Origin of the sequence: Mesorhizobium norvegicum (assembly GCF_004919685.1) — a bacterium.
Lineage (GTDB): Bacteria > Pseudomonadota > Alphaproteobacteria > Rhizobiales > Rhizobiaceae > Mesorhizobium > Mesorhizobium norvegicum.
On sequence record NZ_SMYZ01000046.1, the window covers coordinates 1 to 55,556 of the forward strand.

General features: G+C 59.5%; 49 protein-coding genes and 10 pseudogenes. 29 read left to right on the forward strand and 30 right to left on the reverse strand.

From position 1 onward, the window contains the following. Positions 1-183: 183 nt before the first annotated feature. Complete coding sequence (locus FCU66_RS19295; protein WP_136620849.1) at positions 184-645, reverse strand: hypothetical protein; 462 nt, start codon at positions 643-645, stop codon at positions 184-186. A 158-nt stretch (positions 646-803) separates the two neighbouring features. On the opposite strand from FCU66_RS19295, the gene FCU66_RS19300 reads away from it, so the two are divergent. Together FCU66_RS19300 and FCU66_RS42550 are read left to right on the forward strand one after the other, a co-directional pair. Next, entirely contained in the window at positions 804-1,559 is a 756-nt protein-coding gene (locus tag FCU66_RS19300) for a hypothetical protein (protein WP_136620848.1), read from the forward strand. 255 nt (positions 1,560-1,814) lie between these two features. After that, complete coding sequence (locus FCU66_RS42550) at positions 1,815-1,937, forward strand: hypothetical protein (protein WP_281285532.1); 123 nt, start codon at positions 1,815-1,817, stop codon at positions 1,935-1,937. Between the two features lies 1 nt (position 1,938). Here FCU66_RS42550 and FCU66_RS19305 read toward each other — a convergent pair. From FCU66_RS19305 to FCU66_RS19320, 4 genes and pseudogenes are all read right to left on the reverse strand, one after another. After that, a pseudogene (locus FCU66_RS19305) lies at positions 1,939-2,235 on the reverse strand (SOS response-associated peptidase family protein); the annotation flags it as partial. Between the two features lie 292 nt (positions 2,236-2,527). After that, a complete protein-coding gene (locus FCU66_RS19310) occupies positions 2,528-2,911 on the reverse strand; it encodes a response regulator transcription factor (protein ID WP_136620847.1) in 384 nt (127 codons plus the stop codon). A gap of 1 nt (position 2,912) precedes the next feature. Continuing rightward, on the reverse strand, positions 2,913-3,554 hold the full coding sequence (locus FCU66_RS19315) for a response regulator transcription factor (RefSeq protein WP_136620846.1): 642 nt from the start codon (positions 3,552-3,554) through the stop codon (positions 2,913-2,915). After that, positions 3,551-5,755 carry a PAS domain-containing sensor histidine kinase gene (locus tag FCU66_RS19320; RefSeq protein ID WP_136620845.1) on the reverse strand — a complete coding sequence of 735 codons (2,205 nt, stop codon included), beginning with the start codon at positions 5,753-5,755 and terminating at the stop codon, positions 3,551-3,553. Before FCU66_RS19320 ends, FCU66_RS19315 begins: the two co-directional genes overlap by 4 nt. 373 nt (positions 5,756-6,128) lie before the next feature. Here FCU66_RS19320 and FCU66_RS19325 point away from each other — a divergent pair, with 373 nt between their 5' ends. The 3 genes from FCU66_RS19325 (at position 6,129) to FCU66_RS19335 (ending at position 10,019) form a co-directional block, all read left to right on the forward strand. Next, positions 6,129-6,638, forward strand: coding sequence for a (2Fe-2S)-binding protein (locus tag FCU66_RS19325; RefSeq protein WP_136620844.1), 510 nt, complete (start codon positions 6,129-6,131; stop codon positions 6,636-6,638). Continuing rightward, positions 6,635-7,651 carry an FAD binding domain-containing protein gene (locus tag FCU66_RS19330; RefSeq protein WP_136620843.1) on the forward strand — a complete coding sequence of 339 codons (1,017 nt, stop codon included), beginning with the start codon at positions 6,635-6,637 and terminating at the stop codon, positions 7,649-7,651. The genes FCU66_RS19325 and FCU66_RS19330 overlap by 4 nt, the downstream gene beginning before the upstream one ends. A 166-nt stretch (positions 7,652-7,817) precedes the next feature. Beyond that, entirely contained in the window at positions 7,818-10,019 is a 2,202-nt protein-coding gene (locus FCU66_RS19335; RefSeq protein ID WP_136620856.1) for a xanthine dehydrogenase family protein molybdopterin-binding subunit, read from the forward strand. 304 nt (positions 10,020-10,323) lie between these two features. On the opposite strand, the gene FCU66_RS41675 is transcribed toward FCU66_RS19335, so the two are convergent. The 5 genes and pseudogenes from FCU66_RS41675 to FCU66_RS19355 form a co-directional block, all read right to left on the reverse strand. Beyond that, a complete protein-coding gene (locus tag FCU66_RS41675) occupies positions 10,324-12,354 on the reverse strand; it encodes a tyrosine-type recombinase/integrase (protein ID WP_206077174.1) in 2,031 nt (676 codons plus the stop codon). Continuing rightward, positions 12,351-13,388: a tyrosine-type recombinase/integrase gene (locus tag FCU66_RS19340; RefSeq protein WP_206077173.1), complete on the reverse strand. Its 1,038-nt coding sequence runs from the start codon at positions 13,386-13,388 to the stop codon at positions 12,351-12,353. The genes FCU66_RS41675 and FCU66_RS19340 overlap by 4 nt, the downstream gene beginning before the upstream one ends. A gap of 41 nt (positions 13,389-13,429) precedes the next feature. Then, positions 13,430-13,732 (reverse strand): annotated as a pseudogene (locus tag FCU66_RS19345) (SOS response-associated peptidase family protein); the annotation flags it as partial. 24 nt (positions 13,733-13,756) lie between these two features. Further along, positions 13,757-13,921 carry a DUF982 domain-containing protein gene (locus FCU66_RS19350; protein WP_136620842.1) on the reverse strand — a complete coding sequence of 55 codons (165 nt, stop codon included), beginning with the start codon at positions 13,919-13,921 and terminating at the stop codon, positions 13,757-13,759. 107 nt (positions 13,922-14,028) lie between these two features. Next, the gene (locus tag FCU66_RS19355) at positions 14,029-14,934 is read right to left on the reverse strand and encodes a transcriptional regulator GcvA (RefSeq protein WP_136620841.1); all 906 of its coding nucleotides are present in this window, start codon (positions 14,932-14,934) and stop codon (positions 14,029-14,031) included. A 212-nt stretch (positions 14,935-15,146) separates the two neighbouring features. Between FCU66_RS19355 and FCU66_RS19360 the strand changes: the two genes are divergently transcribed. Continuing rightward, complete coding sequence (locus FCU66_RS19360) at positions 15,147-15,284, forward strand: DUF1127 domain-containing protein (protein ID WP_136620855.1); 138 nt, start codon at positions 15,147-15,149, stop codon at positions 15,282-15,284. Between the two features lie 624 nt (positions 15,285-15,908). Here FCU66_RS19360 and FCU66_RS19365 read toward each other — a convergent pair. Next, positions 15,909-16,130 (reverse strand): DUF768 domain-containing protein, encoded by a 222-nt coding sequence (locus FCU66_RS19365; protein WP_136620840.1) that lies wholly within the window; start codon positions 16,128-16,130, stop codon positions 15,909-15,911. A 562-nt stretch (positions 16,131-16,692) separates the two neighbouring features. Here FCU66_RS19365 and FCU66_RS19370 point away from each other — a divergent pair. Further along, positions 16,693-16,884 (forward strand): hypothetical protein, encoded by a 192-nt coding sequence (locus FCU66_RS19370; protein WP_136620839.1) that lies wholly within the window; start codon positions 16,693-16,695, stop codon positions 16,882-16,884. Between the two features lie 391 nt (positions 16,885-17,275). Here the strand turns inward: FCU66_RS19370 and FCU66_RS19375 are convergent. Continuing rightward, positions 17,276-17,477 (reverse strand): annotated as a pseudogene (locus tag FCU66_RS19375) (DUF768 domain-containing protein); the annotation flags it as partial. A 385-nt stretch (positions 17,478-17,862) separates the two neighbouring features. Here FCU66_RS19375 and FCU66_RS19380 point away from each other — a divergent pair. Next, a complete protein-coding gene (locus FCU66_RS19380; protein ID WP_246093954.1) occupies positions 17,863-18,324 on the forward strand; it encodes a Ku family protein in 462 nt (153 codons plus the stop codon). Between the two features lie 28 nt (positions 18,325-18,352). Here FCU66_RS19380 and FCU66_RS41975 read toward each other — a convergent pair. From FCU66_RS41975 to FCU66_RS19405, 5 genes and pseudogenes are all read right to left on the reverse strand, one after another. Continuing rightward, positions 18,353-18,558, reverse strand: a pseudogene (locus FCU66_RS41975) (plasmid stabilization protein); the annotation flags it as partial. Positions 18,559-18,936: 378 nt separating this feature from the next. After that, on the reverse strand, positions 18,937-19,605 hold the full coding sequence (locus FCU66_RS19390) for a hypothetical protein (protein ID WP_136620838.1): 669 nt from the start codon (positions 19,603-19,605) through the stop codon (positions 18,937-18,939). Further along, positions 19,586-19,999: a phage holin family protein gene (locus tag FCU66_RS19395; RefSeq protein ID WP_136620837.1), complete on the reverse strand. Its 414-nt coding sequence runs from the start codon at positions 19,997-19,999 to the stop codon at positions 19,586-19,588. The genes FCU66_RS19390 and FCU66_RS19395 overlap by 20 nt, the downstream gene beginning before the upstream one ends. A 15-nt stretch (positions 20,000-20,014) precedes the next feature. Next, positions 20,015-20,542 (reverse strand): hypothetical protein, encoded by a 528-nt coding sequence (locus FCU66_RS19400; protein ID WP_246093955.1) that lies wholly within the window; start codon positions 20,540-20,542, stop codon positions 20,015-20,017. 226 nt (positions 20,543-20,768) lie between these two features. Beyond that, positions 20,769-21,204: pseudogene (locus FCU66_RS19405) on the reverse strand (YciE/YciF ferroxidase family protein). Positions 21,205-21,218: 14 nt separating this feature from the next. Between FCU66_RS19405 and FCU66_RS41980 the strand changes: the two are divergent. Next, positions 21,219-21,826: pseudogene (locus FCU66_RS41980) on the forward strand (hypothetical protein). Positions 21,827-21,980: 154 nt separating this feature from the next. Then, positions 21,981-22,184, forward strand: a complete 204-nt coding sequence (locus tag FCU66_RS19415; RefSeq protein ID WP_042640013.1) for a CsbD family protein — start codon at positions 21,981-21,983, stop codon at positions 22,182-22,184. A gap of 502 nt (positions 22,185-22,686) precedes the next feature. Here FCU66_RS19415 and FCU66_RS19420 read toward each other — a convergent pair. After that, positions 22,687-23,085, reverse strand: a complete 399-nt coding sequence (locus tag FCU66_RS19420) for a low affinity iron permease family protein (RefSeq protein ID WP_136620836.1) — start codon at positions 23,083-23,085, stop codon at positions 22,687-22,689. Positions 23,086-23,390: 305 nt separating this feature from the next. After that, positions 23,391-23,798 carry a DUF427 domain-containing protein gene (locus FCU66_RS19425; protein ID WP_136620835.1) on the reverse strand — a complete coding sequence of 136 codons (408 nt, stop codon included), beginning with the start codon at positions 23,796-23,798 and terminating at the stop codon, positions 23,391-23,393. 402 nt (positions 23,799-24,200) lie between these two features. On the opposite strand from FCU66_RS19425, the gene FCU66_RS19430 reads away from it, so the two are divergent. The 8 genes and pseudogenes from FCU66_RS19430 to FCU66_RS19465 all read left to right on the forward strand — a co-directional run bounded on the left by FCU66_RS19430 (position 24,201) and on the right by FCU66_RS19465 (position 32,984). Continuing rightward, positions 24,201-24,401: a KTSC domain-containing protein gene (locus FCU66_RS19430; RefSeq protein WP_136620834.1), complete on the forward strand. Its 201-nt coding sequence runs from the start codon at positions 24,201-24,203 to the stop codon at positions 24,399-24,401. Between the two features lie 488 nt (positions 24,402-24,889). Then, positions 24,890-27,286, forward strand: a complete 2,397-nt coding sequence (locus tag FCU66_RS19435) for an FdhF/YdeP family oxidoreductase (protein ID WP_136620833.1) — start codon at positions 24,890-24,892, stop codon at positions 27,284-27,286. Positions 27,287-27,343: 57 nt separating this feature from the next. Then, positions 27,344-27,907 (forward strand): c-type cytochrome, encoded by a 564-nt coding sequence (locus tag FCU66_RS19440; RefSeq protein WP_136620854.1) that lies wholly within the window; start codon positions 27,344-27,346, stop codon positions 27,905-27,907. Between the two features lie 20 nt (positions 27,908-27,927). Then, positions 27,928-28,899 carry a cytochrome c oxidase subunit II gene (gene coxB / locus FCU66_RS19445; RefSeq protein WP_425462858.1) on the forward strand — a complete coding sequence of 324 codons (972 nt, stop codon included), beginning with the start codon at positions 27,928-27,930 and terminating at the stop codon, positions 28,897-28,899. Next, positions 28,896-30,806 (forward strand): cytochrome c oxidase subunit I, encoded by a 1,911-nt coding sequence (gene ctaD, locus FCU66_RS19450; RefSeq protein ID WP_136620831.1) that lies wholly within the window; start codon positions 28,896-28,898, stop codon positions 30,804-30,806. The genes coxB and ctaD overlap by 4 nt, the downstream gene beginning before the upstream one ends. Further along, positions 30,803-31,404 (forward strand): annotated as a pseudogene (locus FCU66_RS19455) (cytochrome c oxidase subunit 3). Before ctaD ends, FCU66_RS19455 begins: the two are co-directional and overlap by 4 nt. A 292-nt stretch (positions 31,405-31,696) precedes the next feature. Beyond that, on the forward strand, positions 31,697-32,575 hold the full coding sequence (locus FCU66_RS19460) for a cytochrome c oxidase assembly protein (protein WP_136620829.1): 879 nt from the start codon (positions 31,697-31,699) through the stop codon (positions 32,573-32,575). Positions 32,576-32,609: 34 nt separating this feature from the next. Further along, on the forward strand, positions 32,610-32,984 hold the full coding sequence (locus FCU66_RS19465; RefSeq protein WP_246093956.1) for a c-type cytochrome: 375 nt from the start codon (positions 32,610-32,612) through the stop codon (positions 32,982-32,984). Between the two features lie 68 nt (positions 32,985-33,052). Here the strand turns inward: FCU66_RS19465 and FCU66_RS19470 are convergent, their stop codons facing one another. The 4 genes from FCU66_RS19470 to FCU66_RS19490 are packed head-to-tail and all read right to left on the reverse strand — an operon-like array spanning position 33,053 to position 36,376. Continuing rightward, positions 33,053-34,336, reverse strand: a complete 1,284-nt coding sequence (locus FCU66_RS19470; RefSeq protein WP_425462859.1) for a cytochrome c — start codon at positions 34,334-34,336, stop codon at positions 33,053-33,055. Positions 34,337-34,338: 2 nt separating this feature from the next. After that, a complete protein-coding gene (locus FCU66_RS19480) occupies positions 34,339-34,698 on the reverse strand; it encodes a hypothetical protein (RefSeq protein WP_136620827.1) in 360 nt (119 codons plus the stop codon). Then, a complete protein-coding gene (locus FCU66_RS19485) occupies positions 34,698-35,918 on the reverse strand; it encodes an Nramp family divalent metal transporter (protein ID WP_136620826.1) in 1,221 nt (406 codons plus the stop codon). The genes FCU66_RS19480 and FCU66_RS19485 overlap by 1 nt, the downstream gene beginning before the upstream one ends. Further along, positions 35,915-36,376: a hypothetical protein gene (locus FCU66_RS19490; RefSeq protein ID WP_246093957.1), complete on the reverse strand. Its 462-nt coding sequence runs from the start codon at positions 36,374-36,376 to the stop codon at positions 35,915-35,917. The genes FCU66_RS19485 and FCU66_RS19490 overlap by 4 nt, the downstream gene beginning before the upstream one ends. Before the next feature lie 826 nt (positions 36,377-37,202). Between FCU66_RS19490 and FCU66_RS19495 the strand changes: the two genes are divergently transcribed. From FCU66_RS19495 to FCU66_RS19510, 4 genes are all read left to right on the forward strand, one after another. Beyond that, a complete protein-coding gene (locus tag FCU66_RS19495; RefSeq protein WP_136620825.1) occupies positions 37,203-37,709 on the forward strand; it encodes a YciE/YciF ferroxidase family protein in 507 nt (168 codons plus the stop codon). 19 nt (positions 37,710-37,728) lie between these two features. Further along, positions 37,729-39,279, forward strand: a complete 1,551-nt coding sequence (locus FCU66_RS19500; protein ID WP_136620824.1) for an FAD-dependent oxidoreductase — start codon at positions 37,729-37,731, stop codon at positions 39,277-39,279. 109 nt (positions 39,280-39,388) lie between these two features. Then, entirely contained in the window at positions 39,389-40,171 is a 783-nt protein-coding gene (gene xth, locus FCU66_RS19505; RefSeq protein WP_136620823.1) for an exodeoxyribonuclease III, read from the forward strand. Positions 40,172-40,347: 176 nt separating this feature from the next. After that, complete coding sequence (locus FCU66_RS19510) at positions 40,348-41,559, forward strand: NAD(P)/FAD-dependent oxidoreductase (RefSeq protein ID WP_136620822.1); 1,212 nt, start codon at positions 40,348-40,350, stop codon at positions 41,557-41,559. Between the two features lie 550 nt (positions 41,560-42,109). On the opposite strand, the pseudogene katE reads toward FCU66_RS19510, so the two are convergent. The 3 genes and pseudogenes from katE to ligD form a co-directional block, all read right to left on the reverse strand. Then, positions 42,110-44,220: pseudogene (gene katE, locus FCU66_RS19520) on the reverse strand (catalase). A 205-nt stretch (positions 44,221-44,425) separates the two neighbouring features. Then, positions 44,426-45,445 (reverse strand): ATP-dependent DNA ligase, encoded by a 1,020-nt coding sequence (locus FCU66_RS19525; RefSeq protein WP_136620820.1) that lies wholly within the window; start codon positions 45,443-45,445, stop codon positions 44,426-44,428. Then, a complete protein-coding gene (ligD, locus tag FCU66_RS19530; RefSeq protein ID WP_136620819.1) occupies positions 45,442-48,090 on the reverse strand; it encodes a DNA ligase D in 2,649 nt (882 codons plus the stop codon). The genes FCU66_RS19525 and ligD overlap by 4 nt, the downstream gene beginning before the upstream one ends. Positions 48,091-48,393: 303 nt before the next feature. Here ligD and FCU66_RS19535 point away from each other — a divergent pair, with 303 nt between their 5' ends. The 3 genes and pseudogenes from FCU66_RS19535 to FCU66_RS41985 all read left to right on the forward strand — a co-directional run. Next, on the forward strand, positions 48,394-48,939 hold the full coding sequence (locus FCU66_RS19535) for a phosphatase PAP2 family protein (protein ID WP_136620818.1): 546 nt from the start codon (positions 48,394-48,396) through the stop codon (positions 48,937-48,939). A gap of 4 nt (positions 48,940-48,943) precedes the next feature. Further along, a complete protein-coding gene (locus tag FCU66_RS19540) occupies positions 48,944-49,876 on the forward strand; it encodes a diacylglycerol/lipid kinase family protein (RefSeq protein WP_136620817.1) in 933 nt (310 codons plus the stop codon). Then, positions 49,873-50,076 (forward strand): annotated as a pseudogene (locus FCU66_RS41985) (metallophosphoesterase); the annotation flags it as partial. The gene FCU66_RS19540 and the pseudogene FCU66_RS41985, both read left to right, overlap by 4 nt. Before the next feature lie 95 nt (positions 50,077-50,171). Here FCU66_RS41985 and FCU66_RS41990 read toward each other — a convergent pair. Next, on the reverse strand, positions 50,172-50,444 hold the full coding sequence (locus FCU66_RS41990) for a hypothetical protein (protein WP_246093963.1): 273 nt from the start codon (positions 50,442-50,444) through the stop codon (positions 50,172-50,174). Between the two features lie 544 nt (positions 50,445-50,988). Between FCU66_RS41990 and FCU66_RS19550 the strand changes: the two genes are divergently transcribed. Both FCU66_RS19550 and FCU66_RS41995 read left to right on the forward strand, forming a co-directional pair. Next, positions 50,989-51,945 (forward strand): DUF72 domain-containing protein, encoded by a 957-nt coding sequence (locus tag FCU66_RS19550; protein WP_246093958.1) that lies wholly within the window; start codon positions 50,989-50,991, stop codon positions 51,943-51,945. A gap of 61 nt (positions 51,946-52,006) precedes the next feature. Further along, a complete protein-coding gene (locus FCU66_RS41995; protein ID WP_246093959.1) occupies positions 52,007-52,522 on the forward strand; it encodes a DUF982 domain-containing protein in 516 nt (171 codons plus the stop codon). Between the two features lie 67 nt (positions 52,523-52,589). Here FCU66_RS41995 and FCU66_RS19565 read toward each other — a convergent pair whose 3' ends face one another. The 3 genes and pseudogenes from FCU66_RS19565 to FCU66_RS19575 form a co-directional block, all read right to left on the reverse strand. Further along, complete coding sequence (locus tag FCU66_RS19565) at positions 52,590-53,117, reverse strand: inorganic diphosphatase (protein WP_136620816.1); 528 nt, start codon at positions 53,115-53,117, stop codon at positions 52,590-52,592. A 132-nt stretch (positions 53,118-53,249) separates the two neighbouring features. Further along, the gene (locus FCU66_RS19570) at positions 53,250-53,864 is read right to left on the reverse strand and encodes a cysteine hydrolase family protein (protein WP_281285533.1); all 615 of its coding nucleotides are present in this window, start codon (positions 53,862-53,864) and stop codon (positions 53,250-53,252) included. 50 nt (positions 53,865-53,914) lie between these two features. Further along, positions 53,915-54,094: pseudogene (locus tag FCU66_RS19575) on the reverse strand (plasmid stabilization protein); the annotation flags it as partial. A 309-nt stretch (positions 54,095-54,403) separates the two neighbouring features. On the opposite strand from FCU66_RS19575, the gene FCU66_RS19580 reads away from it, so the two are divergent. Both FCU66_RS19580 and FCU66_RS19585 read left to right on the forward strand, forming a co-directional pair. Next, positions 54,404-54,850 carry a DUF6894 family protein gene (locus tag FCU66_RS19580; RefSeq protein WP_136620814.1) on the forward strand — a complete coding sequence of 149 codons (447 nt, stop codon included), beginning with the start codon at positions 54,404-54,406 and terminating at the stop codon, positions 54,848-54,850. Between the two features lie 99 nt (positions 54,851-54,949). Beyond that, on the forward strand, positions 54,950-55,459 hold the full coding sequence (locus FCU66_RS19585) for a YciE/YciF ferroxidase family protein (protein ID WP_136620813.1): 510 nt from the start codon (positions 54,950-54,952) through the stop codon (positions 55,457-55,459). The last annotated feature ends 97 nt before the right edge of the window (positions 55,460-55,556 follow it).

Genomic DNA, 55,556 nt, shown 5'->3' on the forward strand with positions numbered 1-55,556 from the left:
CCGACTGTCCCCGTCCGCGGTGGTCCGCATGTTTTGCGCTCGAAGCCGACCGGCGGAGATCGCGCGCATTTCCGCTTCTCGACAGTCCGGCCGCTGATCGGCGACGATGCGAGAGGATTGGCCAGTACCAGCGCCGACTTCGCCTGGAGGAAATTGATCAGGTGTTGCACCCTTTCGGCCCCCTCAATTGCGTGGCAGCTTGTGAATTTCCAGCCTGACGGGCCCTCCCCTGTCACAACTCGTGCAGAAGAGCGCTCGCTCGACCGAACTGAACAGAGCGCCTTTTACATAGCGTTCGATGAGCCCGGCAGGCTTCACCGTTGCATGGTGCGAACAGGATCTGCACCAAGCCCGCAACACATGCCATTCGCGAAGATCGCCGAGCGCCACGTCCAGGCCGGCGTGGACGCTGCCATCAATGATGGCCTGCGGCGGGATCTTCACCTCGCCTGGTGTCAGGATTTTCTCCATCACATGCCGACTGTTGTAGTGGATCAGCAACATGCCCGGCCGGCGCCGGATGGCAGCTTGCCAGGCCGCCTGACTCACCGTTGAATCAGGGGAACGCGAAATGGTTTCGGATATGGCCTGCTCGTCGCGATCCCAAACCTCGATCCGAAAATTGTCTTCCGCGGTTTTTGCCATAGCTTCGCCGGCCAGCGCGTTTCACGCCGAACCATGGTCCCTTTGCTGCTCCAGATCACGCTGAAATAAGGAACATATTCCTCCCTCGTCAAGGGCATGCTTGACTCTACGTTCTCTCTTTGTTCACTATTGGCGGAAATAGCCATAGGAGGCGAACCATGGAACTTCGCTTGAACATTGAAGGGGCGACACCCCAAGAGCTCCAACGCGGCATCGCGGCAGCCGAAGCGGTGTTTGCACGCGCCGGCATTACGGCCTTGCAAGGCGCGGAAGGACTGTTCGCGTTGGAAGGCTGGGACATCAAGGGCCTTCCAGAAGACGACAAGCCTACCGAGGACGAGGATCAGGCTGCCACTGTTTGGCTGGAAGCCGATGAGGCTGCGGTGGCGGCATGTTGCGCGGGCTGGCCGGCGGACAAAGTTCCGCACCATCAGGTCATGGAGCTGATCAACGTCCCCCGCACGAAGTTGCAAGCCGAGGCGGCTCCGGACACGTGGCCGGATCGTAAGCAGCTCTATCCTGACGTCGTCAAGCGGCTGGAAATCTCGACCGGCCCGGACCGCCAGATCGATTTCGATATCGCCTTTGTTCTCGGCTGGGTCCCCGAGCGGCCGACGCTCGATCGGGTTGAGCCGCTTTCGGAGGATGGAGACCGTATCCCCTTCTTCACCAGCGACCTTGCCCAGGTCGAAGAGATGGCTCGCAAGGCGCTGAAGGACTGGACAATCGAGATCGATCGAGATCCCTGTGATGCCCACGTTTTCGACCCGTCGGCCAGCGATGACGATGATGAGTTGCGCATGGCGGCATGGCGTGATTTCGACGGCTCCTTGCATATGGAAAAGCCGCCGGCAAATCCTGCAATCGCGCTGACGCTGGCAATGATGCGCGGCCAGTCAATGCATTTCGAATAGTGGTCAAGCGCAGTCGGGGCTCACCTACGCCATCGGTGATCGACCGCGACTGGCCACACCAGGTTGCGCTTCCGGATGATCTCTGCACCGACCGGAACTTCACCATGATCGCGAAGTTCTGCCACGAACGAGCTTAAGTACCAGACGCGGCAGGTCCAGGCGATATGGCCGAACGGCAAATATGAAACCTTTCGGCTCCATTGCTTCAGCGATGTCGCATCTGCAGAGGCCTTTCTGGATCACTTCGAGGGGCTGATGTTCGACCCGAGGCGAGATCGGGAGAATGGAAAAGTGCGAGGCGTCTGGCGCCGCACCGGCGAATACACGCCGGTGCTCGATCTCAGTCCCCTCAGCGTGCCGGAGACATTGCGCAGCTAAGTCACGAACTTTCGGGGCGAACTGTCTCCACCGACAGCGACCCGGCTGGAAGCGGCCGCAAAAGCTCGGCCTCAGGTTTTGTCAAATTGATCCAGGCCGCCCAATTGTCCGGCTGAAGGACGACCACCTGCCGGTTGTGATATGGCGCGACATCCGGCCCGGGATCGGTCGTCAGCATGGTGAAGGTGGGCGGCTTGTTGCCGACAGCTTCACGCCAAAGCCCAGCGACTGCCATGAATGGAGAGCCGGTGAGCGTGAAGCGATGTTTCGCCTTCGGATACTTCGTGCCGGTGAACTCAGTTATGTGGACATGCAACATCTTTTTGACGCTACGGTTGTGGCGAGGTTCGCCGTGCGAAGCCGTTCAAAACGAGCGCAGCACGGCGGACCTCACCCTGAAGAATTTCTGCTTTCGACCCTCTGCTGCCTTTGCGGAACGCAACGGTAAGGCACAGCTATCACCCCGAACTGACCCGTCGGATGGTCAGGCCGCGAGGTCCGCATCGGGTTCTCAAAGTCGACCTTGGCCTCCAGGCTGTCTGTTTCCAGCCTCCGATAGTGGACTTACCGGCCCCGACTGACATTCAGCGTTAGCCACCACCAGCGCGCAAGGCTTCCCCCACGGCCGTCAGTAGGGACTGGCCATCAAAGGGCTTGCGGAAGAAACCCTGACTCCCTTGTGCAAGTGCGCGGGGTTGGTCCGCGATTTCATGGCGACCGGTAATGAGGATAACGGGCAGCTCCGGACGCGTTTCCTTCACCAGCCGTTGCAGTTCGAATCCGTCGATGACCGGCATTCCGATATCCGCGATTAGGCAGTCTATCTCCGACAAACGCGCCTGTTCCAAGAAAGACTTCGCAGAGGCGAACACGTGCACCGAATGGCCGGCTGACTCCAGTAGATCTTCCAGGGACTCCAACAGGCGCACGTCATCATCGACCACTGCAATGACTGAGTTCGAAGGGATATGCATATCAAGCGATTCCTGCCCGCCGGGAGTGGATGACGGGTATCTGCAGCTTCTCGGCGAACCTGACCAGATCGGCGAGCGAGGCGGCCTCCATCTTGCGCATGACATTGCTGCGATGGATCTGGAAAGTGATCTCGCTGATGCCGAGCTCTGCCGCTGCCTGCTTGTTGAGGAGGCCGCTCACGACAAGGGGCAGCACCTCACGTTCCCGAGGCGTCAGCGAGTGAAATCGCTGCCGTAGATCGGCGAGAGCCGTTGTCTCTCGGCGTGCCGCGCCGTCTCGAGCGATCGCCACATGAATAGCATCCACCAATTCCTGTTCGCTGAAGGGCTTTGTCAGGAAATCAACCGCTCCGCCTTTCATCGCACGCACGGACGACGGGATGTCCCCGTGCCCGGTGATGAACACGATATGTGGGTGCTGCCCTTTGGAAAGCCGCTTTTGGACTTCCAGACCGCTAATGTCCGGAAGTTCGATATCAAGGACAAGACAGGTCGGGAGGTTCGGCTTCGGGTGAGCCAGATAGTCATTGGCGGACGCGAAGGCGATTGCACGGATGCCCAACGACATCAACAACTCGCACAGGGCTTCCCGCACCCGCTGGTCGTCGTCGACGATAAAGACGATGTGATCTTCCAGTGTCATCTGAGATCGCCTCCACTTGCCGGAAGCGCGAATGTAAACGCAGTTCCTGTCGGCTCGGTCGGTGCCGCCCACAGACGCCCGTTATGGGCCTCTACGATCGAGCGACAGATCGCTAGGCCCATGCCCATGCCGTCTTCCTTCGTGGTGAAGAAGGGCTCGAAGATCCGTTCCCTGTCCTTCAGTCCATGGCCCTGATCCCGGACCTCGACCAGCACCATCCCGGTTCCGTCCCGCCAGGATCGGATGAGCAGCGATTTCAGCGCTTCGATCGAGGATTCCATGGCGTCGATCCCATTGCGGATGAGATTGGCAACGACCTGTTGAATCTGCACACGATCGACTGAAACGTGGGGCAGACCCGGCTTGAGATCGGTCTTAACGGAGACATTGTTCGCGGAGAACCTGTCACCAAGCAGCCTGCATACCTCCAAAATGATCTGGTTGATGTCGACGGCTTCTCTGGCCACTACCTTTTGTTTGAACAAGGCCCGGATCCGACTGATCACTTCGGCAGCGCCGTTGGCGTCGCGAATTATACGCTCGGCGCTTATCCGAGCCCGTTCGACGTTCGGAGGCTGGGCGGACAACCAGCGCTGGCAGGCGTGGCCGTTGGCGACGACAGCAGCCAGTGGCTGATTGATCTCATGCGCAATCGACGCAGAGAGTTCAGCGAGCGTTGCCGCTCGCATTGAGCGTGAGAGCTTGTCCTGTGCTTCCCGAAGCGTCTCCTGCGTTCGCATTTCGTCTTCGATGTCGATCAGGACGCCATACCATTGGACTATTAGCCCACTTTCGTCGCGCAAAGGCTCCGCACGCCCGTCGACCCAACGGTAGACGTCATCGTATCGGCGATGACGATACTTCATGAGAAACGGCTCGCCGGTTCTGAATGAATGAGTCAAATTCCGCGTCAGCAGCGAAATGTCGTCGGGATGGACGGTTAACTGAATCGCATTATCTAAATCCCCCAGCGTCAGGCCGGCATACTGAATGAGCTTCTTGTTCATATAAGACGGCACTCCTTCCGGAGTGGCACACCAAACGTATACGGGTATTGCATCGATCATCCTGCGAAGCTGCTGCTCGCCTTGCCTTAGCGCTTCTTCAGCTCGCACTCGTTCGTCTGCGTCGATGTTCACGCCATACCATTGGATGATGGCGCCGTTCTCATCGCGCAACGGCTCCGCCCGACCCTGATTCCAGCGATATTCCCCGTCGGCACGGCGCAGCCTATAGGTAAGCTCGAAGGTCTGCCCGGTCTCAATGGACCGTGCCCACGCCTGTTTGAATCCGGGGACGTCGTCCGGATGCATCATCTTGTAGGAGGCTCGGAACAGCTCTTCACTGGATAGCCCGACATATTCGAGCGTGCGCTTGCTGAAGTAGGTTGGTTCGCCTGCCGCATTCGAGGACCATGCGAGGGCCGGCATCGTGTCGATCAGTGTCCGGAGTTGCTGCTCGCTTCGCCTCAGCGCCTCCTCGGCGCGCTTTCGATCCTCGATGTCGATTGTGGTGCCGTACCACCCTATTACTTGACCATCGCCATCGCGCGACGGTCGACCCGAGGCTCGAAACCAGCGATAAGAGCCGTCGAACCGACGAACCCTCAGATCCACCTCGTAGGGTTCGCCCGTTTGAAGGCAGCCCAGCCAAGCCTTCGCGGCACGCTCTGCATCTTCCGGATGAACTACCTGCTCCCAGCCGAAGCTGTCCGAGCTTTCTATACGGTCCAGGTCTTGGCTGGGCTTGCCGACGTAGTCGATGACGCTCGGGTTGACGTACATGAAGTTCCCTTTCGGATCGGTCGACCATCCGAGCCCGGGCATGCTTTCCACAATCAGCCGCGCTTCATGTTCGGTGAGTCTCGACGATGTCGCGCGCCGGTAATCCCGAACTACCCAGTTGATCGCGAATGCGGTCGCCAGGAAGGCCGCAAACTTCAGGTAGACAATGGGTTCCGTCGGATCACCGGCCGGGAGAACGATGAAGGCAAACGCAATGCCGCAGACGGCGATCGAAAGGGCGCAGGACCATCTGCCCGCATAGAAGCAGAGCGCTGGAAGGGCCGCGAGCAGCCCGGAAGGCTCACCCGACAGTCCTCCCAGGATTACGCCGGCGCCGCCAATCGCGAATGCCAGCGTGCGCGGATGAAACGACGAGGAAATCTCCATCGCAGCAAATCCCTTGGTCTGGACCAGCATGCACAGTCATCACGCAGCGGCTCGAAGATCAGCCTGCCGCCAGGGACTCTGTCCGCCGGCGAGAGCATCATATCAGAGCAAGGCTCTGCCGTGGGTAACGGAAGTACATATATTGACAGGCTGCATTCGACAGTTACGAGGCCCGGCAGGCGAAGGTCGCTCAAACTGCTGTCCGCGCGCGCAGGTCCCAACAGCCCGTCTAATAGAAAGTCATAATAGGCGACGCTATGTCCGAGGCGGTACGTTTCTCCTGACCTCATTGATTGTTGGCCAAAGGATGAAGCCAACGAGCGGGCCCCGCTCGGACAGCGAGATTAAATCGCCTTCTGAGTTGGTTCACCGCCAATAGTCCTCCTGTTTTGGAGAGATGCACATGGCACGAGCGCTCGCGACCACCCAAACAACTCTGCTGCCGCCAGGCAAGATTTCGGTTGAGTTGGTCGTAAACGGCGTCGAAACCAAGTTTGATGTCGCTCCGTGGACAACCCTACTCGACGCCCTGCGGGAACGTCTCGATCTCACCGGCACAAAAAAAGGTTGCGATCACGGCCAATGCGGTGCTTGCACGGTGCTGGTCGATGGGCGGCGGATCAATTCCTGCCTCACCCTTGCCGTCATGAAGGACGGTGCAAAGGTAACCACGATCGAGGGGCTCGCGACGGACGGCGCGCTGCACCCGATGCAGCAGGCCTTCATCGACCACGACGCGTTCCAGTGTGGCTACTGCACGCCGGGCCAGATCTGCTCGGCGATGGGTTTGATCGCGGAAGGCAAGGCGAAAACCCCTGACGAAATCCGCGAAATGATGAGCGGCAACATCTGCCGCTGCGCCGCCTATCCCAACATCGTCGCGGCCATCCAGCAGGTAATGGGGGCATCATGATCAATTTCCAATATACCCGTGCCAGCGATGTCTCCGATGCCGTGCGGCAGATCGCGGCCGATCCCACGGCGAAATTCATCGCGGGCGGAACTAACCTGCTCGATCTCATGAAAGAGGATGTCGAACATCCCACGCGGCTGATCGACATCACAAGGCTGCCGCTCACGAAGGTCGAGGAGACCGCTACAGGCGGTTTGCGGATCGGTGCATTGGTGCCCAATTCCGACCTCGCCTGGCATGCGGCGATCACGCAGCGCTATCCGGTCCTGGCGAGCGCAATCTTGGCGGGCGCCTCGGCGCAGTTGCGCAACATGGCATCCACCGGCGGCAACCTACTCCAACGCACGCGCTGCTTCTACTTTTACGACACGGCGACACCCTGCAACAAACGCGAGCTTGGCAGCGGCTGCTCGGCGATCAAGGGCATCAATCGCATCAACGCGATCCTGGGGACGAGCGATGCCTGCATCGCGACCCACCCCTCCGACATGTGCGTGGCGCTCGCCGTGCTCGAGGCGAGGATCCATGTGGCCGGCCCCGGGGGCGAGCGCATCGTCCCCTTTGCCGACTTCCACCGCCTGCCCGGGGAAACGCCGGAACAGGACACCAACCTGGATGCGAACGAAATCGTCACGGCGGTGGAGCTTCCCGCCGAAGGTTTCGCCAGGAACTACACCTACCTCAAGATCCGCGATCGCCTGTCCTATGCCTTCGCGCTGGTGTCGGTGGCGGTCGGGCTGGAAATGGACGGCACCACCATCCGCCAGGCGCGGTTCGCGCTCGGCGGGGTCGCGCACAAACCGTGGCGCGATCCGTCGGCCGAGGCGGCGTTGAACGGGCAAGTCGCAAGCCCGGAGAATTTCAGGCGCGCCGCCGACCTGGCGCTGCGCGACGCCAAGGGATTCGAGCACAACGCGTTCAAGATCGAACTCGCACGCCGCACCATAGTTCGCGCTCTGACGCAGGCGTCTCGCGGCACGCCTCAATCCCAGTCCAACAAGAAAATCGCGTGAGGGAGCAATGTCACACGATCGCTCCATACCCCGACGCCCAGGTGACATCAGCCGCCGCGAGATCATGCAGGGCGCTATTGCAATTGGAGCGCTCGGATATGTAGGTGCCGACGCCGCGACGTCCGTGGCAATTGCGGCCGAACAACAAAGTCCAGTAGGCACGCCAATCACACGTTACATCGGCACCGCAATCTCCCGTATCGATGGAGACGCCAAAGTCACCGGCGGGGCGAAATATGCCGCCGAGTACAAGGTGCCGGGCCTGGTCCACACCTTCGTCGTCGGATCGACCATCGCCAAAGGACGCATCGTGCGGATCGATGCCAGCGAGGCATTGCTGGTCGAAGGCGTGATCGCGGTGTTGACGCACGAGAACCGCCCGCGCATGGCGGACAACGACAAGGCCTATAAGGACGACGCGGCGCCGGAGGGCGCGCCGTTCCGGCCGCTTTATGACGGCAAGATCAAGTTCAACGGACAACCGATTGCGCTCGTGCTCGCGGAGGAGTCGGAGGTCGCGCGCTTCGCCGCCTCGCTTGTGCGCGTGGAATACGAAGATGAAGCGCACGTCACGGACCTGTATCGCCAGCGTGACGCGGCTTTCGCATTGCCGGAGCCGGCAAAACCGCGGGGCGACGCAGCGAAGGCCTTTGGGGCGTCCGATGTGCGTCACGAGGGTGAATATTACGTCCCGATCGAGCATCACAATCCCATGGAGCCGTACGCTTCAACGGTAACGTGGGACGGCGGCGGCAAGCTGACGATCTATGACAAGACTCAGGGCGTGCAGAACGTGCATCGCTATGTGTGCGGCGTATTCGACATGAAGCCGGACGATGTCCGCATCCTATCGCCCTATGTCGGCGGGGCATTCGGCTCAGGGTTGCGCCCGCAGTATCAAGTGGTTCTGGCTGTGCTGGCGGCGCGCGCGCTGGAGCGGTCGGTGCGCGTCGTGCTCACGCGCCAACAGATGTACTCGCTGGGTTATCGACCCGCGATGATCCAGAAGATCCGGCTGGGCGCAAAGACCGACGGAACCCTCGATGCGATCACGCACGACGCGGTGACGGCAACGTCACAATACGAAGACTTCTATCGCCGCGAGACCACATGGTCGGGTCTGCTATACCACAGCGCCAACGCGACGTACGCGCACAAGCTGGCGCGGCTCGATCTTGCCACCTCCTGCGACATGCGCGGACCGAGCGCAGCGACCGGCGTCTATGCGCTCGAAAGCGCGATGGACGAACTCGCGGTTGCGCTCAAGCTCGATCCGCTGGAGCTGCGCTTGCGGTGTTACTCGGATCGCGCCCAGACCGAAGGCGACGTGCCGTTCAGCAGCAAGAACCTGCGCGAATGCTACCGCCAGGGCGCGGAAGCGTTTGGTTGGGACAAGCGCAACCCCGAGCCACGCTCCATGCGCGACGGCAGCGATCTGGTCGGCTGGGGCATGGCGACAGGCGTTTGGGAGGCATTGCAGATGCCGATCACCGTCCGGGTCGTGCTGACCGCGAACGGTCACGCGGAGGTGGCGTCCGCGACGTCGGATATCGGCACCGGCACCTACACCATCATGGCGCAGGTCGCGGCTGATATGCTCGGCTTGCCGCTCGGCAGCATCAGCGTCAAGCTCGGCGACTCGACACTGCCGCAATCGCCATTGGAGGGTGGGTCATGGATCGCGGCCTCAGTGTCGAATGGGATCGTGACGACATGCAAGGCGATCCGCGAGGAATTGTTACGTCTAGCGAAGAAAGTGCCGAACTCGCCGCTTGCGAAAGCAACAGTCGACGAGGTGGCGCTTGCGGACGGCAGGCTTATGAGCAGGCAAGATGCTTCACGCGCGATATTGATCGCCGATGTGATGCGGCACGGCGCAGTCGACCGAATCGAGATGGAGAAGTCCACCAGCTTTGCCAATGACGGCAAGCACGCCCATAACACGCATTCGGCGCTCTTTGCCGAGGTGAAGGTGGATGAACAGCTTGGTGTCGTCCGCGTCACCCGTGTTGTCAGCGCCATCGCGGCCGGGCGCATCCTGAACGCCAAGACCGCACACAGCCAGATCATGGGCGGCATGGTGTGGGGCATGGGAATGGCCCTGCATGAAGAAACGCTGATCGATCATAATTTCGGGCGCATAATGAATGCCAACATCGCCGAATATCATGTCCCGGTGAACGCTGATGTGCACGACATCAAGGTGATCTTCGTCGACGAGCAGGATGAGATCGTCAATCCGCTCGGTGTGAAGGGATTAGGCGAGATCGGTATCGTCGGCGTTCCGGCTGCGATCGCCAATGCAATCTATCACGCCACCGGAAAGCGAGTGCGCGATCTGCCCATCACGCTCGACAAGCTGCTGTGATTGAACGGTCGGAACAACAGTTTTCGACTGAGGACAGCCGAAAGTGGCGAACTGCCGGAAGAGGATGATTATTTGATTCAATGCCGGACCTGATGCGACGTTCCAGTTCACCTTGCGCTCGCATCGAGAGGCCCGGCTGTAACCTGGGCGAGCGTCAGCTTCTGCGTTCTAATTCTCCGAAACTGACCGACCGCTTTCGGGCCAAATCCCGCCCTCCAGCGGATTTGACGGGAACGTCGAATCCTGGCGCGACCATGCTATTCCGCCAACGGCCCGAACGGCGAAATTCGCCCCTTCTGTGCCGTTAAGAAGGTGCAACCCGGCCGATCAGAGGAGCGGGCTCGCCCAGATCTTTGAGTAGCTCCTCAATACGTTTACGCGTGCAATCGTGGCGTTCGGCTTCGCGATGAAATCCCTTCGCCAGCGCTTCATCCGCCAGCGTGATCTCTCGAATCCGGCGCTCCCGGAGCCTCGGCGCATATTCGGGTGTGGTCACGAACTTGGCGCAAGTCAGGTAGAGGTCACATTCGCACGGTCCTTCTTCCGGCAGCCGCAAACAGTGGCCGAGCTCAAGCTCCGTTCGGAAGAAGTTGCTCTTCAGCCAAGCCAATGAATCCTTCGGCATCGCTCTTGATCGCAATGTCTCGGCGAGCGGTCCGGCAATCAGCGCGCCTGGGCCGAGCACCTTCATGTAATCCTCGCGAACCGTCGCGTCGCTCAGATGCGCATAGACCAGCGTCATTCCGGTGCTGGTGTGGCCGAGCATCTTCATGACGGTGTGGACGCGCGCGCCACCCTCGATCAGCTCGGTGCCGACGGTATGGCGGAAACGATGGGCTGTGATCGTCGCGCGACCACGATCGTCGACGAGACCGGCCGTCTGGCACGCCGAGTCCAACGATGCCTCGAACAACGTCTGCGGCGATATGCATTTGCCCTTCAGCGAGAAGAGCCGCCGCACTTCGATGCCGGTGCGTTCGTCAGCAAACCCGCGGCCTGGCGGATCCAGTGCCTGAAGCTCCCGAATGGCCGTAGCGGCTTCCGGATGGAGCGGCACCATCCGCTCCTTGCCGGTTTTGCCGGCGGGAATCCTCAGGCGTGAAGTGCCATCGGGGTAGGTGTCGAGGCAATCGTACTCGAGCCGGGTGATCTCCGAACGCCGAGCGCCACTCCATCTGGCGATAATCAGCGCGGCTCGCTGATGGATATCAGGCAACACCCGAACCGCCGACATCAGTCGATCGAGCTGCTCGGCGGGAATGAAGCGCGGAAGGCGGGTCGGGCGGTTTGGCAGGTCGCGCGAACCGATGATCGGACGCAGTGGCGCATCAGGCCAATCCCAGGCGGTCGCGTCATGGAACATGACCGACAGACCGCATAGACGTTGAAGCTGCACATCGAGCGAAAGGCCGTCATCAACGAGGCTGGCCGCGTAGGCAAGAATGTGTTCGCGATCCAACTCGCTGAAGGATTCGATCTCCGGCGCATTGTGCCAAAGCCAGTTCGCCAGATGCCGCCCGCTGTTGCGATACTTCTCCAGCGTGCTTGGCCGTGCGCCCATGGCACCGCGCGCATCGGCATACCGGACGATCAGCACCTCCATCCTCGGCTTAACTCGGAAGATGCGGGGCTGGACGGTGGTGCGGCGCGGTGGCCTCGCCACAAGATGCTGATGATAAAGCGCGACCTGCAGCGACCAGGCAACGCCGCGCATCGCGTCTCGTCGGCTGCGAAAGAGCGCCTCGGATCCGAACACGATCTCTCGATCCGATCTCGCTTCCAGCGACTTCCAGGCGTCCCTGAACTCCTTGAGGTGCCGCTCGCCGGTGCTGATCGCGCCCTCGCCATAACGCAAATAGAAGAGCTTGATCGCGCGGCCGATGCGCTGGTGGCCGCGCTTGTATCCAAGCGTCACGAGCTGTTCGCCGAGCCGGTGCTGGAACGTCCTTACCGACGTCGGAAGATAGTCATCGCGGAAGCGGTGGTCGCTGACGCCGATGATCCAGTCCCAATCGAGATCGATCCGGCCGATCGAGGAAAGGAAGTAGATGTATTGTCGGCCTTTGACGCAGGCATAAGCGGATCCGCGCCTGACCTCCGATGCGCCGATCCGCTCATCGAGCGGCGCACTCAGCCAGTCATCGAGGTCGGGATAAAGTCGTGCGAACTTCCAGGCATGTTGAAGGTGATAATTGCGGCCCCCTAGAGGATGCGAGCCCACAACCGCCTCATAAAGGTCGAGCGCATGCCCGCCTTCGGGCCGTTCAAATAACTTCGACATAGCGCGTCCGCCCGCTTGCGCAGCGAGGGCGCGCTTGTAGTCCTCCAGCATCATGGCATCGCTGACCCTGGTGTAGCCTTGGTCGATCCATAGGAGGCATGGCCGAGCCGCTTTTGCAGCGCGAGCTCGCGCATTCCACCCTCCCAGAGCAACGTCGCGTGAGTGTGGCGCAGCGCATGCGGCGTGATCCATGGCTCGTGAAGACCCGCTGTTGCGCATCGGCGCTTGAACATCTTGGCGAGCGCGGCGTAGCTTAACGCCTCATCAGCCCTCGTTCCTCCGCCACAGACCAGGAAGAGATGGCGGGTCGGTGCGCTCCCCGGCCGCTCTGCCACAACGTAGCGGCTGACCGCGGCAAGCGCCTCCGGCTCATGAAGATCGATGACACGTTCCGTCCGGCTCTTCGTGCGCACGCCCTTGGGGTGATCGGTGCGATGCCGGATCGTGACGCGCCGCCGCCCGTACTCGATGTCGTCGAGGTGGAGGTTCAGCACCTCGCCGGGCCGCAGCCCGCCCTGCAGCATGAGCAGGGTCATCGCGCGATCGCGTGGCCGATCCACCACGCTGAGCAGGGTCTCCACCTGTTCACGCGACATCGGTCTGGGGAGCCGTTCCACCCGCTTCAGTCGACGCGCACCGCGTGACCTTCGTCGTGCGACGCCGCCACGCACCAGCTCTTGCGGTGTTGCGAGAGGATTGGCGTCGATGCCAGGTTCGTCCGCGAGAACGAGGTGATCGAAGAAACTGGAGATCGCCGCCATGGTGCGGTTGATGCTGGTCGGCGACAGCGTTGTCCGGATCGCGGCTGGAAACGATGTCAGCCTGACCCGATTGCTTTGGATATTGCCGTGCCACGCCAGCAGATCGACGCTGTGTGCCACCTTGAACGACGAGAGCGTCAGGCTGCTTTCTGCGAGAAACGTATAGAAGCGCCGTAGGTCATAAAGATAGGCAACAACGGTGTGGGGCGAACATCCACGACCAAGCAGACCGCGGACGAAACTCGCCGCGTGTTCGTCGACAAAACCATGTTCGTCGATCAGCTCAAAGCGATCGCCAGCCTCCGTTCGCATCCGAACAACGCGCATCCTCGAACCTTCCAAATCGCATCATCAATAAGTGTCCACATAAATTCGAAGAACGCGGAGGCCGGAATGAGACAGCGCTTGCTGTTTCCGAATTGCCGCCCTTCGGCGCGGAAGTTGAACACAGGCCCGCCCTTTGGTCCGGCAGGCGGAAATCCGAACGTCATCGATGCCAGTTCGATCGCATCGCCGGCGGCGCGCATTATGGGCGCCGGGTCATTGATGCGGACGTCGTCCGCCTGGGGCAAATCGAGTTCGGTTTGATGAGTGGGTATTTTGAGCGCCAGCGACGCCATAATTCGGCAATATTCGGCCCAGGCTATATGCTGCTCGTAATCGTTGCACATGGACGGCTCCAGACTGCGATCTTATCACACTACGGCATATAGAGACGCGACGGAAAGCGGCCGGCACTCAACCCCCGGATCTCGTTCAACCAGAATATCGGCCTCCTTTGCGGCCTCAAGGAAAGCCTTCCGAGCGTCGCGGGTCTCTTTGAGCCCCTCGATAACGCCAAGGCAGGCTTTGCCAAGCACGAGATCGCCCTCTCCTCCTTGGAAAGAAGCCCTACGGGCTGGGCATTCAGCGAGAGCTCAATTGCGAGAGGCGACCGCGTCACCATCGTGATCTGGAAGGCGCTGGCCTATGGACCGAGCGTCTTGAGGCGGCGCATATCATCGGCGGCCTCGGCCAACAGCCAGTCACGGAATGTCGTGATTTTGGGGAGTATCGACGTCGCCTTGGGGCAGACGATCCAGTAGGTCTTGGACAATCGCAGAGCCGTGGCGAACGGTCTTACGAGGCGCCCGTTGATGAGGTCCCAAGCCGCAAGCGTGGTGCGGGCGAGCGCGACGCCCTGGCCGTCGACAGCGGCGTCTATGACCATGCTCGCGCGGTTCAAGACCGGTCCGTGGGAGAGTTCGGCATCGACCACGCCAGCGGCCTCGAGCCATTCCGACCAGTCCTTTCGGTCATCAAGATGCAGCAACGGAAAATTCAGCACGTCGGACGGCTCGCGCATCCGCTGGTGAAGTTTGGGACTGCAGACCGCGAACAGTTGCTCGGAGCACAGGCGGACAACATCATGCCCCGCCCAATTGCCATCGCCATGCCGCACGGCAAGATCGACGTCCTCTCTAGCGAAGTCGACGTGATGCATGGTTGCGGAAATCCTGAGATCGATGTTCGGATGCGTCTCGGCAAACCTGCCAAGGCGGTTCACCAACCACTTGGCGGCAAAGTCGGGCGACGTGCTGACCGTCAGCGCTCCGGCCCGAGATAGATGCTGGATGCGTTGCGTGCCGAGAGCTATACGGTCGAAGGCATCGCGCACCACCTCTAGATAGGAGAGACCGGCCCGTGTGATGCTCAGCTTCTGACGTTCGCGATCGAACAGCCTGATACCCAATTCGAGCTCGAGCGCCTTCACCTGATGGCTCACCGCGCCCTGCGTCACGGAAAGTTCGTCCGCCGCCCTGGTGAAGCTCTCGTGGCGCGCCGCCGCCTCGAAGGCTTTGAGGGCGTTGAGTGATGGCAGTCGGCGGGCCAATTTCGCACCATGTCATGAGAAAAATTGGGCCGAGCACGAGAAACCATGCTTTGCGCCCATGGGCAGATTGGAGCATTTGAGCGCCACACGTCAACATGGATGCTGCGAAAGGATGAGAAATGTTGGATCACCAGCTGATTGAAGGGCGGAGACCTTCGTCGTCGCTGCCGACACATGTCCGTCACATCATCAACAATGTGATAGGACCGATCATGGTGGTATCGCGCTTCATACAACTCCACTGCCAACGCGAACAATTGGCCGAGCTCGAAGACCATCAGCTTGCAGACATGGGTCTGAGTCGTGCTCAGGTTCGGAACGAATGCGCAAAGTGGTTTTGGCAGGCCTAAATTCGCCATCAAAGCGCAAGGGCAAGTCGTCCTGGCTCCTCAAATATTTTGCGCGCCAGGAAAAAAGCCCGCTACGTCTTTCGACGAGCGGGCAAGTCTGCGGCTGCTTGGGGGTGAGATATGGGATTTCACCCAGCCGCGGATCGAAAACGACAGCCGCCCGCGATGGTTCCTATTCAGGGCCTTGGCTGCTTTTAGCTGGCTCGCCCGGGCCGGGTAGGCCCAACGTCAGTCGAATGCCACCCCAACAGACTGTCGGGGCGCTGCTGTTTTCTTGCAACCCGTAACGGCGCCGGCTCAATGCCGGTAGAACTGGTCGGGCGGAGACCCCAACCACCTCAAGCCCGACGAGCCAACGTCTGATCAGAGTGCGCGATCAGGGCCGGGATCAACCGAAGCTTGTGCAAGATGGAGGCCGGCAATTCTTTCCCGAGATGGGACAGGCGCACATCCGCCACGCTGCCGTCGCAGTGCAAGGTGGGAGGCCGGGCGGCGAAGGTTGTTTAGCATTGCCTAACGTAAGAACGTGTCTCGCACGTTTCACGAACGGAAAGTGTGTCTGGCTATATCGGTTATATTGGGGCCGAATCCTATAGGCGGAGCGACTTGTGCTAGGTGGCCCGGTCAGTCCGCAACGCCAGCATCGTGATGGACAATGACGTCCAGAATTGCCTCGTAGACGCTCCCGGTGTCTTCCTCGATCTCCACGCTGTTGATCCCGAGCGCCTTGGCGTCAGCGAACAGTTTTTGCGTCAGCTCGGCGACTGAGATGATGTCGGCGCCAACGGTCGCGGGTATGTTCGACGAAATCCATTTGTACAAAAAGTTGGTGCCGCGTGTGCTCATGACCAATTAAGCTGGGCACCCGAATTCGGTTCCACGTCGTTAGGTAAGAGCGTTCATTTCTAGTCGGTGGGGTCTACGGGTGAGACGCGATCGAAGACATGCAGCGCCACTGCCTTGTGCATCAGTCGAATGGTGATCGATTTTGAGTTGCTCAAAAATTCGCCCCAGCAAAGCCAATTCGGCAGAGCATGTCGCAAGTCTTCCTCGCCCGTAGGTGCTTCACACGGCCGATCAGGCCCGGCTTAACCCAACCCCTCGCCGGCCGTGATCTTGGCTCGGCTCGCCGCAAAGCTTGCCGCGAATTGGGAGCGGGCCGAACCCGAGAATGTTACTGCTAGCGAGCGGCAGGACTACCGGACGCGTTCATTGATCGCTGTCATGGGGGATTGTTTCAATCGGCTTTGGATGTTTCGGCGGCATGATTGGGAAGCCGCATGATCTCCTTCCCTGGCGACTTTTTAGGAACCGCTAATTTCTCTCGACTGCATATGTCATTTTTAATTGCGAGGATTCCAGGGTCATAAAATGCCCGACGTTCCCCATTGCTGAGAAGGCAACCCCGATGGATAGCGTGATTCCAAATGGCAAGGTTCATCCTTGCGTGGAAGTGGTCGAAGCCTGCGGCGAATGGTTCGTCCGCGTGGTCGAGGAAGACCAGGCGCTAACCCGAGCATTCGAGATTGAATCCTTCGCTCTGGCCTATGCAGAGGGCCAGCGGAGACGCCTAGGGCTTGCCGATTTCAAGAGGATTTAGGCTTTAGAGTTCGGTTTCAGCATCCGGGCCTCGCGCAAAAGAGACGACCAGCTGTATGAGAATGATAGACACAACTGCATTATGGGACCTTCGCATGCCATGCCGCTGCCAAGGCTTTCTTGGTCGCTATAGCGTCACTGAAAGGTCGACGAGGAGTAAGTCTAAAGTTTCATCTCTCAAATCCTGCGCAAATCTTCCTCGCGGCGCGTCTCCACACCGTCCATCAGAGTCCCATCGCGCCAATTGTGCCTGTCAACTTAGCCGGGAAGCGTTGGACCAATGCGTGTGGGGTCAGACTTAGTCCCCTCTACACGCTAAATACCAGATGCGGCAAAGGCGTGTGGACGGCCCGGCTTGGCAGGGCGGTCGGCTCAGTCAGCCAGCAGGCATTGTGATGCACGATGGCGTCGAGGATCACCTCATAGGACGCTGCCCATTTCTTCTTCGATCTCGTTGCTGTTGATCCCGAGCGCCTTAGCGTCGGCGAACAGCTTTTGCGTCAGCTCGGCGACTGAGATGATGTCGGCGCCGACCGTCTCGGGGACGTTGCTGGAAATCCACTTGTGAAGGAAGTTGGTGCCGCGCTTGCTAATCGCCCGTAAGCCGGAAGCAGCCGCTAGGGTCTGTTACCGGCCAAGAGGCAACCTCGAAAGGGGAAATGAGTTCAGACTCAAGCCCACGCTGGCCCTATAGTTGGCGATGATCCTAGAGGCCAGGGAGGCCCGTGCCTCAGTTGATTGGTGGGGAGAGTTGAGCTGCTGAAGACCCGCCCCCATAACCAATTGGCCCGCGCCCGGTTGCAGCGGACGCGGGCCGACCAAGAACACCTCCTTGGCCAGCAGCCGGAAGTGAGGACACGACCTAGCTGCCGCAAATCAAACAGGCGGTGCCGATCGAGGTTCCAGGCAAATTGAAAAAACCCGCCACCATACGATGGCGGGCTTTCTGACTTAGACTTATAGATGGGGCGAAAATTAGTTGGCGCCGCCGAGCTGCTTGGTCATCTTGCAGAATTCAAAGAAGGTAGCGGCCAGGTCATGCGTCGTACTCTACCAGCGAGGGCGGGAAGTGCTTATCCAGCCCTTTGAAAAAGGCATGTTGCTGACCGAGCTTCGCACTCACAACGAGATGGTCTCGGAAGACAGCGTCTTCAAGGAAATCAAGAAAACCGACTACGATCCCGAGCTGCTGGAAATCGCCGGCATGCTGATCGACAAGAAAGTCACCAAGTTCGACCCGTCGAAATTCGAAGACACGTACGAGGATGCATTGATCGCGATGATTGACGCGAAGCGAAAGGGCAAGGCCCCGCCGAAGCCAGCGCCGAGGCCGAAGGAGAATGTGGTCAACCTCGCCGAGATACTGCGCAAAAGCCTGGCCAGCGAAGGTGGCGCAGCAGCCAAGGGCAAGGCTGCAACTTCAAAGCGAAAGTCCGCATAAAACGCCTAAGGGCTTTTGTTGCCGGGCGCTAGTGGCCAGCGTGTCCTGCGTTCCGCTTCCTGGTGGCGGCCGCCTTCTTGCCCGAAGCGGATTTGCTGGCCTCGGACCTTGATGCTGAGGCCTTTCCGCCAAGCTCGCCCCTTTGTGGGCAGCTGGGTTGCCGGTGTGCTTTCCGCGCCCAGATCCGCCTTCCTTCTTGCCGCCGCCATCGCCCTTGTGCACGGTAGCCCAAGCCGCGCCCTGTCGCCAGACGCGGACCCAACCGGCACTTGCGCCGGCTAGCAGCTGAGGGAAGCTGCAAACTTAAGAACCAATTGAATCCGATCTTGTTCCAACGCCGGCGCCGGCTCTCGGATTTGGTGCTGTCAAGCGCTAGGGAACCAGCTCCGCGGGTAAAGCCGCACCAATTTGTCGAGGTGCAGGCGAACCAGTTGGCCTTCTGCAACGCAAATGTACCCTCGCCGACGAGAGAGGACTGACGACGATAACTATCTCAAACGTGAAGCAGGGTGTTCGCGTTGCCGTTCAAGATCGATTATGCGGCGAACCTGGAATACAACACCACAACGAAATCGTGTCGACTTGATCGTACTCGGTTGGCGAAAATACCCCTCAGGCGGGCGGATCGCCACCGTCGCCAGGCTCGTTCATATAGGCGCCGACCGTCGCCATCACCGCCAGGAAAGCAGCAGAGTATCTTGCAAAGCCGAAAGCCTGCGCGGCTGCCACTTTTGCGCCATGCGAATGCTGGCTGACGAATTTGGAAGCGGCGTCTTGAACTTCACCGGCCGCTTTCCCTAAGAGTTCGTGTTCATTCGCGGTCGGTTGAAACGCCCGGCCAATCATATGGCCGATCAACAATCCTGCGGCCGAGCCCGCAAAGGCTTTCGCACGAGCTAGGTTGGTGACGGTGTGGCGCGATCGATTCAAATCGGGAACGGGTACTGCCGCCCGGTCAGTGCTGACAGGAATTGACGCGCGCAGCTCCGGTAGAGAAGAGCGTTCCGGCGCGGAGCCGGACGAGTTGCTCCTTCTCCCAGCGTCAAAGACTGCCACGGCGCCCAACGCGACCGCCGCGGCCATGCCCCCGTTTTGTTTAATTGTCTCCGCCACACCTCCTACGACGCCGGCGACCTTGTGCTTGGCATAGTGGGTCGCGACATCGACCAGGTACCGAGGCTGCAAGCGACGGCTCACTTCGCTGACCGGCCCAAACAGCGCCTGCCGCTCCGCTCGGCTTTGGACCATAATCTCGCGAATTTCATCGTTGAGTGGAGCCATAGCGCACCCCCTGCTTCAATGCAGCCAGATCGCTGCGAACCTGGTTTACCGTCTCCACCGGAGTGATGGTCCATCCGACCAGTGCTCGCTTGGCCAGGTGAAGAGACAGCAGCCCCCCGCCGACCAGAATGATACCAACGATCAAACAGGCAACCATCGCGCCGACGCCAAAATGGATCATCGTCAGGATCAGGAATTGGACCATCGCGAAGGCGGCCAGCAAGAAGAAAATAGCGGCCGCGATTCCGCAGGCACCGGACGAGACAATCGTGGACGTCTTGCCTCGCATCTCCGCCTCGAGCAAGCGTAATTCCAGGCGCATCAAGGAAGCGAATTGACCTAGCACTTCGTTGACGACAGTCCCGAAGGGACGGCGATCTACACCATCATCCATCTCGCAAGTCCTCTATCAGGACCGGTCGGAGCTTCGCATGATCCGAGTTAGCATCACGCCGGCCAGGATGCCGACGCCGAAGAAGGCGGCCGGCTGCCGCTGCGCGAACTTCGTCACCGAGTCCATTAGTTCGCCGACGTTGCGATCCCTAATGTCGGTCGAGATCCGCTCCACACCTTCAGCCGCACTGCGCACCATCCCGGCGACCTGTGGTGATTGTTTTTCGATGTCGTCGGCGGCCTCCTTGACGGAGTGCGCGATGTTGGCGATCGCGTCGGCACCAGCGGTCTTGTTCGACTCCACCGCTTCCTTGAACGCACCTGCGGCGTCGGCGGCGACAGTGCCAGCGTAGTCCTTTGCGTCGGTCGATACAGAGGCTGCTGCGTTCTTCAAATGCGTCGCCGTTTCCGCTGCACTTGTCTTCAATTTGCCGATAGCTTCGGCGCTATTGCCGGCGGCGCGATCAGCATCCGTTCTATCAAGAAAATCGCCCTTGCCAGAGGGGCTGGATCGACTGAATTCATTGGTGTTGATCGGGTTCATGGTGTTTCCTCCTGTTATTTTAGGTGAACTCCGAGACGACCCTACGGTTCCGCGCATCGGCGAAAATCCTGTTGCGTAGTGGGCTGCCGTCGTCATAGGCGGCACAGCCCCTCGAATCGCAACGGCGAAGAGCGGTTTCGCTAGGGTCGCAGCAAGGCGTTCCAAGAGTGGCGAAAACAGAGGGTCGCCTTCCCAGCAAGGACGAGTTCCGCATCACAGGGAGTCGTCAACTTGGCTTGTTGATCGACGTGACCGCGAGGTTCGTCAACTTGTTGTTGGTCGCCTTCTCATGGTCGAGTATTTCGCTGAGCAGCTTGTGCGCCTCGTCATGCCCGAGGTTTTTCGCCCATTCACGCAGAGACCCGTACCGGGAAATTTCGTAGTGCTCGAATGCCTGGCACGCTGCCAGCAAGCCTGCCTCGAGAGCTGTCCCTGACGCTTCTTCCATCAGCCCGTCGGCTTCCTTGATAAGGCCCTCGATAGCGTCGCACTTCTCGCCCGAGGCCGTCTTGCCTATCGACTTGAACACCTGCTCCAGCTTCTTGATCTGCACCTTCGTTTCCTCAAGATGGTCCTCCGCAGCTTTCTTTGGCTTGGCATCGTTCGCCGCCTTGGCCACTTTGGGCAAGGCCCTTGGTAATCGCGTTTTCGGCGTAATACATATCCTGCAGGGTACATGAGCACCTCGCTGAATGCCGAATGGCCGCTGCCACCGTCGGCGACCCTTGGGCCGTCCCCGTTCGTACGAAGGGGATCCAGCGCGAATTGCGCGCTCGCCTGCCGTGGACAGTGCGCAAGCAGGTGAAGGCAGAGACCGGTCGCATTGCATTGAGGATGCCAGAAGGCGGGGCAGACGAATTCCAGGCCGCCTCTGTGACAAAACTCTGGAGGGCATCGACGAGCTGCCCGTGCTTCCACGCGAGGTAGAGGATGTTCTGACGTCTCTGCGCGTGAGCGCCACAAATGGATCAAGGATGGTCGGCTGCAAAGCATTGGCACGCGCACTGTCAAGATGCGCGGCAGATCCAAGAAGGTCACCTTTCACGTGTTCGATCCACGTCACATCGAGGACGTCCTGGATCGTGATCTCCCGGCCGTCTGGCGAGAAGAGGATTCGCAGGAAGTCTCGGGAAATAGGCGGCGCGGCGCCGGCAAGGCCCCCCTGACGCGCGCGGGAAAGTTGCAGGTAAGGTCCGCAGTACCAAGAGCGTCCCAGAAGCAGATGGTCAAAGGCCAAACCTTCAGGGGTGGGACGCGTTCGAGGTCGAGGGATTGTTGCGCTGATGACGACAAAAATGCGAGCCGTCATGCGATCGAAACTGCTTGTTGTGGCGCGGCTTTCAACGCCTGCATCGATGCGGCCCCATAAGGAAAAATTGGAACTCCCATAGGCTGACGGCGTTTTCGCTCTATCCGAAACGAAGGAGGATAGGGTGTCATGGACTGGAACCGTGTTGAAGGAAACTGGAAGCAGGTGAAGGGTAAGGTCAAGGAACAGTGGGGTAAGCTCACCGATGATGATCTCGACCGTATCGCCGGCAAACGCGATCAGCTCGAAGGCAAGATCCAGGAGCGTTACGGGATCGAGAAGGATCGCGTTCGACGCGATATCGACGACTGGTACGGTCGCCAAGGCTGGTAAACACCGAGACCCTGCCTATTTGAGAAGGGCGTCGTAAGGTTACCGCGCCCTTCTTTATTGCCTCTGCAACCATGGACATCCTGCAGAAGGCCTCGGCTGCTCCACTGCTTGGCAGGCCGATAGATCCGAATCGAGGGCAGTCCTTCCGTCAGCCGCGTCACCGCCTACAGCAGCCGAACATTTCCCTTTTGAAGCCGAGCTACGCACGCTCTTTACGCGGATGGTCAGCGTTCCGACCGGAGCGGCGTTCAGGTAGTGGAAAGCAAACTTTCCGGCCCTGACACATCGTTTAGGTGAGGCGCAGTTCATCACATTGCCATCTGCTAGCCTGGCAGTTGTCGAGTATTATCTTGCCATCGGCCGATATGGCGTGGCGTCGGTCAGTCCACCAAGCCGGCACGGCCGTAATGGTCAATACCCGCGAGCTGCTGATAAAGTATCGGCGGCCGAACAAGCTGGTGAAATGGCACCAAAGCCATAAAGAGGGCTTAGATTAGGCGCCTTACGTCCCATCGGAGTTGTCTGCGTCAATTTCGGCGACTTCCTCCCGACTTGTGCGAGAGGGGTGCATGAGATCGGACTGGGCCTCCTGTTCGAGTTGCGTGAGCTTCGATTTAATCTCATGCGGGTCGGCGTGCTCCAGCCCCACCACGTCGTTTCGGGTCTCTGCCAGCGCGATAATCAGCTCGTCCAGCTTGGCGTGTATGGCGGCGGTGTCTCGATAACCCTGGATCAGCACAACGCCCGTGATGATAATGGCCGCAACCGACAGTGCGTAGGTAACGGCATTTGTAAGACCGAAGGGCACCAAAAGAGTGCAGAGCACCATCGCCACGACCAAGACATAAAAGCCGGGCGGACGCGACAGAAAGTCGGCGGCGAGAAACAGGAACCGGTTCACGTGAGGAACAAGCCGGCCAAGAGGACAGTCAGCATGAGCGAGACGGGCACCGCAAGGTGCCATCGGGCCTCCATAACGCTATTGTGCCGCTCATCCATTGCCGTCGCTCCCAAAATCGCATCATCAAAAAAGACTCCAGCGCCTCCCGTCGGCGCTGCAGGTCTGCCCTCAACCGCCGTTTGCGGGAGCGGTCCGGTGCAGGGCGCTGCCCGATGAGGTGGATGGCGCCCTTCAAAAACAAGCCTCGACACGACACTTCGCCATCGCCGTCGGCCGCCAAATGCGGAGGTCTCCGGAAGGGCAACCTACTCCGTGAAATGTGGCGTGTGCCGCTTATCCTCGGCAGCATCGACGTCAATGCGTGCTTTTTCCGCATCGAAAGCGCCATGACGTACAATGGCCTGTGGTGCCGCGTCCGGCGTCTCATATGTCCACATGAAGTTGTCGGACGAGGCACCCACAGCATGGACACGCCAGTAGCTCGCGGTTCCTTTCAATGGGCTCTCGCTTGTGGTGCTCGTCTTTTCGAAAAGATCGAAATAGATGTCCTCGAAAGGGATATAGAACACGGGCTCGTGACCCTCTTCGCGAAGCACTTTTGCTCGTTCCGTGGCAGCCACTATTGCGTCGGAAAATCGCACTGTCACCGTGCCGGCAAACGGCTCTATTGCCAACCGCTCTGCATATCCTGAAATCGCGCTTGAAGTTTGCATCTGGTTTCTCCCTGGCGGATTGATAGCGGGGACAACGTGCTGTCCGCGACCGCGAAGACGAAATGCGCGGAGATGCATGAGGTTCCGGCATTCGCGCGAGAGCGTCGACAATTCGGCCCGAGGCGCGTTTGGTTGGGGAAGTCACGCGCCATAGCGTGTTTCCGACAACGTCGGCGTTCACAGCGCGCCGGCCTTGTCGACGGCCAGGGCCAACGGGCCGCCACGCCTTTGATCCTCCCAAACGATCGCTTCTGTCCCTTGCCAAATCTTGCATCGCGCTTTTCTTGAATATCAATCTACGCGCAACAGTGGTTTAGGTCGACGCAAGTCAAGCGAAAGGCGCCTGGCCAGGGGAACTCGAGGGTCCTTTGCGGGTTCTAATCCGCGTCATCGGGTGCCAGTATGCCGTCGACAGTGATCCGAAACACCAACTACGATCCCACGACCAGGACCCTCTCCGTCTGGTTTGTGCCGAGCGGCAATCGCTATGAGTATGAGAACGTTTCTCCAGCAACCTATGCCGCTTTCAGGAAGGCCTTCTCGAAGGGCCGCTTCTTCAACGAATTTATTCGCGATTTCCACAAGTGTCGCCGCGTGGCATGACCGCCTGTTCGAGCCACTCCGCGGCGCGAGGCAGAGATTACGTCCTTGACGTCTCGGCGGAGCAAATATGCCCGTGAACCGGGACACCATGTCCCGCCCGTCCGATAACCCATCGGAGGGGAGGCATCGTGGTTGAATAGGCAATCGTAGTCGCCATGGCCAGGTACCGCTATTCGCCTTCTGCTGAGCGCACGACGAGAATACCGGCGTCTGAGGCACGCTTTCGCCGCTGCATTCATAGTCGCACGGATCCAATATCTGACCCGTCTGTCAGCAAAGGCGCGACCTCAACGAAGTCGCGTCATCCGTGGAACCGTCCGGCAGATTCCAAGTTCTATGTATCCGGGCTCGGCGGACTGATCAGTACGTTGGATAACTCCGGGTACGTTCTCGATGTTGCTTCACTTGCCGGCGGGACATCGCGGACCGAGGACACCGGTTCGACGAGTGAGACTCATTCGGCCTCGCTCTGCGCAATGAGGCTGAAGATGACGTCGAAGACAAGGCCGGTCACGATCAAACCGTATGCAGGACCGGCGGGTGGCTGGGGCTCGGCGAAATCGGTGACCGCGATCATCGCCAGAGAACACGTCCCCTTTAAAGGGACAAGGCTGCTCTCGACCCAGAACAAACCCGAAGGCTACATGTGTGTCAGTTGCGCCTGGGCAAAACCGTCGCAGCCGCACCCACTCGAGTTCTGTGAAAACGGCGCCAAGGCGACCGCTTGGGAAATTACCTCCCGAAGGGCCGATCCGGCTTTTTTCGCCAAACACACGCTGAGCGAGCTGGAACTCTGGCCGGATCACGACTTGGAGGAACAGGGTCGTCTGACCCAGCCTATGCGGTGGGATCAGATCAGCGACAAGTATGTCCCCGTGACGTGGTCAGAAGCGTTCGGTGAGATCGGCCGGGAACTGCGCGCCCTCGATCCCCATCAGGTCGACCTCTACACCTCTGGCCGAGCATCTCTTGAAACGAGCTACATGTACCAGTTGTTCGCGCGCATCTACGGCAGCAACAATTTGCCCGACAGTTCCAACATGTGCCACGAAAGCTCTTCGGTGGCGCTTCCGGAAAGTATCGGCGCCTCTGTCGGCACGGCAATTTTGTCGGACTTCGAAAATACCGACTGTATTTTCTACATCGCCCAGAACGTCGGGACATCTTCGCCCCGGCTGCTGCACGACCTCCAGGATGCTGTCGACCGCGGGGTGAAGATCGTCACCTTCAATTTACTGCGCGAACGCGGCCTGGAACGCTTCGTCAATCCGCAGTCGCCGGTCCAGATGCTGACCGGCAAAGAAACGAAGATTTCGTCGGAATACTATCAGGTCAACAATGGCGGCGACATAGCGGCCTTGTTCGGCGTCTGCAAGGCGCTCATCGCAGCCGATGATGCCCTCAAGGCGTCCGGCAAAAGTCGCGTGGCCGGGAAAGACGGCAAGCCGAAAGACCCCGGCAATGCGGCAATGGTCGCTTTCGCGGCCTCGATGGCCTCGGTCGACAAGAAACATGTGCTGGATCATGATTTCATCAAGGAGCATACCGCTGGATACAAAGAATTTGCTCAGGCCGCACGGGCCTACCAGTGGGATGAGCTGGAGCGCGTCTCGGGGCTCGGCCGCGATCAGATGATGCAGGCTGCGGCCACCTATGCCAAATCCGATGCGGTCATGATGGTATACGGCATGGGCCTGACGCAGCACCTTATGGGCGTCCAGAACGTCAATATGATCTGCAATCTCGCGCTGCTGCGCGGCAACATCGGCAAGCCGGGAGCGAATATCTGTGCCGTCCGCGGCCATTCCAACGTCCAGGGACAACGGACCGTCGGCATCACGGAAAAGCCGGGGCTGGCTCCGCTGGATAAGCTTTCCGAACTCTACGAGTTCGAGCCGCCGCGCTGGACGGGCCGCTCAACGGTCGAGACGTGCGGGGCCATCATGAACGGTCAATCCCGCGCCTTCATCAGCTTGGGCGGGAATTTCTTAAAAGCGGTGCCGGAGACCGGAGCCATAGAAGAAGGATGGCGCAAACTGCGGCTGAGCGTTCAGATCGCGACCAAGCTCAACCGCAGCCACGTCTTGCACGGTGAGATCGCCTATCTCCTGCCCTGCCTCGGCCGCATCGAGGTGGACCAGCAGGCGACTGGTCCGCAGGCGGTCTCGATGGAAAGTTCCATCGCCCATTTCCATGGCTCGCGCGGCAAGGCGAAGCCGGCCAGCCCGGAACTGCTGTCGGAGCCGGCTATCGTTGCCGGCATTGCCAAGGCCACGCTCGGCGAGACGAAGGTTCCCTGGGACGCGTGGGTCGGCGATTATGCCGAGATTCGAGACGCCATCGAGCGGACGTACCCGGAGACTTTCAAGGATTTCAACAAGCGCCTTTTCAAGCCTGGCGGGTTCGCCAGACCGTTGCCGGCGCGCGAACGCAAATGGGTGACGCAAAGCGGTAAAGCAAATTTCATCACGCCAGACAGGCTGTTTCCGGAATTGTCTACGTCGCAGAGTACCGACGTCCTTCATCTCGCGACGTTTCGCTCCAACGATCAGTTCAACACCACGATCTATGGCTACAGCGACCGGTTTCGCGGCGTGAACGGCACGCGCCAGGTTGTATTCATCAACCCAGAGGATATTGCGCGCCTGGGATTTGCCGATGGCGAAATTGTCGATCTGACTACGGCGATCGATGAGGCTACCGTGCGCAAGGTGACGGGATTGAGGGTCGTTTCCTACAACATTCCGAAGGGCTGCTGTGGGGCCTATTTTCCCGAAACAAACCCACTCTTCCCGTTGGCTCACCATGACCCGAAGTCCAAGACACCTTCGTACAAGCTTTTGCCAGTTCGTCTTAGCCGATCGATCTTACATCCAGATGAGTGACCCATGGGGACGGAAAGCGTTACGGAGAAGGCGAACGTAAATCCGGCGTCAGCGTTGATGGTTGCCGGCCTTCTACTTCTTATCAGCTCCGGCGGGGTCTTCGGCTGGTTGCGGCAAGCAAGAGAGCTTCGCTTGGACCCGCCCGGTGTGTCCGATCTTGACCGATTCCGGCTCATGCAAAACGGCATCAGCGGAACGCCGCCCGAGAGTTATTTCGCGCTTGGCAAAGTATATGAAAGCGACGCTTATAATCTGAGCCAGGGCAAGCGTCTTTATAGTTGGTTCGGCTGTGCCGCGTGTCACGCCGACGGGCGTGGCGGTATCGGGCCCAGCTTCCTCGACGGCTGGTGGCTTTACGGACCAGAAATGGTGTCCATCGTCGCTTCCATCCGGGACGGCCGCCCGCACGGCATGCCGGCCTTTCGCGACAAGATGACGATCGAACAGATCTGGCAGCTTGCAGGATATGTCCAGACGATCGGCTCCTATACGCCGAAGGTGGCGGCGCCCAGTCGCAATGATGACAAACACACCCGCCCGGCCGAGAATCGCGGTCCGGCAAAAATCCTGTTCGACGAGGGGCCGGCAGGCGTCCATGCGGACCAGGGACCCTCGCCTTGAGAACCGCCCGACCCCTACTGTTGTCGGTCATCATTGCCGTCGCGCCGGGCTGCAGCGGCAACCAGTCGGCGCTTAATCCGCATGGCGCCCCCGCCATCCATGTCGAGCATCTGATAATCGGAACAGTCGCCGCGTGCACGGCGGTCTGGATTCTGGTGATGGTAATACTTGGCCTAGCGCTCCTGCGGCGCCGCCGCGCGGCAGCGGACAGCGCGAAGTCCGAGGCCCGGCTGACAATGACCGTGGTTGCCGCGGTCGTGGCCACCGGGGTCATCATCGCCGGTCTGACAATCGCCAGTTTTTACACCACCCGCAGCATCGGCGGCCCGGAAAGTGCCGCGCTGACGATTACCGTGAGGGGACAGCAATGGTGGTGGCAGATATTCTATGCCAGTTCCGGTGCAACGCCGGGCTTTCAGACTGCCAACGAAATCCACATACCCCTCGGTGAGGATGTAAACATTCGGCTTGAAAGCGCCGATGTCATCCATTCGTTCTGGGTTCCCAGCCTCGCCGGGAAACAGGATCTTGTTCCGGGTCGGTCCAACAGTTTGCTGTTACGAGCTGAAAAGCCGGGTGTCTATCGTGGCCAATGTGCCGAGTTCTGTGGGTTGCAGCATAGCCACATGGCGATTGTGGTGATCGCCGAGGCGCCGGTGGACTATGAACGCTGGGCGGCGGCGCAACGTGGCGATGCGATGGTACCAGCCGATCCGGACGCGGCTGCGGGACAGGCCGCTTTTCTGGCAAAACCCTGTGCCGCCTGCCACACGGTGCGCGGCACGCCGGCCAACGGCACGACCGGACCGGACCTTACACATATTGGCGCCCGGCAAACGATCGGGGCCGGGCTGCTCGAAACCACGCGCGGTTCACTCGCGGCCTGGATCGCCGATCCTCAGACGCTCAAGCCCGGAAACAATATGCCAATGGTCCCGCTGACCAGCGTGGAACTCCAGAACATCTCCGCATACATGGAGAGTCTGAAATGACGCGCGAAGATGACAGCGAGCTCCGTGACACGGCACTCGAGGCTACCGAACTGGACCGCCGCCTTACGGCGACGTGGGCAACGCCACCAGGCCTGTGGGGTGCCCTTTCGACGGTCGATCACAAGATCATCGGCCGGCGCTACATCACCACGGCCGTTGTCTTCCTGGCACTTGGCGGGTTGCTGTCCCTGCTGATGCGGCTGCAACTGGCGCAACCCGAAGCCCGGTTTATCGGGCCCGATCGCTACAACCAGATTTTCAGCATCCATGGCACGAACATGATGTTCCTTTTTGCCGTGCCCGTCATGCAGGCGATGGCCGTCTACCTCGTGCCCTTGATGGTGGGAACGCGGAGCATCGCTTTCCCGCGCCTCAATGCCTTCTCCTACTGGATGTATCTCGCCGGCGGCTTGCTGCTGTGGATCGCCTTTATGCTCGATGCCGGTCCGGATGTCGGGTGGTTCGCCTATGTCCCGCTGTCTGGTCCCGAATATGCGGCTGGAAAGCGCGCCGACATCTGGGCTCAGATGATCACCTTCACCGAAGTCTCAGCGCTCGCGGTCGCCGTCGAGATCGTAGTGACCGTCTTCAAGCAACGCGCGCCGGGAATGTCGCTTGACCGGATCCCGTTGTTCGTCTGGTCGATGCTGGTTACATCGTTTCTTGTCATCCTGGCCATGCCGGCAATCATGATCGCCAGCACGGCCCTTATCCTCGACCGGCTTGTCGAAACACATTTCTTCAATCCGGCCGAGGGGGGTGATGTGCTGCTATGGCAGCACCTGTTCTGGTTCTTCGGACATCCCGAAGTCTACATCATCTTCCTGCCGGCGGTCGGCATGGTATCGACGATCGTCGCAACGTTCACGCGGCGGCCCGTGTTCGGCTATTTGGGCATGGTGATGGCTCTGATCTCCACGGGCGTCCTGGCTCTCGGACTGTGGGTGCATCATATGTTCGTGGCCGGGCTCCCGCGGCTGGGGGAAAGCTTTTTTACCGCCTCGAGCATGGCGATCGCCATACCAGCGGGATTGCAGATCTTCTGTTGGCTCGCGACGATATGGGCCGGTCGGCCAATCTTCAAAACTCCATTTTTGTTCGTCATCGGCTTTATGGTCATATTCGTCATTGGCGGGCTGACCGGCGTCATGGTGGCGTCAGTCCCGTTCGACACGCAGGTTCACGACACCTATTTTGTCGTCGCGCACTTTCATTATGTTCTGGTCGGCGGCGCGGTTTTCCCCTTGCTCGGGGCGATTTACTACTGGTTCCCAAAGTTCACGGGCCGGATGATGAGTGAGACACTTGGCCGATGGGTGTTCGGCCTGATCTTTGCTGGCTTCAACCTGACTTTTTTTCCCATGCACATTCTCGGCCTGCGAGGCATGCCGCGGCGCATCTATACCTACCAGCCGGAAATGCCGTGGTCCGGCCTGAACATGTTAATCAGCCTCAGCGCTATCATTCTCGCCGTAGGGTTCCTGTTGTTTTTTATCGACGCGATACGCAGTGGCAGGTCAGGTGCCCCCGCGCCATCCAACCCCTGGGGCGCCTCGACACTCGAATGGGCGACCTCGTCGCCGCCCCCGCCGTACAACTTCGCCCGGACGCCCGTGGTCGGCAGCCTTGAGCCGCTGTCGGATAACCCAGACATGCTCCCCGTCGCGGCGGGCCTCCGCGTTGATTGTCGTGAGCTGCTGGTTACCAGCGTCGTGGAAGCGATTCCAGAAGCGCGTGAACCATCGTCGGGGGATTCGATCTGGCCACTATGGGCAGCACTCGCCACCACAGCGACGCTGATCTGGTCGATCTTCACCCCTTGGGCGGTTGTCTGGGGCTCGATACCAGTTGCGATCGCACTCATTGGCTGGTTCTGGCCTAAGGGCACGTCGGAGGACGATTCATGAAAGAGAAAATCGTCCTCGACCTGGGGGAGCTTCCATCGCATGGCCTCGGCCCGCCAGTGTTTCCTGGTGGGGAACGCTGGCGTTCATGCTCATCGAAGGCACCGGCTTTGCGCTTTCGATCGTCGTTTATCTCTACCTCATGAGCCTGGCACCGAGCTGGCCCCTGAATGCCGCACCGCCCGACCTGCTCGCCGGTACGAGCCTGACAGCTCTGTTGGTGGCAAGCCTTGTTCCCAACCTCTTTCTCGCCCGCTGGGCGCGCAACCAAAACTTGCTGAAGGTTCGTGTCGGCCTCATCGTCATGTCCTTACTTGGGATAGCGCCGCTGATCCTACGTGCCTTTGAGTTTCCGGCAATGCACATCAAGTGGGACCAAAACGCCTACGGCTCAATCGTGTGGGTCATGCTCGGCCTCCATACGACGCACATTCTGACCGATCTGATCGAGACGCTCGTGCTGACCTGCCTGATGTTTTCACGGCATGGCGACAATGGGCGGCGTTTTGGGGATGTCAGCGACAATGCAATGTACTGGAACTTTGTGGTTGTTACGTGGTTGCCAATGTATGCGTGTCTCTATTGGGTTCCACGGCTATGACGAACAGTTGGCTTCGATATGCCGGCCTTGTCGTGCCGCCCCTCGCCTGGGCGCTCAGCACTCAGCTTGGACAAATTACACCCTACATTGATTGCCGACAGACTGTTTCCTGGACCGCTGCCTCTTGCGCCGCACTTCTCGTCGCGTCGATCGCCGGCGTCGCTGCGTTACGTCCCACGTCAACGGGATCGGTCAAATCAAACCGCTTTGTTGTCGACGTGGGTTTTCTGATTGCACTGGCGTTTGTCTTTGCACTGTCATTGCAGGGGGCGGCTACGATGCTGCTCGACCCATGCCAGCGCTGATCTGCATACTGATCTTCTTCATGATCGCTACCCCTGCGACAGCGCATGGAGACGAGGCGCATGGCTCGGGGTTTCCCTGGACATTTGACCCGTGGATCGTCGTCCCGCTTGCGATGCTTGCTATACTCTATGGCGTCGGCATCATGAGGTTGGCGTGGCGAGCCAGACGGCCTGGCGGCATGCTCATCCCCGCCTTGCTGTATTGCGGCGGCATGGTGACACTGGCGGGCGCGCTGCTATCGCCGCTTCACTGGCTGGGCGAGCACCTTTTTACCTTCCATATGATTGAGCACGAGATCGTCATGGCCGTTTCGGCACCCTTGATCGTGCTCGCGCGGCCGGTTGGTATCCTGCTGTGGGGTTTGCCCACAGCCGCACGTCAGGCGGTCGGGTCGGTGATGCGCTCCGCGTTGATACGCGGACCATGGGACTGGTGTACGGGCGCCACGAGTTCAACCATCCTTCATGGCGTGGCCATCTGGGCCTGGCATGCACCGGTGTTATTCGACGCGGCCGTGACCAACCCGACCCTGCATGGCCTCCAGCATCTCAGCTTCCTTGCGACCGCGATATTGTTCTGGTGGGCGATTGTCTGGCGAAGCGATTATGGGGCTTCAGCCTGGCATCTGTTCGCGACCATGATCCACACCGGCGTTTTGGGCGCCTTGATCGCACTCGCCCCACACGTCCTCTACATCGCCCAGACCCACGCGGCGATGACCTGGGAGCTGACGCCCCTGGAGGACCAGCAATTGGCAGGCATTATCATGTGGGTGCCTGTCGGCACGATCTACGCCGCGGCGGCGATGACGATGTTGGCGCTGTGGATTCGTCGCTCGAGCGAAAGAAAGGCGCAAAATGTCTGATCTTCCTGCGTCTCCCTCCGGTCGCGCCGCATTGATGGCCGTTGCCCTGGTCGCGGCATCGGCTGCATTTGTCGCGGCCAATGTCGCGCGCGACAACCACACCCAGGCGGCCGTAGCCAAAACGATGACCGGCGGCGATCCCGAACGCGCGCCGGAAATCTTTCGCCGCTACGGATGCTCCGGTTGCCACACGATACCCGGCATACCGGGAGCGGACGGCCAGACCGGTGCGCCGCTCACCGGGTTGTCAAAGCGTGTGTACATTGCCGGCGTGCTGGAAAACAATTCCGACAACCTTGTCGCATGGATCGTTTCGCCCCGGAGCTTCTCCCCGCAGACGGCGATGCCGGCGACCGGCATCTCGCAACAGGAAGCCAAAGACCTGGCCGCGTATCTCTATGCTCAGTGAGCCTTGGATGTTTTCACGCAATTCCGGTTGCGGACGGAAAACCGGTTCACATTTTTGCTAGCATTGCTTCAAGGATGCGGCGTCGCAACGGGCGCAAGAGCTTTGATGTAACGTGCGATCGCCTGGCGGTCGCCGTCAAGCAGCATTGTCGTGTTGGTCACGACATCGGCCATGGAGGATCCGACGCGACCGTGGTTGGGCGTTTCCCCCGTTTTGAGCATCGTTGCGATGTCGTTCTCTGTCCATTCTCCTAACCGGTCCTGGGTGATGTTCGGAACGAACCCCGTGCCTTGAGGATCGATGCCGCCGGCAAAGCGGGTATCCGGCTTAATTGCGCCCATCGCGTTCCGTGTAGAGTGGCACTCCGCGCAATGCGATACGGTCTCGACGAGATAGGCGCCGCGATCATGTACAGGGTCCCCGTCGAGATGCGCAGCGGTTCTTCCTTGGCTAAAAAACAGCAGTTTCCAAATCCCGACGGATCGCCGAATGCTGAACAGGATCGCGGGACTATGCGGCGGCGCACGCCCCGCTACCTTTGGGAGGGTCTTGAGATAAGCGTAAAGGTCCCTGACGTCCGCGGCTGTCATGCTGGTAAAGCTCGTGTAGGGAAAAGCGGGATAGTAGTGTTTACGCCCTGGCGACACGCCGCCGATGAGCGCATTTGCCAGGTCGGTAACGCTCCATGCGCCGATCCCATCGACGGGATTGGGGGAAATATTGGGAGGCCGAAACGTGCCAAACGGTGAAGCCAGCGCCATACCGCCGCCAAGCCTCAGGCGGTCAGGCTGTCCCGGTGTTGCGTGACAGGAAGAGCAATCCCCCGCATTGAAGACCTGCTCACCGTTGGCGACATCGCCTGCGCCATCGAATTGTTGATCCTGATCCGAAAACGGGGGCCGCGCCGCGGTCATGTACCACAGGGCTGCGCCGGCAACGCCTGCACACAGGAAAACTGCGAGAGCAAATTTCCACACAGTGTTCATGCTGGCGTTCCGCCAGCGGTCCGGCGGCGACGCCTCGCTCTTGCCTTCCATTCCGACCTTCATGTGAGAAAGTTGCTCAAGGCTGCATCGCAGCCGAGGCCGGGTTGGATCGGAGATATCGAGCTTGTCCCAGGGTATGCGGTACAGGCAATCGCGGTGGCGCAGGTGAAAGAGATCCAGAACCGCGCTGCCAATAGCCAGGGCGGAGAGGCGCTCGAAAGCGGCAAAAATGCCGACGTGGAATTCGGTAACGAGCAGATCGTCACCGTCACGCTCTGCGCGTATCTCCTCTATGTGACCGACCTTCTTGCCGCTCAGCGAGAGCACCCGTCGACCGGCAAGATGTTCGAGGTTGACGGTGACCATCCTCAGGCTCCCGGGATGCGGCCGATGACGTGGTCGCGCAGCCAGTCCTGCCAGTCGAAGATCGCCGTCCGACGCACGTCGATGTCGACTTTGATGTCGACATCAATATCGCGCACCTTCTTCCAGGCTATGCGGTGGGGCTCGGCATGGCGCTCCCCGCCAAGCCTTGCCGCGAGCCATGCCATCCAGCGCCCCGGCCGCGCACCCAGGCGGCGCGCCAGCGTGATCGCCCCGAGTTCGATCGCAACGATCCTTGGCGGCTTGTCCGGCCTCAGCTCGGCCACCAGTCCGTCTACCTTGCCGATCTTGACCTGCTTGCGGTCAACGACCTGTTTGTCCAGTAGATCGCGCAGCAAATCCATCACGAACCTCCGAAAATCTGCAAGGGAATGGTCACCACGGCAAGGACGAAGCCGAGCGCGATGATGAAGATCACCGCAGCGTTCGAAATCATGCCATTGCGATGCTCACCGACATAGCGCTCATCGTTGAGCAGGAAGAGAAACGGCACCACGGTAAGCGGCAGGCTGGCAGCCGTTACGGCCATGGAGAAGATGGTGAGTTTCAGCGGATCGAGGCCAAGCGTTATCGGGATGGCGGCAAGCAGCAGCGACAGCGTATAGATACCGCAGAAGGCGGGATCCTCGCGGGGCTTGAGGTCCTCGCCCCACGTCCATCCGAAGCCTTGGGCCACCAGATATGCCTGCTGCAGGCCGATTTCGAGTGCAGCGCCGAAGCAGGCTATGGCAAGCGATGCAATGAACAGGACAAAGCCCCAGAAACCGAATGTCGGGATCAGCAGCAGGGGCAATTGGTGGTAATCGTTGACCTGGTTGATGCCGTGCGCGCCAAGCACAAGGGCGGCCACGATCAGCACGCCGACCGAGATCGTGCCGCCGAAGGTCATGCCGAGGCCGGCAATGGCGCGATTGGTGCCGAGGTAGGTTTTGTTCCAGTGATCCTCGATGGCGCCCGAGGAATAGAACGTGAAAAGGTAAGGCGATATCGATGCGCCCAGAATACTGACTGCCATGAACCAGTAGTTTGCCCCGTCATGCTCCGGGAGGCTGGGTATTGCGCCGGCCGCAACCGCTTTCCAATCCGGTTTCAGCATCACGGCGGCGACCACGAAGCAGAGCGTGACAAGACCGAGGATCGCCACGCCCTTCTCGATGAAACCGAACGTGCCTTTCCAAAGCAGCAGCCATGTCAAGAAGGCCACTGGCAGCGCCCACCATTGGAAGCCTATCCCTGTCGCAAATTCCGCCGCGATCGCAACGCCGCCGATCTCTGCCGACATCACCATGAAGTTGACCAGCAAGGTGGCAAACAACGGCCACAGGAAGGCGTTGAATCCGAACCGCTCGCGGATTGCGTCGACGATCGTGTGGCCGCTGACGGAAGCGAACCGGCCAGCCATCTCGACCAGGAAGATGATGCAGATCGTACCCAGCAGGATTGCCCAGATCAGCCGGAACCCGAAAGTCGCACCGGCTTGCGCTGCTGTCGCCATCGACCCGACCTCGAGGAAGCCGCCAACGCTGGTGACGATGCCAAGCGAAATTTCAACCAGCTTCTTCATGATTTCGGCGCGACATATTTGGTATAGGCGGCGAGTTCGGCAGTAGCCGTCCGAAGGTCCTGCAGCGCCTGACCCACCTGTCGCGGGTTGCCAGCCTCAACCCCCGCCTGGGCGCGCCTTGCCGCAGCAGACAGCTGGCCGATCGCCGTGACGACACCACGTCGCTCGCCGGGTTGATCAGAGTTGTCAGACTGGAGCTGCCGTCTGGCCTCGGCAAGGATTTCGGCCGTCGATTGCAATGCCGCCGATGCATAGTCCGACGGTGCGGCGCCGGCGGCCCAGGCGTCCACGACCATGGCCGCCGTCTGCGAAGCCGACGCCGCGATTTTTGATTGCTGTTCGATGGGCTCCGAAGACGAACAGGCCGCCAATGCGAGCAGGGTCAGCAACAGGTAGGAGCGCCAAAGCCAAAGGTTTTTGTCACGGGAAATCCCTGCGGCTAGTTGCATGGCAGCCATCCAGTTATCCTCCGGCCAAACTGTGTTGCGGACGATGTCTGCTGGAGGCGTTGACGTGCGGGACGACGGGCATAGCCGTTGCGTTTCCCTCCGTCTGGAGCATATCTGCACCTGATCGGTATGATCGGTGACATCAGGCGCCCCGGACTACAGATTTCGGCTTCCTAGGAAAGCGGACCACGTCGATGGGCGAGGTCGATTGTGACATCCCGGAGGGATTGGGACCGGCCTGCTCGCCACCGTCTGGCCCACGAGGGTGCAACGTCACAACGTTTGGCGCCGATAACGCGGTCCGCTGTTCGAAAAGGCGCACAAGTTGGGGGTGGAGGCCGTCACTCCGGCGCGAGGCCATCTCGTGAAGAAATAGGAAGCAATGCATTGCGTGTCCTTTCCACGCCAACGTCTTCATCGATGCCGTGCAACCGGACTGCTGCTCCCCAGAGATCGAGTATCGCGCCGAGGTCTGGTTTCGCCCGCCTGCCTCAATATTGGAGAATAAAAGCTGCCGCCGCCGGAAGGTTCCGCAGCGCTGCACAAATTCACCCGTTAGGGCCGACGGCGACGCCGATCAATGCCGGCAGGCGTTTGCCCGTATGGCCAAACTGGTGGGCTTGCATATTGGCTCATTCATACTTGCGCGGCTGACATCTCTGTCCGGATCTTCCTCGGGGCCGGTAAAGGCCGATGACCGATACATGCGGCCGAGATCGAACAACCCGTCAGCCCCCGATAAGTGCGTCGAGTGACGCCTGACGAATATTGATTGGAACAGCTTTTCCAGCCGTGCGTTTCGCCCAACTCATCTCGCCAAAATGGAGTGCGTCCCATGGGACTTTTCACGAAAGACATCGAGACGATGGACGATCTCTTCCTGCACGTTCTGCAGGACATCTACTATGCCGAAAAGCAGATCGTGAAATCGCTGCCTCACATGATCGAAAAAGCGACCAGCCGCGACTTGACCGCCGCGTTCAAGAGCCATCTCGGGGAGACCGAGATGCATGTTCAGCGTCTGGAGCAAACGTTCGCACTGATCGGCCAAAGTCCCAAAGGGACTACGTGCCCGGCAATCGACGGCATCATCAAGGAGGCCAACGAGATTGCCGGTGAAATTGCGGAGAAGAAAGTGCTGGATGCCGCATTGGTGGCCGCTGCTCAGGCGGTCGAGCATTACGAGATTACACGATATGGAACACTGATCGCCTGGGCCGAAGAAACCGACAAAGGCGCGGTGGCAAAGCTTTTGACAACAACCCTAAATGAGGAGAAAGCGGCTGACAAAAAACTGACGGCGATCGCCGAGCGAAAAGTCAATCAGAGGGCTGCCAGCTGATCAATTCAAAGCTGCCAACATGAACGCGCGCGGTGAACAGATCAAATCTCTGTGGATGAGGATTGAGGTCGATCCGGACGCTCCCCGTTTCGTGGGCAGACAGCGTTGCGACACGGTCATCATCGGGTCTGGAATTGCGGGACTTTCTGTCGCCTACGAGCTAGCTGCCATAGGCCACAAGGTCATTGTCGTTGATCGCGGGCGCATAGCTGGCGGCATGACCTCGCGAACGACAGCCCACCTAGCACCGATTTGCGACGACGGGCTCAGCACACTCATGAAATTGCGTGGCGAGGCTGTTGCGAGGGTCTTTCAGCAAAGCCACGAAGCTGGTGTCGCACGCATAGAACAGATCGTTGACGCGCTCCGCATCGACTGCAACTTCCGCCGACTGGATGCCTTCCTGTTCCCGGCAATGGGTACCGATCCCAAGCAGGCCCGCGATCAGCGCCAGAAGGAATTTAAGGCCGCCCGGAAGGTTGGGGCTGCTGCCGAGCTTGTGACCGGTGTGCCGCTCAAAGGCTTCGAAAAGGCACCGGTCCTGCATTATCCGAACCAGGCAACTTTCCATCCGCTCCGGTATCTCCGAGGCCTTGCCGACGCGATCCGGGACAAGGGCGGTCTCATCTTCGCAAACAGCGCAGTGATCTCGGTTGATGAATTGCCGGGAGGCGGAGTGCGGGTGTCGGCTGAGAACGGCGGCTTGATTGAAGCGTCAAACGTGGTTGTTGCCACCAATTCGCCGATCAACGATCGCTTCGAGTTGCACACCAAGATGTCGCCGTACCGAACATACGCCATGGCCTTCGTGCTGCCTCGTGGGGACCTTCCCGATGCACTCTTCTGGGATACCGGTGATCCCTACCACTACGTCCGCCTGAACCCCGGTCCTGGCTTAGTGGATTATCTCATTGCAGGCGGCGCCGACCACAAATCGGGCGAGGCCGACGACGGCGAGGTGCGGTTCGAGGCCATCGAAGCATGGATACGAGCTTTGGTCCCAACGCTCGGCAAAGAAGTGACCCGCTGGTCGGGACAGGTCCTGGACACGATTGATTATTGCGCCTTCATTGGTCTCAACCCGGGCAGTACATCCGTCTACGTCGTCACCGGCGATTCGGGACAAGGCCTGACGCATGGCGCACTTGCCGGTCTTCTCATAGGGGATCTCATCGTCGGCGCATCTAACCCTTGGACTGCAGTTTACGACCCAAAGCGTAAAACCCAATCCGGGGTCCTCAACTACGTTCGCGAAAACCTCTCAGCGGTGAAGAGCATTGCCGGCTATTTGCTGCCGGGCGAGTTGAAATCATTGGCTGAGCTTTCTCCCGGCCAAGGCGGAATCTTACGCGATGGAATGCGCAAACTCGCGGCCTGTCGAGACAATGCCGGGAAAGTCCATCTGCATTCGGCCGTGTGTACCCATGCGGGATGCGAGGTCGCCTGGAACACCGCCGAACAGTGCTGGGACTGTCCTTGCCATGGCTCGCAATTTGGTCCCGATGGCGTTGTCCTGAACGGTCCTGCTGTGCTGCCCTTGCAGCCGGCTCAAGTTCGGCGTTCGAAATAATGACGGCGCGCCCCCGAGGTATTGAGGACCGTAGTGAAGCGCAGTGTCGGCGTTTTTATATGCCAATCGGAAGAGCCTCCCAAATGCCAGAGTATACGAAAGGTCCCAGATGGTCCGTATCGCAACGTTCAACGTGAATGGCGTCAACGGCCGGCTGCCCGTGCTCCTCAAGTGGCTAGGCGAAACCGGGTGCGACATTGTCTGCCTTCAAGAGCTGAAAGCGTCGGACGCGAAGTTTCCTGCCGATGCGATCCGGCAAGCCGGCTACGGCGCGATCTGGCACGGTCAGAAGTCTTACAACGGTGTAGCAATCCTGGCCCGGGGAAAAGAGCCGCTGGAACGTCGGCGCGGCTTGCCTGGGGATCCTGACGACACTCACAGTCGCTATATTGAGGCTGAGGTGGATGGGCTTGTCATCGGCTGCCTCTATTTGCCCAACGGCAATCCAGCGCCTGGGCCTAAATTCGACTACAAGCTCCGGTGGTTCAATCGTCTGGCCGAATATGGCCAGCTGCTGCTCAACGATGGCAAGACCACGGTTCTATGCGGCGACTATAATGTGGTTCCAGCCGCGCTCGATGCCGTGGCGCCAAGACGATGGATCGGCGACGCAGTCTACTTCCCGGAGAGCCGGCAAGCCTATTCCGGAATGCTTGACAGCGGCTGGATCGACGCCATCCGACACGTTCACCCGGAACGAGCCATCTACACCTATTGGAACTTTTCCTACCGAGGCGGTTACGATCAGAGTTCTGGCTTGCGAATGGACCATCTTCTTTTGAGCCCTTCCCTTTCGGAGCGGCTTCGCGGTGCTGGCGTGGATGTCGAGACACGAGGATGGGAGAAGCCGAGCGACCACGCACCAGCCTGGATTGAGCTTGCCTGGCCTTGACGAACGGCGCCGATCCTTTAGCGTCCTCTCCTTCGAGGATCTACCGCGCTTCATATTGCCCCGCCGGTTAACTATGGTGGGGATCACTGTCGGCAATGCCGCCTCTCCGGGAGCGGCGGGCTTTTTGTAGGAGCATAAACGCGCCAACAGACCCCGAGCGCTACCAGGAGATTGTCATGCCCCGCAAGCTCGATCTCAGAAGCGGGCGGCCGGTCTGGTTCGCCTACAGGGCGCCTTCGGTGCCTGTTGAAAAGCTCACGCGCGACGTGAAGACCGACGTGCTGATTGTCGGCATGGGCATCAGCGGCGCCATGATGGCGGAGGCGCTGACGCGCGACGGCCATTCGGTGATCTTGATCGACCGGCGCGGCCCGCTGCAGGGTTCGACTCCGGCAACGACGGCGCTGGTGCAGTTCGAGATCGACCAGCCGCTGATAAAACTTTCGCGCATGATCGGCCGAGCCTCTGCGGAACAGGCCTGGCGACGCTCGCGGCTTGCCGTCCTGAACCTCCGTGGACGTATCGCCGAACTGGGCATCGACTGCGGCTCAACCGGCATCAAGTCGCTCTATCTCGCCGGCAACGCGCTCGGACCTTCGCAATTGCACGATGAAGCCGAAGCCCGCAGGCAGGCCGGCGTCGGTGCAACCTACCTGAGCCACGAACCATTGGCGGAAAAATTCGGCATCGACCGCGGCGCCGCCATTCTCAGCCATGACAACCTCGCGCTCGATCCGCGCAAGCTCACCGCCGGCCTGCTGCTCAAGGCGATGGAACGCAAGGCGGGGTTTTATGCACCGGTCGAGGCGACGACCATCGAGGACAGTCGCGACGAGGTTGTTATCGGCAGCAGCCTCGGCCCGACCATTACGGCCAAGCATGTGGTGCTGGCGACTGGCTTCGAACTGACCCATATCGTGCCGGCGACCGCGCACCGCATCATCTCAACATGGGCAATCGCCACCCGTCGGCAGCCGCGCAACATCTGGCCGGGCGCCGCCTTCATCTGGGAAGCGTCTGAGCCCTACCTCTATATGCGCGTGACCGCGGACGGGCGCGTCATCTGCGGCGGCGAGGACGAGGATTTCACCGACGAGACCTGTCGCGACTCACTGACGCCGGACAAATCCGTGCGCATCGCCGAAAAACTCGGCCGACTGTTTCCGAATCTGGACACCGGGCCCGAATTTGCCTGGGCCGGCTCCTTCGGCACTACGACCACGGGACTGCCCTATATCGGCGCGCTGCCGCAACATCCGCGCCTTCATGCGGTGATGGGCTATGGCGGCAACGGCATCACCTTCTCGCAGATCGCCTCCGAGATCGTTTCCTCTGCAATCGGCGGTGCCGGCGATACGGATGCGAAGCTGTTCGCGTTCAATCGTTGAGGCGATTTCCACCTTCAACATGTCAAGTTTAATAGACCGCAGCCGGCAGGATAGGTTCGTTTCATGGGCTGCGGCGTTGGGGTTGGGCCGCTGCAGGTTGGCAACCCGCCGCGCCGAAAGGCGCGGCGGGAACCGAACCCCCCTCACGTGCATAACAATGGTAGCAATCCGTTAGAAACGAATGGCGGGAAGCTGCGTCATCTCGATGGGCGGACAATGGCGCATGACGAATGTCCGATGGCGGTTGCCTTACAATAGGAGCGTGCTGTCCGCTGGGGCCAGGCGATCGCCGAACGGCCGGATGGCGAACTGATTTCGATAGCCGTTAACGGCGGCCATGATTGCGACCACGCTGCGAGGCATCGTGCGAAACCCAACGCCTCCGCCGCCAGACGTTGCAGGGTGAGCTCCGCTGTCATCATGCGGTTCCTGACGCCAGGACAATCCCTTTATGGGGGTCTCGACTACGAATGCGAGGCAACTCCCAACCAGATCGAAGCGATGGCTGTAAGCATTCGACCACTTCGTGCAAGACTCGAATCGGGGGCGCCTACACCTTGAACGCCGGCTCTCGCGCCCAAAGACGCAGCTTCCGGCACGATGTCACGAAGTCGTCGATACCTTCCTTCGCGTCGAGCGGGATCAGCCCCTCGTCCGCATCAATTGCAACTCCGGCTTTGACAAACAGCGGGAAGGAGGCGGGCGCAAACGCTATGAATTTGAGATGGGCAAAGGCATCCGCAACGAAGTCTCGCGCGGCAGCCTCGTGGGACAATCGCTCTGCGCCGTCTTCCGAAAGCAGAACAGCCACGGCGTCGAATAGAACCGAAGGTCCGCCGTCGATCATATGCCGGGCCTCGACCCAGCTTCCATCGGCGGCCTCCACGCCGCAGATTTTCGGCGCAATCACCTCCATCGTCGCCCCTTCCTTTTCGATCGCTGCCTGGAGCTTCTTCAACAACACTGCATCGCAGCCCGCGCTGACGAGCACCCCGACCTTGCGGCCGGCGAAGCTGTCCGGGCCGTTCTCGATGATACTCAGCGCGGGCGACGGTTCCAGGTCGTCTCTTGTCGGGACAGCAGGGTCAGCCGGCTCCGGCATTTTTCTGATGCCGAGTTTGTCGGCAACGGTGACGGCCAAGCCCTCGTCGATGTTGAGAAGATGGGCAACCATCCGCTCGCGAATGCAAGGGGTTTCGACCTTGCTCAGCTCGAAGGTTAAAGCATTTGCGATATGGCGCTGTTCGGGGAGGCGTCTGGCTGTTGAAGAACTGGCGCGCCTGACTGTAGTGGTCGGCGAAGCTTTCGGCGCGCAGGCGAACCTTTGGCCCTGCCTCAGCATCGGGGAACGATCGGAATCCGCGCTGCGGTGACTCTCTTGGCCCTTCGCCGAACGAATTCGGCTGGTAGTTCACCCGACCAACAGGATTGCGCATGGCCATATGGCCGTCCTGCTGGAAGTGGGCGAACGGACACTTTGGCGCGTTGATGGGAATATGCGTGAAGTTTGGGCTGCCCAGCCGCTTCAGCTGCGTATCCAGATACGAAAAATTCCGGCCCTGGAGAAGCGGATCGTTGGAGAAGTCGACGCCGGGCGGGACATTCTGCGTCATGAACGCAACCTGTTCGGTCTCGGCGAAGAAGTTGTCGGGCATGCGGTCGAGAACCAGGCGACCGACCGGGATCGGCTCAAGGATTTCTTCCGGGATGATCTTGGTCGGATCCAGAACATCGAACTCGAAACTGTCAGCGAAGTCCTGGTCGAACAATTGCACGCGCAATTCCCATTCCGGGAAGTTGCCGGATTGGATGGCCTGCCAAAGATCGCGGCGATGAAAGTCGGGATCGGCGCCGTTGATCTTGACCGCCTCGTTCCAGACCACCGACTGCAGGCCAAGCTTCGGCTTCCAGTGAAACTTGACGAAGGTCGACTCATCCTTTGCATTGACGAAACGGAATGTGTGTACGCCGAAACCTTCCATGAAGCGGAAGGAGCGCGGGATCGCGCGGTCCGACATCACCCACATGATCATGTGCATGGATTCGGGGGTTAGCGAGATGAAATCCCAGAAATTGTCGTGCGCCGATTGCGCCTGCGGAAAAGCCCGGTCGGGCTCCTCCTTCACGGCATGGACCATGTCTGGAAACTTGATGGCGTCCTGGATGAAGAAAACCGGAATGTTGTTGCCAACGATGTCCCAGTTGCCTTCCTGGGTGTAGAGTTTGACTGCGAAGCCGCGGACATCGCGCGCAAGATCAAACGAACCCTTGGACCCGGCAACCGTGGAGAAGCGCACGAAAGCCGGCGTCCTTTCCCCGGCACGTTGGAAGATGTCGGCGCGCGTGTATTTGGCCAACGACTCGTAGGTCTCGAAATAGCCGTGGGCGCCGTAGCCACGCGCATGGACGACGCGTTCTGGGATGCGTTCGTGGTCGAAATGGAAAATCTTCTCGCGAAAGTGAAAGTCCTCGAGGACAGTCGGCCCGCGGGCGCCGACCTTCAGCGAGTTCTGGTCGTCTGCGATCGGACCTCCCTGCGCCGTGGTCAGGATGTCGATGTTGCCGTCGGCCACCTGGTGCAGTTCGCCGCCCTTCCCCCCGGATAAGGGTTTGATCATGAACTGTCGTGGTCGTGGGATTGGTAGTTGCCTTGCGCGCCATGCGATACTCCTCCGATGTGCCAAACGAGATATTTAGCAACCATCGACGGCGCTACATGTTCCGACGAATTGCGCTTTTGCCTCCAACGAGCCCCGCCGAGGACCGAAGGGGTCAGGCAATGCCGCAAAAGAACCAGAGGGCAACGACCTCATTCACAAAGAGACCACGCACAGTGTGTGGCCTCCAAGCCGCGCAATCAGGCTCCTCACACATTCGATATCTGTTCGAACGTGCACTGCTTTGGGTCCTTGTCGGGGCGCCATCGTAGAAATTTCGTGCCATGTCGGAAGCGATCGCCGGTGACGTGATCGAAACGGACTTCGGCGACCAGTTCAGGCCGCAATGGTTCCCACTGTCCGCTTCTTTCAGTGCTCCAGCGGCTTGGGCCGCCTGGCGCTTTGCCCGTAAAGCCCGGGGGCGATCGCAAAGCTTCAAGTTCCTGGGTCAGCTTTGCGCGACCTTCCGGAGGGATGCTCGAGGTGAACCCCACATGGTCGAGTTCGCCGCTTGTATTGTAGAGACCTAGCAGCAACGAGCCGACCTCGCGGGACTTCGCCAGATAGCGAAAGCCGCCTACGACACAATCCGCAGTGCGAAGGCGTTTGACCTTGACCATGGCGCGCTCGCCGGGCCGATATTCATCATCGAGTCGTTTGGCGACAACGCCGTCCGTTGACTCCCGACCTGACTCTGCAAGCCACTTCGTTGCGGTCGCCAAATTTTGCGTGCAGGGCGACAGCTCAAGATCGGTGCGGTCAACCGACTTTATGAACGCTTGCAGCGCCCGGCGCCGTGCAGACAGGGGTTGATGCATCAAACTGCTACCGGAACTGGCCAGCATATCAAACAGGATCAGCCTGGCCGGCGTTTCGACTGACAGTTTTCTGATCCTGCTTTCCGCCGGGTGCAGCCGCATCTGCAGCGCGTCAAATGAAACCAGGCCATCGACATCGATGACGATCTCGCCGTCGACCACGAACTCTCTCGCTTGCAGGTCACGCAACATCGTAACGATTTCGGGAAAATAGCGGCCGAGCGGCTTTCCCGACTTTGCCCGCAAGTCCACATCATCGCCCGCTTTGAAGGCCAGGCAGCGAAACCCGTCCCATTTGGGTTCGTATTGCCACTGGCCGGTGTCACTTGGCAGCGCATCTGCAGTCTTTGCCTCCATCGGCGCGGTGTCCAAGGGAAGGGCGAAGCACGGTTTCACAGCGTTCGATTTCATGCGGCAAACTTTGTCGAACCGATGCGTTGGATCGCCGTGCTGATCGACCGCGCGCCCTCGGCATAGTCGGCCCACGCGATGGTCTTCTCCAGGAGGCTTGGCACGGTACGTACTGTGTATTTTTTCGGATCGAGATCACCTCTGACCTGACTCCATGTTAGCGGCATGGATACCGTCGCTCCTTCCCTTGCACGAGGCGATAGCGGGGCCACGGCCGTCGCCATGCGATCATTTCGAAGGTAGTCGAGGAAGATCCTGGACGTTCGCAATTTCTTGGCCATGTTGACGAGGTAAAGGTCTGGACTGTCTGAAGCCATTTGCACGCAGACGGCCTTCGCGAAGGCCTTGGCCTCCGGCCATGTCGTTTTGCTGCGCAGACTGGCCAATGGCGTGACCACATGCAGGCCCTTCCCTCCCGTCGTCTTGCAAAAGCTCACCAAGCCTAGGTCCTCAAGACGATCCCGCATTTCCTTGGCGGCCAGGACCACGTCCGCAAAGGCGACTTCCGGACCTGGATCAAGGTCGAAGACAAGTCGCCCGGGCACTTCAGGGTGATCGGGCTGACAGTTCCAGGGGTGCAGCTCCAACCCTCCTATCTGGGCGATCGCTGCCAATCCTTCAACACGGTCGATTTGCAGATATGGCTTGTGGTCGCCGAAGACCTTCACGAGCTCCAACAGATTGGACGTGCCCGGCATGGCGTGGCGCTGGAAGAACTGCTCGCCGGCAAAGCCGTCCGGCGCTCGCACGAGCGAACATGGTCGACCTCTAAGATGTTTGATCATCCAGGGGCCAACGGCTTCAAAGTATTCCGCCAGGTCGAGTTTCGTGACTGGCTGGCCCCCATCTCCGGCATTCGGCCAAAGCGGTTTGTCCGGTTTGGAGATGATCACGCCCATGACGACCGGATTTTTTGCCGTGCGGCCGGTTGCCTTTACGGGTTCGGCAATCTGGGTCTCTTGAGGATCGGCTGGACGCTCGGCCTCGACATCTTTCGCAGACTTGTCTTCTCGCAATCCCTTGAAGGCGGCCTGCCTGACGTTGCCACCACCGGTCCAGCCGGCGAACTCAATTTCCGCAACCAGTTCCGGCTTGGTCCAAAAGATAGTTGAGTCCTTTTTGGGTGCTCCGTCGCCTGTAAACGGCGACTTGTCCGTCGTCATCTCCTTCAGCCTTGGCAGCAGCTGCTTGACCTTGGCCTCGCTGTAGCCAGTCCCGACGCGCCCGATATAGGCGAAATGCTCACCTCGATTGACGCCGACCAGCAGCGATCTGAACTTGCCATTGGTTGTCGACCAGCCGCCGATGACCACCTCATGACCAGCCCGACATTTCGATTTTGCCCAAGTGTCGGTCCTTCCCGACACGTAGGCTGCATCGGATTTTTTGGAGACAATGCCTTCAAGCGAAAGACGACAGGCGGAGCGCAACACCGCATCGCCGCCATTGGTGAAGTGCTCGACATAGCGAATGAGATTTTCCTCGGCACGCTCGACTTCACCAAGCAGCGCGCTCAGCCGCTCCTTGCGTTCAGAGAGAGGCAGCTTACGCAGATCGATACCGTTCGCGAACAGCAGGTCAAAGGCAAAGAAGATCAGGTCCTTCGTCCTGCGCTCCGACAATGCGGCTTGCATGGCAGCAAAGTCGGGCGCCCCGTTTTCGCCGAGCGCCACAATCTCTCCGTCGATGATCGCGTCGGGAAGTCTGGCCGCCTCCTTTGCGATGGCACCAAATTTCTGCGTCCAGTCGAGGCCCTTGCGGGTCTTCAGGGTGGCAGTTTTGTCTTCGACCCGCAATTGCATCCGATAACCATCGAACTTGATTTCATGAACCCAATTCGCCCCTGCTGGCGGCCGCGAAAGCGTGGCGCAGAGTTGTGGTGCGATGAAGTCGGGCATCTTCACACCGGCAGCGGGCGCGGCCTTTCTGGAACGTGGAGGTGGCTTTGCCAGCTTCGCGGCGCGTTCGTCGGCGAGATGACCTCGATTGCTATCCCACACGGCATCCGCATCGGCCACCGTTGAGCCTTCCATCATGAACGGCTTCGGTCCGGCACCCTTTCCCGCGGCAATCTTGTCCATGCTCCGCCCGGAGGCGACGGATCGATCCTGTGCCAGCACCGCGTCGCCATTGCCGTCTGTCGCGTATTTGTCGCGGTGCTTGATCAGCAGCCAGTTGGTCCGCTTCCCCCCGTTGCGGTCATGCTTCATGCGCACCAGGACAAAACTGCCGTGCAGACGCTTGCCTTCGAGGGTGAATTTAAGATCGCCTTTTTCCAAAGCCTGTTCGGGAGACATGAAGCCTTCCGGCTCCCAATATCCACGATCCCACAGTTGCACGGTGCCACCTCCATACTGCCCCTTGGGGATCGTGCCTTCGAAGTCGCCGTAGTCCAGCGGATGATCCTCCACCTCGACCGCCAAGCGTTTGTCCTGAGGGTCCAGTGACGGGCCTTTGGTGACGGCCCAAGACTTGAAGACACCGTCGAGCTCGAGACGCAGGTCGTAGTGCAGGCGCGTGGCATCATGTTTCTGGATGACAAACCGAAGCCGGTTCGATGTCGCAATCGAGCGCTCACCGCTGGGTTCATTGGTCTTGGTGAAATCCCGTTTCGCCCGGTAGGTGGAAAGCTCGCTCTTTGTCATGTAAGTGCCTCGGCTGATGACGCAACGCGCGACTCAACGCCGTGGGTGAGAATTGGTTCGCCCAGCGCTCCATGAGAAGGCCTTGAAGCCAAGCTGCGACGTAAAACCCACCTCCCAAAAGCGTGAAAAGCGTCAGAGAACCTCCCTCATGCGGGCGGGTTAAGTTGCGTTGCTCATTCGTTATCGGATTGCATCAATGCTCGAAGAGACCGCCTCGCCAGCTTCTGTCGTCCTTGCAAAGCGTCCGCTACGCACATTGCTCGTCCCCTTCCCCATCGTCTGTTTCACGGGCGCCGCACCATCATGCTTGCGCTGCGAAGCGCTGCCAATCCATCCTATCCGGTCGGTCCGCCCTGGTTTCAGGAGGCAGCGCGTGACGTCACATCTCTGGGAAGCGTGGTCTTTCTCGGATTGGTGCTCTTGGCGGTGGTCGGGTACCTCCTTCTGGTTAAGAAGCGCTCGCTTGCCGTCTTCACTGGGGTGGCCGTGCTTGGAGGCCAGTTGCTGAGCACCGTTCTCAAGTCGACTTTCGATCGACCTAGGCCGGAGATCCCTCATGTCACACGAGTTTTCTCGGCGAGCTTTCCCAGCGGACACGCAATGCTTTCAGCGATCACCTTCCTGACCGTTGGCGCGCTGCTAGCCCACGTGACTCCTGACTGGCGTGTCAAAACCTACTTTATGGCACTAGCCCTCTTTCTGACGGTGGCAGTGGGAGCAAGTCGGATCTATCTGGCGGTTCACTATCCCACCGACGTCCTCGCAGGCTGGTGCATCGGTAGTGGCTGGGCGATCCTTTGCTGGACAATCGCTTTGTGGGTTGAGCAAAACGGCCGGCGTAGAGGCTAGAACCTTGGACGTTTTAACGCTCATCAATGATGGTGCCGGCTCCGTCGCTAAGACTGGGGATGTAAAGGAACTCGTTCGAGAAGGCTTGCGCCAGCGAGGATTGGAAGCCGATGTGAGGATGGTACCAGGCCGAGAGATTGGCAAAATTGCCAAGAGCTTTGTTAGCGACTTTCCTCCCCGCTCGGCGTTGCTGGTAGGTGTTGGGGACGGCACAATCAGCGCTGCCGCGTCGGCTCTTGCGGGCACAGAGAAAGTGCTGGGTGTACTCCCGCTTGGCACTCTAAACCACTTTGCCAAGGACCTTGGTTTGCCGATGGAACTGGGGGCCGCGATGGATGTGATTGCGGCAGGCAACGCGACAATGATCGATGTTGCGGAGGTCAACGGCCGCGTCTTTCTCAACAATTCGTCTATCGGCGTTTATTCCTTCTTTGTTGCCGAACGCACCACGGAGCAAAGGCGTTCAGGGGCTAGCAAACTTGCCGCGATTGGCCCGGCTCTCGCCCGCACCTTGAAAGCAGCGTCCTGGCAGAGCGTCCAGATCGCCGCTGAGGGCACGCGGGAAGAGTTGCGGACCCCATGCGTTTTTGTCGGCAACAATTTCTACGATGCCGCTGATTTTGGCCGCCGCAAGAGCCTGTCGTCTGGAGATCTGTGCGTCTATCTTGTCCGAAGGCAGTCTTGGTTGGGCCTGATGGTCCTCCCGCTAAAGATTGCGCTTGGTCTGATCGACACCGCTCGCGACGTGGAGTTGATACAAGCCAAAACCCTGGAAATCGCTTCGCGGCACCGTGACGTGATCGTCTCTTTGGACGGCGAAGCCGTCGAAATGAAAATGCCGCTTCGCTTTCGAATCCGCCCCGCAGCGCTAAGGGTGCTCTCGCCTGCCAAGCAGGATGCACATGAGATTGGCCACCGCGCGAAAGCAAGTAAGTGAAGACATTGGTTCACCTTTCCGACCTACATTTTGGCACGGCTGAGAAAGAGGTTGTCGAGGCCATTGCAGCAGAGATACGTGATCTCCGTCCAGATCTGGTCGTTGTGTCGGGGGATTTTACACAGCGCGCACGCAAAGCGGAGTTTTTGCAGGCAAGAGCGTTCCTGGACCTCCTGGCAGGCCCTCAGATCGTTGTGCCCGGCAATCACGACGTCCCGCTCTGGAATGTCTTGGCGCGAGCCCTGACGCCGCTGGCGCGGTACAAACGCTATATCAACCCAGACCTTGAACCCTTTTATGCCGACGCAGAAATCGCTGTCACCGGCATCAACACCGCGCGGTCGAGACCATCAAAGACGGTCGAATTAATGTCAGGCAGCTTGAGTGCGTCAAACAGAGGCTGGCGAACCTGCCTGCCAACATCACGCGCGTGGTCGCCACGCATCACCCGTTCGAAGGTCGAGATCCCGAGAGCGACAATGGAATTGTCGGCCGGGCAAGGATTGCGATGGAGGCCTTCTCGCAAAGTCGTGTCGATATAATACTGTCCGGACATCTGCATATTCATCGCGCCAGTTCCAGCGTCGTGAGCTACGCCAAAGAGGGGTACGACACGTTGCTCATTCAGGCCGGTACGGCGATTTCATCACGCCGACGCGAAGCCCTCAACTCCTTCAATCTCATTCAAATTGACCGTCCGGAAATCCATTTGGAATGTCGAGAATGGCAGGCGTCACGCGAGAGGTTCGCAGCTGCCGCGCGCTATTCCTTCAGGTTGGGTGCAGATGGGTGGGAAAGCTTGAAAAGCTGATCATCAGAGAAATATGCACCTAAGGACTTTTTGGAGGCCCCGAATCGACAGTGGCGTCAAAACATTCGCTGACATTGTCCGCAACTTGGCAATGCCGTCATTCAGAAGCCATTTCCGATCACAAAACGAACATTTGGCGGGACTTTCGCGGACGGTTTCGAGGGCTAAACGCATCGCCGCGTCGACACCAGTCTTGTCCCTGGGTTCCGTTCCTAATGGACGCGTCCGAAACTGCGCCACTTCAGGCAGAGGTAAGGAGCCATCAGGTTGTGCCCGCGTTGAGGCGCGGAAGGATAATTTCATGAGTACGGAAGCCACCAATCGGAAAGACCTTGGACCCGATCCGCGTCGCGAACGGCGCAGGTTGCGCAGAGAGAAGCAGCGAATTGAAAACTTTGGACGTGCCGAAAAAATGCATGTCGCCCGCTTGGCCGGGGCAAGTGTAGAGCGCGGGCATAGCGTGCCGTCTCTGGAGGCTTCTGCCTATGTCGGATGCTCGGGATGGTTTTACTGGAAATGGCGGGGACAGTTTTACCCGACGGATCTGCCCACCAGCGCTTGGTTCAATCACTACGCGAAACAGTTCGATACTGTCGAAATCAACGCATCCTTTTATTCCTGGCCAACCGTTACAAATGTCAAAGGCTGGGCTCGGCAACCTGGCAACCGCAGTTTCGTCTACACAATTAAGGTCTGTGAGCTGATCACTCACATCAAGAGGTTCAAGGGCACCAAGACCCTCGTGATGGATTTTGGAATGATTGCCGATATCCTCGGTGAGCGAATGGGCTGCTTTCTATTCCAGCTCCCGCCCAGCTACGATTTCACAAAGGCGAGGCTAAACGGCATCCTCGGCCAACTCGACCCGGCCCGGCGCAATGTGGTGGAGTTTCGTCACGCCAGTTGGTGGAACGAAACTGTTTACTCGGCCTTTCGTGAGACGGGCACAATCTTTTGCTCATGCAGCGCGCCTCGTCTTCCGGATGTCTTGGTGCGGACAGCAGATGACGTCTACGTGCGGCTCCACGGTCCAATGCGGTGGTACCGGCATGATTACACCAGAGACGAGCTAACGGAATGGGCTGACAAAATCCGAGCCAGCGGCGCAACGAGAGCTTGGGTTTATTTCAACAATGACTATGAGGGCTTTGCGCCAAAGAATGCGCTGACAATGCGACGCTTGCTGAAGGTACAACCGTCAGACGATCAACCTCCTATCGCCGCCGATGAATGCATGATGAGGGTCGGAGCGAAATGACCACGTCTGCAACCTAGTGTTTGTTCGAACGTTTATCGCCAACGAAACACGGGGGCCTATAATGGACGACAAACAATTCGACAAACCGGTCAGGGTTCGCCTCTTCGAGGGCGCAAAGACGCTGGCTGTTAGATCTGCACGTCAAGCATCGGCATTGCTTGCCAGCACTGACTGGCCAGGTGAGCGAACCGAGTTGCATCGTGATGCGTTTGAAACCGCTGAAAAGGTGGTGGAGGGGAGCCGTTCCACGGTCGACAGCCGCACCCGCTTCGAAGAAGCCGCTCGTGAAGCTGGGATATTGGTGGAAAGCGACGACGACGAGGGTCGCAAGGTGACCTATTTTGAGAGCAGTGTGAAAATCCGCCCTTATGGCAGCTCATCTGTGCGTGAAGTGAAGTCTCTTCAGGGAGCCAGCGAAGTGCTTATCGACTGGCCACACGCCAAGCGCGGGCCTTTTTACCAGTCGGCGCGAGAAGTCGTCGAAGCCGCGATCGAGGGTACGTCACTTCCTTCGCAAGCTCGGGAGGCTTTTGTGGCTCTGGCTGAACACGCCGGAATTCTGGTCGCCCATGCCTGAACTCGTGGGCTGGGAACTGGGGCCCTTATGTCCGTCGTTCTGCCAAGGCAAATCCCCGAAGTCAATTTTACTTGCGGGCGGCAAAGGCCTTCATGCCTCTTTTTATCGATGCATAGGCCTCTTTGGTGTTCTGCCAGCCTTTGAACTTGAGCTCCTTGCCAGTGCCAATGACGGAGGAAAGAAAGAACTGTTCGATTTCCCGCCGAAGGTCTTCGGGCACGTGATCGGCAGCAACCGGTTCGTCGGATGCGTCGCGCGGACAAAAGATATAGCGGTCATTGCGCAGCGCCTTGCCTCCTTGATCCTTCTGCCTGACACGCAACGCTCCGAGCAAGTCGCATTTGATCACCACGCCTGAGGCGGTCGCCGCACGATGAATGACGAGCCCATCGAGGGGATCGCCATCCTCACCTAACGTGGAGGGTATAAAACCCCAGTCGTAGGGGTAAATCATTCCGACCGGCAAGGGGCGGACATAGCCGAATACCTGAGTTGCCGGCTCATAGGCGATCTTGGCGGCCGCGCCGCGCGGGGTTTCAACCACCACTCTGATCAGGCCATTCGTCCTCGTCGGCAGCTTAAGATAATTGGGCATCCGGAAACCTTTACGGCGAGTCTGAGTCTATGGAACCTCAGGACGCGGAGAATGTTCCAAGGCAGTCCCTTCCAAGAAATTTCACATGTTCAAGGCCGTCGCGCGGAGGGGCGGGTAGGCTTGAGAGAAATCCTATCTTTTCAACATTGACACAATTTCGGCGGTGTTCGCGGTCTCGATATGTTGCCCGTATCGATTGCTGAAAAGATCGATCATCGCGTCGTGTGATTGGTTCGAAGCGCTGCAAACCGCATCCTCCACGACAATCGTTCGATATCCGTAGTCCGCGGCACCGAGAACGGTCGAAAGCACGCACATGTCGGTCTCGCCTCCCGTGACAAGGACGGTATCGCAACCTCGCGCTTCAAGCCGCGCGCGAAGGTCGGAACCGAGCCAGGGCGAATAGACAGGCTTGTCGACCACCTTGGCTGGCGGTATGAATTTCTGCAGATCCGGAGCGAGATCGACCAACTGGGAGCCCATTTGCTCGATGGTCATCATGTCCCATCGACGGTAGTATCGCTTCCAGGTACCTACCCCGTCGCCTGCCCGGCGCGCTGGAATGAACCGCGTGAAGTACGTATCGTCAGCGCATGTTTCGCACAACTTTACTATGTTTGGCAGCACCCTCGGCATCCAGGAAAGTGCCCACGGCGTCTCTTCCAAATACATGCGTTGCATATCGACGCAAACGTGGACGGCTCGCCGTCCGATCGGGTCGTCCCTGAGAGTCGAACGACAGGCCACGACCTAGCCCTTACTAACCGCGCCTTGAGCGGTGTTCCCCGCGACTACCCATGATCCTTCCGGCCGGAGCCGCCCTGCTTTTTGCCGCCGCCATCTTCCTTGTTGACGGTCGCCCATGCCCGGCGTTCGGCTTCCTTGTCCGATACACCGCGCTTCTCATATCCATGGGCAATATGGTCGGCCTTGCGCTCCTGCTTGTCGGTATATTTCGTTTTTTCGCCTCGTGGCATGGTCGTAACTCCTCGTTCAATTGCTCACAACGGAGGTGGTTCACCGAAGGTTCCGCTGTCTGGCGATTCAAAGATGCCGTGTGATCCGGCCGTACTGATCTTTAATGTATTCGAACTCCGTCTCGGCTGGCCGAGGATTGGCCGACTGGCTTTGCCGGCGAGCACACGCCTGTTCATGAAGCGCAGCAAGTTCGGAAGGTCCCGGCGGACCTCTCAAACATGAGATAGTTTAGCGGCAGTTCTTTCGACGATCGTCAGGAACAACCTCCCCCTCCGCGCATTGCCTGTCGACAGACAGGAGGTGTCGAAATGGAACTGATAAACACAGTGGTCCGCCGAAACACGTTCGGCAACGTTGTCGAATTTCTTGGCGAAGGCGGCGAGGCAGTGAGTGTTACCATCGCATCTGGCGGAGGCAGGGCAGACGATGAGCTCGTGGAAACAGCCAAGCAGATGATGGTCCAGATCGTGGCCTTCGACCGAGCGGATATCGGCGTTCCCCAGACCGCCGAAGGATCCGCGCAGGTCTACACTTTCGAGTATCAGGACAAGGGGATTGTTCGGGTAATGCCGGGAATTTCCTTGCCGAATCTGAAGGCGGTGCAAGACGAGGTCAACCGATCTGCAGAGGATTTGTGGAAGGACGCACTCGACAAGGCTGAGGCCCCGGTGGGGTGGGCAGTCCGCGCCCGAGATGCAGGCGGCGAAATCGTGGCGACGTGCACCTATGAGGACATTCAACTCCGCGACGCATAAAATTTGCTTTTCGCTAGGGAACGAGTCCGCAAACGAATTGTTATTTGGTCGCCTCCAGTCGACGAGGCGGTCAAAAACAAAAGAAGAAAGGAAAACGCGATGGCGACGACCAAGGCATCATCCAAAGACCTCAACGACCTTTTTCACGACACGCTCAAGGACATTTACTTCGCGGAGAAGAAGATCCTCGCGACCCTGCCGAAGATGGCCAAGGCAGCGCAGAGCGCCGATCTGAAAGCCGCCTTCGAAAAGCATCGCGGTGAAACGCAGGAGCACGTTGCTCGCCTCGAAGAGGTGTTCGAGGTGATAGGCAAGAAGCCGGCGGCGAAGACCTGTGCTGCCATTATGGGAATCACCGAGGAGGGCGCCGAGATCATGGAAGAATACAAGGGTTCTCCTGCCCTCGACGCCGGCCTGCTCGCAGCGGCACAGGCGGTGGAGCACTACGAAATCTCGCGCTACGGAACGCTGCGGACCTGGGCGGCGGAAATCGGCCTGAATGAGGCGGTCAATCTCCTTGACCTGACGCTTGGCGAAGAAAAAGCAACCGACGCGGCCCTTACAGAACTCGCGGAATCCGCGGTCAATGTCGCTGCAGAAGCAGCATAGGCAGACAGGTTTTCCTCATTTCCTGTTTTCCGGAGCCCTGGTGGTCGATCACCAGGGCTCGCCCATCGAGCCCTAATTGTGAGCTTTCGGGAGGTTG

What these genes read in the sequence shown, in the direction of transcription:
- FCU66_RS19390 (WP_136620838.1), bottom strand. Translation starts at nt 19,605, where the DNA reads ATGGCTCCACTCAACGATGAAATTCGCGAGATTATGGTCCAAAGCCGA.
- FCU66_RS19500 (WP_136620824.1), top strand. Translation starts at nt 37,729, where the DNA reads ATGAACGCGCGCGGTGAACAGATCAAATCTCTGTGGATGAGGATTGAG.
- FCU66_RS19325 (WP_136620844.1), top strand. Translation starts at nt 6,129, where the DNA reads ATGGCACGAGCGCTCGCGACCACCCAAACAACTCTGCTGCCGCCAGGC.
- ctaD (WP_136620831.1), top strand. Translation starts at nt 28,896, where the DNA reads ATGACGCGCGAAGATGACAGCGAGCTCCGTGACACGGCACTCGAGGCT.
- FCU66_RS19535 (WP_136620818.1), top strand. Translation starts at nt 48,394, where the DNA reads ATGCTTGCGCTGCGAAGCGCTGCCAATCCATCCTATCCGGTCGGTCCG.
- FCU66_RS19480 (WP_136620827.1), bottom strand. Translation starts at nt 34,698, where the DNA reads ATGGATTTGCTGCGCGATCTACTGGACAAACAGGTCGTTGACCGCAAG.
- FCU66_RS19510 (WP_136620822.1), top strand. Translation starts at nt 40,348, where the DNA reads ATGCCCCGCAAGCTCGATCTCAGAAGCGGGCGGCCGGTCTGGTTCGCC.
- FCU66_RS19495 (WP_136620825.1), top strand. Translation starts at nt 37,203, where the DNA reads ATGGGACTTTTCACGAAAGACATCGAGACGATGGACGATCTCTTCCTG.
- FCU66_RS19310 (WP_136620847.1), bottom strand. Translation starts at nt 2,911, where the DNA reads ATGCATATCCCTTCGAACTCAGTCATTGCAGTGGTCGATGATGACGTG.
- FCU66_RS19485 (WP_136620826.1), bottom strand. Translation starts at nt 35,918, where the DNA reads ATGAAGAAGCTGGTTGAAATTTCGCTTGGCATCGTCACCAGCGTTGGC.
- FCU66_RS19470 (WP_425462859.1), bottom strand. Translation starts at nt 34,336, where the DNA reads ATGGTCACCGTCAACCTCGAACATCTTGCCGGTCGACGGGTGCTCTCG.
- FCU66_RS19295 (WP_136620849.1), bottom strand. Translation starts at nt 645, where the DNA reads ATGGCAAAAACCGCGGAAGACAATTTTCGGATCGAGGTTTGGGATCGC.
- ligD (WP_136620819.1), bottom strand. Translation starts at nt 48,090, where the DNA reads ATGACAAAGAGCGAGCTTTCCACCTACCGGGCGAAACGGGATTTCACC.
- FCU66_RS19320 (WP_136620845.1), bottom strand. Translation starts at nt 5,755, where the DNA reads ATGCTGGTCCAGACCAAGGGATTTGCTGCGATGGAGATTTCCTCGTCG.
- FCU66_RS19330 (WP_136620843.1), top strand. Translation starts at nt 6,635, where the DNA reads ATGATCAATTTCCAATATACCCGTGCCAGCGATGTCTCCGATGCCGTG.
- FCU66_RS19435 (WP_136620833.1), top strand. Translation starts at nt 24,890, where the DNA reads ATGACGTCGAAGACAAGGCCGGTCACGATCAAACCGTATGCAGGACCG.
- FCU66_RS19300 (WP_136620848.1), top strand. Translation starts at nt 804, where the DNA reads ATGGAACTTCGCTTGAACATTGAAGGGGCGACACCCCAAGAGCTCCAA.
- FCU66_RS19490 (WP_246093957.1), bottom strand. Translation starts at nt 36,376, where the DNA reads ATGGCTGCCATGCAACTAGCCGCAGGGATTTCCCGTGACAAAAACCTT.
- FCU66_RS19430 (WP_136620834.1), top strand. Translation starts at nt 24,201, where the DNA reads ATGCCGTCGACAGTGATCCGAAACACCAACTACGATCCCACGACCAGG.
- FCU66_RS19465 (WP_246093956.1), top strand. Translation starts at nt 32,610, where the DNA reads ATGGCCGTTGCCCTGGTCGCGGCATCGGCTGCATTTGTCGCGGCCAAT.
- FCU66_RS19585 (WP_136620813.1), top strand. Translation starts at nt 54,950, where the DNA reads ATGGCGACGACCAAGGCATCATCCAAAGACCTCAACGACCTTTTTCAC.
- FCU66_RS19400 (WP_246093955.1), bottom strand. Translation starts at nt 20,542, where the DNA reads ATGAACCCGATCAACACCAATGAATTCAGTCGATCCAGCCCCTCTGGC.
- FCU66_RS19565 (WP_136620816.1), bottom strand. Translation starts at nt 53,117, where the DNA reads ATGCCCAATTATCTTAAGCTGCCGACGAGGACGAATGGCCTGATCAGA.
- FCU66_RS19440 (WP_136620854.1), top strand. Translation starts at nt 27,344, where the DNA reads ATGGTTGCCGGCCTTCTACTTCTTATCAGCTCCGGCGGGGTCTTCGGC.
- FCU66_RS41990 (WP_246093963.1), bottom strand. Translation starts at nt 50,444, where the DNA reads ATGAATATGCAGATGTCCGGACAGTATTATATCGACACGACTTTGCGA.
- FCU66_RS19395 (WP_136620837.1), bottom strand. Translation starts at nt 19,999, where the DNA reads ATGGATGATGGTGTAGATCGCCGTCCCTTCGGGACTGTCGTCAACGAA.
- FCU66_RS41995 (WP_246093959.1), top strand. Translation starts at nt 52,007, where the DNA reads ATGGACGACAAACAATTCGACAAACCGGTCAGGGTTCGCCTCTTCGAG.
- FCU66_RS19580 (WP_136620814.1), top strand. Translation starts at nt 54,404, where the DNA reads ATGGAACTGATAAACACAGTGGTCCGCCGAAACACGTTCGGCAACGTT.
- FCU66_RS19370 (WP_136620839.1), top strand. Translation starts at nt 16,693, where the DNA reads ATGGATAGCGTGATTCCAAATGGCAAGGTTCATCCTTGCGTGGAAGTG.
- FCU66_RS19525 (WP_136620820.1), bottom strand. Translation starts at nt 45,445, where the DNA reads ATGAAATCGAACGCTGTGAAACCGTGCTTCGCCCTTCCCTTGGACACC.
- FCU66_RS41675 (WP_206077174.1), bottom strand. Translation starts at nt 12,354, where the DNA reads ATGATGCTGGAGGACTACAAGCGCGCCCTCGCTGCGCAAGCGGGCGGA.
- FCU66_RS19550 (WP_246093958.1), top strand. Translation starts at nt 50,989, where the DNA reads ATGAGTACGGAAGCCACCAATCGGAAAGACCTTGGACCCGATCCGCGT.
- FCU66_RS19315 (WP_136620846.1), bottom strand. Translation starts at nt 3,554, where the DNA reads ATGACACTGGAAGATCACATCGTCTTTATCGTCGACGACGACCAGCGG.
- FCU66_RS19460 (WP_136620829.1), top strand. Translation starts at nt 31,697, where the DNA reads ATGCCAGCGCTGATCTGCATACTGATCTTCTTCATGATCGCTACCCCT.
- FCU66_RS19360 (WP_136620855.1), top strand. Translation starts at nt 15,147, where the DNA reads ATGGTGGTATCGCGCTTCATACAACTCCACTGCCAACGCGAACAATTG.
- FCU66_RS19425 (WP_136620835.1), bottom strand. Translation starts at nt 23,798, where the DNA reads ATGCAAACTTCAAGCGCGATTTCAGGATATGCAGAGCGGTTGGCAATA.
- xth (WP_136620823.1), top strand. Translation starts at nt 39,389, where the DNA reads ATGGTCCGTATCGCAACGTTCAACGTGAATGGCGTCAACGGCCGGCTG.
- FCU66_RS19415 (WP_042640013.1), top strand. Translation starts at nt 21,981, where the DNA reads ATGGACTGGAACCGTGTTGAAGGAAACTGGAAGCAGGTGAAGGGTAAG.
- FCU66_RS19365 (WP_136620840.1), bottom strand. Translation starts at nt 16,130, where the DNA reads ATGAGCACACGCGGCACCAACTTTTTGTACAAATGGATTTCGTCGAAC.
- FCU66_RS19340 (WP_206077173.1), bottom strand. Translation starts at nt 13,388, where the DNA reads ATGCGCGTTGTTCGGATGCGAACGGAGGCTGGCGATCGCTTTGAGCTG.
- FCU66_RS42550 (WP_281285532.1), top strand. Translation starts at nt 1,815, where the DNA reads ATGTTCGACCCGAGGCGAGATCGGGAGAATGGAAAAGTGCGAGGCGTC.